Genomic DNA, 57,671 nt, shown 5'->3' with positions numbered 1-57,671 from the left:
TAAACAAAATCAGCGTCGTATTCGTGAGCTTATTTCAATTTCCGTGATCTTACCCGGTCTTGTTGATCCAAATAAAGGCATTGTTCGTTATATGCCTCATATGAAAGTGGATAATTGGGCTTTGGTAAATAGCTTAGAAAAACGCTTTAGTCTGCCTTGTTATGCAGGACATGATATTCGAAGCCTAGCTTTAGCTGAAAACTATTTTGGTGCTACAAGAGATTGTGAAGACTCATTACTCGTCCGTATCCATCGGGGTGCAGGTGCTGGTGTTATTATTAATAATAAAATTCTGCTCAACCAACGTGGTAACTTAGGAGAGATTGGTCATATTCAAATCGACCCTCTAGGTGAACGTTGCCATTGTGGTAACTTTGGTTGTTTAGAAACGATTGCATCCAATACAGCAATCGAGGCGAAAGTACGCTATCAATTAGAGCAAGGCTATCCAAGCCAGTATTTATCGCCAACACAGTGCCAAATCCAAGATATTTGTCGAGCCGCTGTTAAAAATGACCCGCTAGCAGTCGAAACCATCAAACAAGTGGGTTTACACTTAGGTAAAGCTATTGCAATTGCCATTAACCTATTTAACCCACAAAAAGTGGTTTTAGCGGGTGAATTGACTGAAGCAGCTGAAGTTTTACTTCCCTCAATTCAAAGTTGCATTAATACACAAGTATTAAAAGAATTCAGAGAAGAGCTTCCTGTCGTCACATCAGAGCTTGATCATCGTTCTGCCATAGGGGCTTTTGCCTTGACTAAACGCGCAATGCTTAACGGAGAATTGCTTCAACAGCTATTAGAAAAGTAATTTATTGTTGATAAATTATACTTTTTGCGTTGAATGTATACTTTTCTGAATTTCATTGTGAAATAAGTCTAAAATTCAATCAGTAATATTCAAAGAAAAAGAAATGTAGCGTGAGTTTCTCACCTCATTTCTTTTTTTATACTCATTATTCCCCATCCTTTCCCTCTTTGACTTAATATCATTTCTCTTACTGCTTTGTTTTTTCTTTTTATTCACACACTATTGCGCTTTATTCTTTGAGATATTTTTCATCAATAAGGTTGTTTTTTGGATCTTTTTTCGACAAAATGATTAACCATCGAGCAAACGGACACGTTTCTCGAAAATTAATGCAAAAAGCAGTTGACGGATTTGTCTGTAATACGCATAATGCGCCCCGCAACGCCGACGAAGGTTATGCAAAAAAAGATGGCTATGTAGCTCAGCTGGTTAGAGCACAACACTCATAATGTTGGGGTCACAGGTTCGAATCCCGTCATAGCCACCATCTTTTTGCGGGAGTGGCGAAATTGGTAGACGCACCAGATTTAGGTTCTGGCGCCGCAAGGTGTGCGAGTTCAAGTCTCGCCTCCCGCACCATTTTAACCTCGTCAAGAATTTATCAGTTGGGATATCGCCAAGCGGTAAGGCACCAGGTTTTGATCCTGGCATTCCCAGGTTCGAATCCTGGTATCCCAGCCATATTTCTGATAAATAAGTGTGTTGACAATTGAATTAGCGGATGGGGTATCGCCAAGCGGTAAGGCACCAGGTTTTGATCCTGGCATTCCCAGGTTCGAATCCTGGTACCCCAGCCATCTTTTAAAAGAAAGATAGCTAGATTCAATACGGCTATGTAGCTCAGCTGGTTAGAGCACAACACTCATAATGTTGGGGTCACAGGTTCGAATCCCGTCATAGCCACCATTTTTTGGGATATCGCCAAGCGGTAAGGCACCAGGTTTTGATCCTGGCATTCCCAGGTTCGAATCCTGGTATCCCAGCCATATTTTGAAAGAGAGACTCGCTGAGCGAGTCTTTTTTTCTCCAAGTTGTTGCGGGAGTGGCGAAATTGGTAGACGCACCAGATTTAGGTTCTGGCGCCGCAAGGTGTGCGAGTTCAAGTCTCGCCTCCCGCACCATTGATTACTAACGTGTTAATCACGAAATCAACAGATAAGACTCGCATTGCGGGTCTTTTTTGTTTTTGTCTCTTACGTTTTTCTTGTCTCGGTCTTTTCTCTCAACTTCATCACCCCTTTATCTTCTGACACCTCTGCTCTCAAAAGCTAACATTCCCCACACCATCATTTTTATTTATTCTCATCATTTCACACTTTCTTGATCTCTCTGTACATATATCTCCCTAGATACTATACTCCCCCATAGTATATTTAAGGATTATGTATGCCACACTCACCAGCAGAAAAAAAAGCCGCGTTAACTCGCGTAAGAAAAATTAAAGGGCAACTTCTTGCATTAGAAACTGCCCTTGAAAATGAAAATGAATGCGGTCAGGTATTACAACAAATTGCCGCCATCAGAGGTGCTATCAACGGTCTGATGGCAGGTGTGCTCGAAAGTCATTTACGTGAAGGTCTTATGGATGCTGTCGCTTCTCCTGAAGATCAAAAAAATTCCGTTGATGATGCCATTTCACTTATCCGCACTTACCTGCGTTAATAACAAAAAAAGGATACACCATGAAATCTCGTGCAGCGGTCGCATTTGGACCAGGAGAACCTTTAAAAATCGTTGAAGTTGATGTGATGCCACCAAAAGCAGGTGAAGTACTCATAAAAATCAGCCATACAGGTGTTTGCCATACAGACGCTTTTACACTCTCAGGTGATGATCCTGAAGGTGTATTCCCTGCTATTCTTGGTCATGAAGGCGCTGGTGTGGTTGTCGAGGTCGGTGAAGGTGTCACCAGTGTTAAACCGGGCGATCACGTTATTCCTCTATACACTGCCGAGTGTGGCGAATGTCTATTTTGCAAATCAGGCAAAACAAACTTATGTGTTGCAGTCAGAGCAACGCAAGGTAAGGGTTTAATGCCAGATGGGACAACACGTTTTTCTTACAACGGACAACCTATTTATCACTATATGGGATGCTCTACTTTTAGCGAATACACTGTAGTGGCTGAAGTTTCTCTGGCAAAAATCAATCCAGAAGCCAATCACGAAGAAGTTTGCTTATTAGGTTGTGGCGTAACAACCGGTATTGGTGCAGTTCACAATACGGCAAAAGTACAAGAAGGTGACTCTGTTGCTGTTTTTGGTTTAGGCGGTATTGGTCTTGCCGTTCTTCAAGGTGCAAGACAAGCCAAAGCAGGTCGTATTTTTGCTATCGATACAAATCCTGAAAAATTTGCATTAGCGCGCCAGTTTGGTGCAACTGACTGCTTAAACCCTAATGACTACGACAAGCCTATTCAGCAAGTCCTTGTTGAAATGACACAATGGGGTATTGACCATACTTTTGAATGTATTGGAAACGTCAATGTCATGAGAGCTGCATTAGAAAGTGCGCATCGTGGTTGGGGTCAATCCATTATTATTGGTGTAGCTGGTGCTGGGCAAGAGATCTCAACTCGTCCATTCCAATTAGTTACAGGGCGCTCATGGAAAGGTACTGCTTTTGGCGGTGTTAAAGGCCGTAGCCAATTACCCGGTATGGTTGAGGATGCAATGAAAGGTAATATCGAACTTAAGCCTTTCGTTACCCATAAACTACCGTTAGACAAAATTAATGAAGCTTTTGATTTAATGCACGAAGGTAAATCAATCCGAACTGTTATTCATTTCGATTAATCATTCTCAAGCCTATGTCTCATAGGTTTGTCTTTGTTTTTAAAGGAGTCAAAATGGAAAGGATTGAACGTCACGCCTGTTTTGGTGGTTGGCAAGAAGTTTATCAACATACATCAAAGACGTTAAATTGTGAGATGAAATTTGCTATCTATCTTCCTCCTATGGAAGAAGAGCAAAAATACCCTGTTTTATATTGGTTATCAGGCTTAACCTGCAACGAGCAAAATTTTATTACTAAATCAGGTGCTCAACAATTTGCAGCACAACACGGTATTGTTTTAGTGGTACCTGATACTAGCCCTCGCGGTGAAAATGTCGCTGATGATAGTGCTTATGATTTAGGACAAGGCGCTGGTTTTTACCTTAATGCGACACAATCGCCATGGAATGCTCATTACAATATGTACGACTATATTGTTGATGAACTTCCAGCGCTAATAGAAACGCATTTTCCTGTGACTCATCAACGTGCTATTAGTGGGCATTCAATGGGTGGACATGGTGCATTAACGATTGCATTGCGAAATTCGGCACGCTACAGCAGTGTGTCAGCGTTTTCTCCAATTGTGGCACCATCAGTTGTTCCTTGGGGTAAAAAAGCGTTTAGCGCTTATTTAGGCGATGATACGACACAGTGGCAACAATATGATGCGGTTGAATTAATTAACCAAGCAGAAAGTGTGTTACCTATGCGTATTGATGTCGGACTCGATGATCCTTTCTATCAAGAGCAACTGAAGCCTGAATTATTTGCTCAAGCTTGCGATACAAAACAGTTCCCTTATCAATTGAATTTACATCAAGGGTACGATCACAGTTACTATTTTGTGGCGAGTTTTATTGGTGAGCATATTGCTTTTCATGCCAAGCATTTAAAAGCGTAACAATTATGCGATGATCTTATTGTTGATATCCAACTCAGATCATCGCATTTCTAATTATTTAATACCTAACGCATAACGCAATGCCGCTTCTTTCGCTTTTCCTGCATGTTGTGCTGCTAAAAGGCCAATATTTCTAACGACTTTTAAACCCGGTAATTGGTGACTAAAGGCGTGATAAAATACGTCCATACCCGCTTGCATAACTAGATTATCAGGCATACGACGGCGCTGGTATTTTTTCAATAACGCCATTGAATCCCAAGGCTCGAAATGTTTTTTAGCCTCAGCCACTAAGTCTAAGAAACAGTCCACATCACGATAACCTAAGTTAACGCCCTGTCCTGCTAATGGATTAATGGTGTGAGCCGCATCTCCCAACAAAACAATCCCTTTATCAACATAACGACTTGCATGCTGACGAGTTAATGGGAATGAACCAGCTGCAATAGGTGTCGCTTTGCCTAATCGCTCTGGGAAAGCATGTTGAATTTCTTTTTCTAACTGCGCCATCGACATATTTTGCAGTTTTCTAATTCTGTCAGGCGAGTCATACCAAACCAAACAAGCCCAATTATCAAAAAGCGGTAAATAAGCACGAGGCCCTGAAGGGTAAAAACGTTGCCATGTACCTTTTTCAGGAGGTAATTCTGTTTTCACCGTGATCAGCATACAAGATTGGCGATATTGCCAGCCATTGCTGCCAATACCCGCAAATTGGCGCACTTGAGAATTTGCACCATCCGCACCTACCACTAAATTTGTAGTGACTTCACTGCCATCAGAAAGCGTTACTTTCCATTTATCATCTAAATAAGTCATTTTACTTAGACTATTTGGACATAATAAGGTGATATTGCTATAACGTTCAGCCTCTTGCCAAAGCGCTAATTGCAAAATTCGGTTTTCAACCATATACCCTAATTCAGGTAAACCTAGGCTTTTAGCATCAAAAATCACATGGGCATTTTCTTCTTCCCATGTTTCTAAGGTAAGATAAGGCGCAGAACGCATAGCTAAAACATGTTGCCATGCACCTAATTGTTTTAATAGACTAACGGATGCGCAACTAATCGCAGAAATACGGATATCAGGATGAGATGACGCATCAAAAGGTGCTGGAGACTGTCGTTCAATCATTGCAACACGCAATCCTTCTTGCGCCAGCCCAATTGCAACAGCAGCGCCAATCATCCCGCCACCAGCGATGATTGCATCAAAATCGTTTTTTACATTACTCATCATTGTTATGCCATAACTCATTACTTTAAATAATAGGTAAGCGCTGTTTCAGTTTATTTCTATTAAACTAAACGCCATAGAGAATTAGCGCCGACTTGCTCTAGTCACTGACCACACAAATGACTACAATAACCGCCTTATTGGCTTATTACACGCAACGTTTTCCAATGATTAGCTATTGTCTCACTGAAAATACCGGATTTACACAATGTCGACGATAAAAAAACTGTACATTAAAACTTGGGGCTGTCAGATGAATGAGTACGATTCATCCAAAATGGCAGACCTACTCGAAAGCACCCACGGTTATCAGTTAACCGATGTCGCCGAAGATGCGGACATTCTACTGCTAAATACCTGTTCTATCCGTGAGAAAGCACAAGAAAAAGTCTTTCATCAGTTAGGACGTTGGAAATATTTTAAAGATAATAAACCCGATATTATCATTGGCGTCGGCGGTTGTGTTGCTTCTCAAGAAGGTGAATACATCCGTCAACGTGCGCAGTGTGTCGATATTATCTTCGGACCACAAACTTTACACCGTTTGCCTGAAATGATTAATCAGGTTAAAGGGACTAAAAGCCCAGTTGTCGATATCAGCTTCCCTGAAATCGAAAAATTTGACCGTTTACCAGAGCCTCGCGCTGAAGGCCCTTCAGCTTTTGTTTCCATCATGGAAGGCTGTAACAAATACTGCTCTTTCTGCGTAGTTCCTTATACACGCGGTGAAGAAGTTAGCCGTCCTTGTGATGATGTGCTATTTGAAATTGCTCAATTAGCGGCACAAGGTGTGCGTGAAGTAAACTTGTTAGGTCAAAACGTTAACGCCTATCGTGGTGCCACTTTTGATGGTCAAATCTGTAGTTTTGCTGAATTAATTCGCTTAGTCGCTGCAATTGATGGTATTGACCGCGTTCGCTTTACGACCAGCCACCCTATCGAATTTACTGACGATATTGTTGCGGTTTATGAAGATACGCCTGAATTAGTCAGCTATTTACACTTGCCAGTGCAAAGTGGTTCTGACCGTATTCTAACATTAATGAAGCGTAACCATACTGCACTTGAATATAAGAGCATCATTCGCAAACTACGCAAAGCACGTCCTGGTATTCTGATAAGTTCAGACTTTATCATTGGTTTCCCGGGTGAAACTCAAGACGACTTTGAAAAAACCATGCAATTAATTGCGGATGTTAATTTCGATATGAGCTTTAGTTTCATCTATTCAGCACGTCCGGGCACACCAGCTGCCGATTTACCTGATGATGTCAGTGAAGATGAGAAGAAACAGCGTTTATATCTGCTACAACAGCGCATCAATCAGCAAGCGATGAACTTTAGCCGTGCAATGTTAAACACAGTACAGCGTATTCTAGTAGAAGGACCTTCACGTAAAAATGTGATGGAGCTTTCTGGCCGTACTGAGAATAACCGTGTGGTTAACTTTGAAGGTACACCGGATATGATTGGTAAATTCGTTGATGTTGAGATTGTTGACGTTTATGCCAACTCACTACGTGGTAAAGTCGTTAGAACGGAAGATCAAATGGATTTACGTATTCACGAATCTCCAGAATCCGTTATTGCACGTACACGTAAAGAAGATGAATTAGGGGTAGGTGTTTACCAACCTTAATTGATCAGATTTAACAAAAGGATAATCAGTGACAGTAATAGCACATGCACAGGTAGCGACCCAAGAAATCTTCTTAGAGCCAGCTGACAATGCCCGTTTAATGAGCCTATGTGGTCCATTTGACGATAATATTAAGCAACTTGAGCGCCGTTTAGGTATCGAGATTAATCATCGTGATAACCGTTTTAAACTTACGGGAAAATCATTGTGTGTCAATGCAGCCACGAGTATTTTACGTCGCCTGTATGTGGAAACCTCGCCAATTAAAGGCGTGATCCCCGATATCGATCCTGAACAAATTCACCTAGCAATCAAAGAAAGCCGTGTGCTTGAGCAAAGTGATGAGCATGTTCCTGAATTTGGGAAATCGACCAATATTCGAACTAAGCGAGGTGTGATAAAACCTCGTACACCAAATCAGGCACAATATATTGCCAATATCCAGACCCATGATATTACTTTTGGTATTGGGCCTGCGGGTACAGGGAAAACTTATCTGGCTGTTGCTGCCGCTGTTGATGCCCTTGAACGTCAAGAAGTGCGTCGTATTTTATTAACGCGTCCTGCGGTCGAAGCCGGTGAAAAACTGGGCTTTTTACCGGGCGATTTAAGTCAAAAAGTCGATCCCTATTTACGACCACTTTATGATGCGTTATTTGAGATGTTAGGTTTTGAAAAAGTTGAGAAACTAATAGAGCGTAATGTCATTGAAGTCGCGCCCCTCGCCTATATGCGTGGACGTACATTAAATGACGCCTTTATCATTCTTGATGAAAGCCAAAACACCACCATCGAACAGATGAAAATGTTCTTAACGCGTATTGGCTTTAACTCTAAAGCGGTTGTCACTGGGGATATTACCCAGATTGACCTGCCAAGAGGCAATAAATCAGGCTTACGTCATGCCATTGAAGTTTTATCTGATGTTAATGACTTAAGTTTTAACTTTTTCCACAGTGAAGACGTTGTTCGCCATCCTGTGGTTGCCAAAATTGTTATCGCCTATGAAGCTTGGGAAACGGAAGATCAAAAACGTCGCCAAGCTATCAAAGCAGAAAAAGAGAAGCTTCAGAGAGAAAATCATGAGTGAAGTTATCCTTGATTTACAAGTAGCAAGTGAAAATACGCAAGGGCTTCCTACTGAAGCCCAATTTATGACATGGTTGGAAGCGGTATTACCGCAATTTCAACCTGTAAGTGAAGTGACTATTCGCATTGTTGATGAAGCAGAAAGTCACGAATTGAATCTCACTTATCGTGGAAAAGACAGACCGACTAACGTGCTTTCTTTTCCCTTTGAGGCACCGCCTGAAATTGAATTGCCTCTATTAGGTGATTTGATTATTTGCCGTCAAGTAGTAGAAAAAGAGGCGGTTGAACAGAGTAAGACTGTTGAAGAGCATTGGGCACACATGGTTATTCATGGATGTCTGCATCTTTTGGGCTATGATCATATTGAAGATGATGAAGCCGAAGAAATGGAAGGTTTAGAGACAGAAATCTTACAAAATTTAGGTTATGCAGATCCCTATTTGATTGAAAAAGAGTAACAGTTCTCTTATTTTTATGATAAATACTATATCTAATTAACCATTCAATGAGGAAAAATAGTTAAAACGCCATGAGCGACGACCAATCTTCGAGTAACGATAACCCTGGTCCTAAGAAAGGGTTTCTCACACTGCTTAATCAGTGGTTCCACGGTGAACCTAAAAACCGTGATGATCTGATGGAGCTTATCCGCGATTCTGAACAGAAAGAATTAATTGATCCTGACACCCGCGACATGCTTGAAGGGGTAATGGATATTGCTGAACAACGCGTTCGGGACATTATGATCCCTCGCTCTCAAATCGTCACACTAAAACGCAATCAAACCCTTGATGAATGTTTAGATGTGATTATTGATTCAGCACATTCCCGTTTCCCAGTCATTAGCGAAGACAAAGATCATATTGAAGGCTTATTAATGGCGAAAGATCTACTGCCATTTATGCGTACTGACGCAGAGCCATTTAGTATGGATAAAGTCTTACGCTCTGCTGTCGTTGTGCCTGAAAGCAAACGGGTTGATCGCCTATTAAAAGAGTTCCGCTCTCAACGCTATCATATGGCGATTGTGATCGATGAATTCGGAGGCGTATCTGGGCTCGTCACAATTGAGGATATTCTTGAGCTTATCGTAGGCGAAATTGAAGATGAGTATGATGATGAGGATGACATTGATATTCGTCCGTTAAGTCGTCACGCTTACTCAGTTCGAGCTTTAACCCAGATAGAAGATTTCAATGAAGCGTTCGGTACACATTTCAGCGATGAAGAAGTTGATACAATTGGCGGTTTAGTTATGCAAGCCTTTGGTCACCTTCCTGCTCGTGGTGAAACTATTACCATTGATAATTACCAATTTAAAGTTGTTATGGCTGATAGCCGTAAGATCATTCAGGTTTATGTGCATATCCCCGATGATGCGCCAATTCCTGAACTAGGTAATGATGCATAGGATATCAATGAATAAGATCTCTTTCTTAAACCGCCAGTGGGTTCGCGCCCTTCTGGCGGTTTTTTTCGGTGCCATTGGCACATTAGCATTTTCCCCATTTGATTTTTGGCCTGCGGCGTTAATTTCACTACTCGGCTTATTACTGATAATCACTCACCGGACAACTCGCCAAGGTGCATTCCTTGGTTTTGCTTGGGGATTTGGGTTATTTGGTAGCGGTGTAAATTGGGTTTACGTCAGTATCGCTGATTTTGGTGGTATGCCGTTTGCAGTAAATATCTTTTTAGTGATTTTATTAGCACTCTATTTATCACTCTACACACTGTTATTCGCAGGATCACTGAATAAGTTTTTCCCAAAACCAACACTCTGGCGATTTGTATTTGCAGCCCCTGCACTATGGCAAATCACCGAATTTTTAAGAGGTTGGGTATTATCAGGCTTTCCATGGTTACAGTTTGGTTATAGCCAGATTGATGGCCCATTAAAAGGTATTGCACCTATTTTTGGTGTCACCATGATAACGCTGCTTTTAACCGTTATTAGTGGATTAATTGCATTTACAATCTATCGTAAATCAATTTACAGCCTTGTGGTTGCACTGCTTTTATTAATATTACCTATTAGCTTTAAATCCTATCAGTGGTATCAACCTTTGCCTGATGAAACGCAAGAAATTGCATTAATCCAAGGTAATATCGCACAATCTTTAAAATGGGAACCGGGTACATTAGAGAGCACATTAAAAACCTATCTCACCTTAAGTCGCCCTTTTATTGGTAATGCAAATCTCATTATTTGGCCTGAATCTGCGATCCCTGATGTTGAAATTCAACAACAAAGCTTTTTAGCAGAATTAGATAAGCAATTAAGAGAGCAAGATACCCATTTAATGACAGGGATTATTGATGCTCGACCGACATTAGAAGGCTATCGTTTCTACAATAGTGTCATCACATTAGGTGAACACTATGCTTATCAATACCCAGCAACCGATCGCTATAATAAACATCATCTTGTTCCTTTTGGCGAATATGTACCATTAGAATCACTCTTACGCCCACTTGCGCCTTTCTTTAATTTGCCGATGTCATCATTAAGCCAAGGTGAATATGTACAACCTCAGCTTACTGTTAATGATGCCAAAATAACCGCAGCGATTTGCTACGAAATTATTTTAGGTGAGCAAGTTCGCGCTAATTTCAAACCTGATACACGGTTCTTATTAACGATTTCTAATGATGCGTGGTTTGGTAATTCAATTGGCCCTTGGCAACACTTCCAAATGGCAAGAATGCGTTCTCTAGAGTTAGGAAGACCATTATTACGCTCGACAAATAACGGTATCACCGCATTTATTGCTGCCAATGGTGATGTAATCTCTCAACTTCCTCAATTTGAAGAAGGCGCTTTAGCGGAAAAAATCACACCAACAACTGGGTTAACCCCTTATTACAAATGGGGTAATACACCATTGTGGATATTGGTTGGATTATTTTTTACCATCGCATTTATTAAACGCCGTAATTAAGATGAATAAAGCCCAACCCTATTAAGTTAATATTAATTAGGTTGGGCTTTTTCTAATAAGAGAGCTTTTTTATGGAAAATTATCCTGAACATATTCTTGATGCCATTTGGCAAAGAGCTAAAGAAATATCAACAGATAATGAAACAAAGGGCTTTCGTACGGATAAAGAAAATAAATGGATCCAACGCCAGATGTTCAATCAACAAGAACATGAATTTGGCTGGGTATTATCAAAACAACCAGAGTCAATTAGCCAACTTATTGAAGATAAAACCATTGTACCTGTGCATTGGAAAACAGCGGTTACCGATCAACAAAAACAAGAGGCCGAGTCTAAACGCGTTAATGTCACTCCACTTGAACCACCAGCTCTATCCCAATTAATTCAGTCATCTGTAAATATTCAATCTTATTGGCAATATGCACATAAAATTTCCAGTGATAACGAAGAAAAAGGTTTTCGTAAAGATCATTACGGTTATGTTATTCAGCAAAATGCGTTTGGGGATAAACAACATCAATATGGCTGGACATTAGCTCAATTAACCTCCGCTAATAAAAATAACCAAACCGTTATTCCTATTAATATTGTGCCAATACATATTAATACTGCAAAACGCATTGCCGATGAAAAGGCATTAATTGCCAAAAATACCGAAGAAGCAAAAATTGAACGCAGACGTAAAAATATTATTTATGAAATAATTTATTTTATTGTCAGCATACCCGGTACCCTTTTTTCTTTACTAAAATTCTGATGGCTGATTTAGATAGAAGCCCACCATAAACGTAGTTTTAATCCCCACGAAGATGACCAACCACTGGTAAAGCCGACCATTTCACCTTTATAAACAATAATAAATGAAGGTGTTGCACTAATTTCCCACTGTTGAGAAATATCCCCTCGACTATCATTTATTACAGGAAAAACTAGTCCTTTAGATTGAATACCGCGCTCTAACTTCGCGTTATCACCAGAACGGATCGCAACAGATGTCACGTTATAACCATCTTGCGCTAACGAATTTACTGCGGGTGTTGTTAGTTTACAAACTCCACACCAAGTTGCCCAAAAATAGATTAACAAGGGCTTTTCAGCACTCAATTCAGCCAATGAAACAACTTTATTATCAACAGTATAAAGTTCAGGTAAATTCGTTAAGGAGGGTGGCGTAGGTTGTCGCCACCAATCCATTGCAAAAGAAGCTATAACGAAAATGACAACCAGAACAATCAGTTCTTTACTCCACTTTCGTAAGCGACTGCGCATTATTTTTTCACTTTAGCCAGTTGCTCTTTTACGATCACTTCTAACTGAGCGTAATCAACAGCACCAGGGATAACCATATCGCCAACAACCGTTGCAGGCGTACCTTGGATACCTAATTTACGAGAAAGATCTAAGTTATTTTGTAACGCTTTTAAGCTTTCATCCGTTAATTTCACTTTGCTTGTATTGGTTGTTTTCATTGCATCATCAATACTTGCATTATCTAGCATTGTTTTCTTCTGCATTAAACGTTGGTGTAATGCTAAGAATGCTTTTGGATCTTCTTTCCAAACTGAAAGTACAGCTTGCGAAGCTCTTGCAGAACTTTCACCTTTAAATGGCAGTGGTTTAATCACCACGGCAACTTCAGGATAATCTTTTGTGATTTGTTCTAATAATGGATCGAAACGTTTGCAGTAAGGGCAGTTATAATCAGTAAAAGAAACCAACACTAACTTAGCGTCTTTTGCACCAATTCGAGGACTTGCTGCATCGTTATATAATGCGTCGTGCTCTGCATTTAATGCAGTACGGAATTGAGCTTGTTGCTCATCTGCTTTTTGTGCTTGTAATGCAGTGATAGCTTCTTCCAGAATTTCTGGATTTTTGATCAACGTATCACGAACCAGCGCGCGAACTTCTTTTTCCTGATCAGCACTTAATGCCGCAGCTTGCACATTTGCACCAAAAAGTAACGAAGAGATAACCAGTGCAGAAAGTGTTTTTTTCATTATTGGGCTCCTTTAGCCTCTGAAAGAACTGTCAATGTTGAATCTTTATTTAAAATAGGAGGTAAAACCACGCCATCTTTATGGCAAGGTCCATAAACTTGATTAAAAGGTACTGCAACTTGACCACGTTGTTTTAAAAACTGAGTGATTTTATCAGAGGGTTTAGTCCAATCCCCTCTTAATGCGACAACATCTGGCGCTGAAAGTGCAGCCTGGATCTCTTCTCGCAATAATACATTGTATTTGTTTGCTTTGCAGGTTACACACCAATCTGCTGTTACATCAACAAATACGCGTTTATTGTCTGCTAATGCTTGGTGTATCGCTTCTTCTGATAAAGGTTGCCAATTTATCGAATCTTGACCTGCGAGTGTTTGGCTTGCTGGTTGTTCCACAAATAAGTAAGTACCCGTACCTAAAAAGAGAGCAATAACGGCTGAAATAAATACCGTTTTTTTGCCATAATGCCGCGCTATCGCTAACAATAAAAGCAAAGTAATGGCAATAAAAATAGCCATAACGATTGGCAATCCTAGATGCGGAATAAGTAATGTAATTAGCCAAATACTGGACAATAACATCATAAAACCTAAAACCACTCTTAGGCGATTCATCCATTTGCCTGGTTTTGGTAGCGCTTTAGCGATAGATGGGAATATAGCCACTAAGATCCAAGGCAAACTCATTCCAATCCCTAGAGCGGTAAAAATAAGCCAGAGTTCATTTAGAGGCGCAATAAGTGCATAAGCGACTGCTGTTCCTAAAAATGGTGCTGAACAAGGTGTTGCGAGTAAAGTTGCAAATGCACCTTCCCAAAAGTGACGGCTGTATCCTTGCCCACCTGCTGTTGCCATTTTGGTATTCATGTTACTGCTTAAACGCAGTTCAAATAATCCAAAGAGATTTGCAGTAAAAATAGCGGTAACTAATACCATAAAACCAATAAACCAAGGACTTTGGAATTGAATTCCCCAGCCTAAGGCTTCTTGACTATAACGCAGACCTGTCATAAACAGAGCTAGCGCCCAAAATGAAACTAAGATGCCTAGAACAGAAACAGAAAATTGCTTGCGAATAACCCCTTTATCGCGATTTTCAAGATGTAGAATTGATCCCATTTTCATCGCAAGTACAGGTAATACACAAGGCATCAAATTCAGAATTAAGCCACCTAATAGCGCAAAAGCAAGAATACTCCAAAGCCCAACACCTGAATTGGAAGTAGGAGCAATCTCCGCTCCGCCATGCCCTATCGTGTCATTAACTTGGCGAGAAAAATCTTGGTCAGTAATAACAAAAGAAAGTACCTTACCAGAGATATCGCCAGCAGCATCTCCCCAATCATCAGTCACATCAACGGTGACAAATAAGTTTTTATCTTGATGGTTTAATTTTGGAATGCCATAAAGCATACCTTCAGGGGGATCGAGGTAAATATTAGGTTTAACCCAAGTACCTTGCTCTTTTTGTAAAGAGATAGTGAGTTGGCTATTGTTATAACCAGAAGAAACTGATGATACTAATCCTGTTCCAACAGGAATTTTTGCCATTGCCTGATTATATTGCCATTCAAAATCAGCAGGCACCGGTTCAGTAAGATCCAAATCTAAAGTGTAGTCGGTCAAAATACAGACATTACTACATGTCGATAAAGTTAAAACTCCCGTTAAACGATCAGCCTGAACAGAGGATAGTTCAATAGGAAAAACAACTTGTTTGTCATATCCTTGAGTGTGAATACCCGCCACATCAAAAGCTGAAGGTGATGGCCAATGCCAAGTTATTGCACTTACATCTTGCGACCAATTAATTTCAGGGGCAACACCGCCTTCTCCAGGAGAACGCCAATACGTTTTCCATCCAGACTCAAGCTGTACCTCAAGTAAAACTTTCACGTCACCTGCTGGGGACTTTTGTGCTGTCGCCCTAACTTGTGCATGAGAATTATCAGGCATGGTTAGCCAGCCTGTATCTGCTGCTTGAGAGGTAGATAAAGTAAATAGCGTTAATATCAACGCCATAACAAAAGAACGAAACATAACAACTCCCTAAAAATTCCTACAACGCTACACATAGAGCCACGCCCAAAATAGACGCGCAATCTTTTAGCTAAAAGGAAATTTCTAATCCCTCAAAATACAATAATGAAGGTGAAGTCTGATTGGAGGAGGTGGATGATGATGTTTTTTCTGATTACGCTGACGCGACACATAGATGGCAGCCATGCTTAACAATAGCAATACTGCCCATGAATGGAAAAATGGCTCTATTGTTAATGGAGGAACAGATAATAATGATTTGGCGCTCAATTCACAGGTAGACAGTGAATAAGTGTGCTCTGTTGCGCTATTCTCATCGGCAATCGGTGTTGATAGTGGGTATTGTGTTTGAGAGACAGCCGTTGCTAAGCGCTCACTAATGATGTGGGCACCTAATGAACGCTGAACAATGCAACACAAGATCAGCAAAACTGTTATCACCACTAGCCAGCGACCTGACCGCCAATTACTCATAGATGTTCCTCATCAATATGACCCGCTATCTTAACGGTAATCCACAGACAAACAACTCCTTAAGACAAACTTTACAAATCCCTACTGAGTTTATTTTTCGCATTATCTCAATTTTTCATCTTTAACCTTTATTTCTATAAGGTTTCTACTACAATAATTTTAAATATTGAAAACAACTTCCAAAAAAATAATCAACTACATTTGATTTCATTCTTTTATTGAGAGATACCTCTCGTATTTCACAAATTGCACTTCCCAACAGTATGTTATTTGTTCTATCTATTAACATTATCAAAACAAATTAAAACAAAAAAGCAACACAAAGCAAAACACAAATATCCCTTATCACCACGACAGGAGTTATTATGCGCATGCGTAAACTAGCATTATCATTAATGATCTTAGGGGCTGCAGGAGCTGTGCAGGCAGAAGAACTCACTGGAACCTTAAAGAAAATCAATGACAACGATATTATCATCGTTGGACACAGAGAATCCTCTGTTCCTTTCTCTTACTATGATAATCAACAAAAAGTGGTTGGTTATTCTCAAGACTATTCCAACCTCATTGTGCAGGCTGTGAAAGACAAAATAGGCAAACCAAACTTACAAGTTCGCCTCATTCCTATTACTTCTCAGAATCGTATTCCATTATTACAAAATGGCACATTTGATTTTGAGTGTGGCTCAACAACCAACAATGAAGCTCGTCAGCAACAAGCTAGCTTCTCTAATACTATTTTTATCGTAGGTACACGTTTACTGGCGAAAAAAGACAGTGGAATTAAAGATTTCGCTGACCTGTCCGGTAAAAACGTTGTTGTAACATCGGGAACAACATCCGAAATGTTACTCAACAAGTTAAATGATGAGAAAAAGATGAATATGCGCATTATCAGCGCAAAAGATCATGGAGACTCATTCCGTACACTTGAATCAGGTCGTGCTGTTGCCTTTATGATGGATGACGCATTACTGGCGGGTGAACGTGCTAAAGCGAAAAAACCGGGTGAGTGGGAAATTGTAGGAACCCCACAATCTGAAGAAGCATATGGTTGTATGTTGCGTAAAGATGACGCTCAATTCAAAGCGTTAATTGATGAAACTATCGCTAAAGCACAAAAATCAGGTGAAGCAGAAAAATCGTTCAGTCGCTGGTTTAATGCACCAATTCCACCTAAAAATCTTAACTTAGAATTCACCATCTCTGATGAAATGAAAGCATTATTTGCATCACCAAATGATAAAGCGTTGAACTAAAAACACATAAGCAGTTGATGCAAAATAAATAATTATAAAGTATCTGTTGGACAGACAGATCAGTGAAGTTTGGGGCAGTCGTTCCCTGCCCCTCTTTTTCACCGGAGGTGAAATCATGTCGATTGATTGGGATTGGGGGATATTCTTCCAAGAAGCCCCATTCGGAAACACCACATACTTAGGATGGCTGATTTCTGGCTTCCAAGTCACCATTGCCTTATCTCTATGCGCTTGGGTTATCGCTTTTCTTGTCGGTTCTTTATTCGGAATTTTACGCACAGTACCTAATCGGTGGCTTTCAAGCTTAGGCACTGTTTATGTTGAGTTATTCCGTAACGTACCACTTATTGTTCAATTCTTTACGTGGTATCTCGTCATTCCTGAATTATTGCCTCAATCTATTGGCGACTGGTTTAAAATGGACTTAGCGCCAAATGTGCAATTTTTTGTCTCATCAGCACTCTGCTTAGGTTTGTTTACCGCAGCGCGTATGTGTGAACAAGTTAGAGCCGCAATAAACTCATTACCTCGTGGTCAAAAAGCCGCAGGTTTAGCATTGGGCTTAACTTTACCCCAAACCTATCGTTATGTTTTATTACCTAATGCATACCGCGTCATTATTCCACCAATGACATCCGAAATGCTCAATCTCGTAAAAAACTCAGCGATTGCTTCTACTATCGGACTTATTGATATGGCGGCACAAGCGAATAAACTGCTCGACTATTCAGCAAAAGCGTATGAATCATTCACAGCAATCACACTTGCCTATGTATTTATCAATGTCATCATTATGCTAATAATGCATTGGCTTGAAAAACGCGTTCGCTTACCCGGCACAACGGGAGGTCAATAATGTACGAATTTGACTGGAGTTCTGTTGTTCCAAGCCTACCATTTTTAGTCGATGGAATGGCAATCACGCTAAAAATTACTATCACCGCTATTGTGGTCGGTATTTTATGGGGAACGGTGCTTGCTGTTATGCGCCTATCTACCTTTAAACCTATTAGCTGGTTTGCAGCCGCTTATGTTAATACCTTCCGTTCTATCCCATTAGTCATGGTATTACTGTGGTTTTATTTAATTGTGCCTAACATATTACAAAATGTTCTAGGACTTTCACCGAAAAGTGATATCCGTTTAATTTCAGCAATGATAGCGTTCTCTTTATTTGAAGCGGCTTATTACTCTGAAATTATAAGAGCGGGCATTCAAAGTGTTAGCAAAGGGCAATTTTCAGCCTCACTCGCGTTAGGTATGACCAAGTCACAAACAATGCGTTTAGTGATCTTACCTCAAGCCTTTCGAGCCATGATCCCGCTTTTACTGACTCAAGGAATTGTATTATTCCAAGATACCTCCTTAGTTTACGTTTTAAGTCTTACTGACTTTTTCAGAACAGCGGCAAATATTGGAGAGCGAGATGGTACACAAGTTGAGATGATCCTCTTTGCTGGTTTTGTTTATTTTGTCATTAGCTTCGCCGCTTCGATGTTAGTGAACTTTCTTAAAAAAAGGACTACCTAGATGATTTCCCTAAAAGACGTATCCAAATGGTATGGTCAGTTCCAAGTACTGACTGAATGTTCCACTGAAGTTAAAAAGGGGGAAGTTGTTGTTGTCTGTGGGCCTTCTGGATCAGGTAAATCAACACTGATCAAAACAGTGAATGGCTTAGAGCCTATACAACAAGGCGAGATCCTTGTTAATGAAATCAAAGTAAATGATAAACATACTGATCTTGCTAAATTACGAGCAAAAGTGGGTATGGTATTCCAACATTTTGAGCTCTTTCCTCACCTCTCTATTATTGAAAACCTTACACTGGCACAAGTTAAAGTGCTTAATAGAGAGAAAACTGCCGCAAAAGAGAAAGGGTTAAAGCTCTTAGAACGTGTGGGATTAGCAAGCCATGCTAACAAATACCCAGCTCAGCTTTCAGGTGGTCAGCAACAACGCGTCGCCATTGCTCGCGCATTATGTATGGACCCAATTGCAATGTTGTTTGATGAACCCACATCAGCACTTGATCCTGAAATGATTAATGAAGTACTTGATGTAATGGTAGAGCTGGCAAATGAAGGTATGACGATGATGGTTGTGACCCATGAAATGGGTTTTGCTAAAAAAGTTGCCGACCGTATTATTTTTATGGATGAAGGTCGAATTGTGGAAGATAGACCTAAAAATGACTTTTTTGATAATCCAAAATCAGCGCGAGCAAAAGATTTCCTCGCTAAAATTCTGCACTAATCCCCACATCCCTTCTGCTGACGTGCTTTTTTTAGCACGTCAGCCCAAAATAATAATTTCGATTAACCTCGCAATTAAATATTAAGCAATCTTCTTTTCTCGCAACATCACTATTATTTTTTCACAAAATACGCATTTATTGTCTTTTTGCTTTAACTCTTTCCAAGATATCTCGCAATTGTCTTGAAAAAGTTATGCAAACAGTGGCTTTCATTGAGATCAATAGTTGTGGCTATTAGACAAAATCAGCTATGCTATGCAAGTCTTAATTTCATAATAGCGGTTACCCTCCGGTAGCCATTAATTCACCATAGGATTATCGGTGCCATGCAAGAACAATATCGTCCCGAAGATATAGAGCAAACTATCCAGGAACACTGGGAAAAGAACAATACATTTAAAGTGACAGAAGATAATAACAAAGAAAAATATTACTGCCTGTCAATGCTACCTTATCCTTCTGGCCGACTTCACATGGGACACGTCCGTAACTACACCATTGGTGACGTGATTTCCCGTTATCAACGTATGCTAGGTAAAAACGTCTTACAACCTATTGGTTGGGATGCGTTCGGTTTACCAGCAGAAGGTGCCGCAGTAAAAAATAAAACAGCTCCAGCACCATGGACTTACGAAAACATCAATTACATGAAAAACCAGTTAAAAAAACTGGGTTTTGGTTACGATTGGGATCGTGAAGTCACTACTTGTACTCCAGAATATTATCGCTGGGAACAGTGGTTCTTTACTAAGTTATATGAAAAAGGCTTAGTTTATAAAAAGACCTCTGCTGTTAACTGGTGCCCACACGACTTAACCGTTTTAGCCAACGAACAAGTTATTGATGGCTGTTGCTGGCGTTGTGATACCCCTGTTGAACGTAAAGAAATTCCACAGTGGTTTATCAAAATTACCGAGTATGCTGAAGAGCTGTTAAACGATTTAGATACGTTAGATGAGTGGCCTGAACAAGTTAAGACCATGCAACGTAACTGGATTGGTCGCTCAGAAGGTGTCGAAATTAAATTTGATGTTGCTGACAGCGACGACACCATGACTGTTTATACAACGCGTCCAGATACATTTATGGGAGTCACTTATGTTGCAGTTGCAGCAGGTCACCCATTAGCGCAAAAAGCTGCTCAAAATAACCCTGAAGTTCAACACTTCATTGATGAATGCCGTAATATGAAAATGGCAGAAGCCGATATGGCAACAATGGAGAAAAAAGGGATTGCAACAGGTCTTTATGCTATTCATCCATTAACTAAAGAGAAAGTCGCTATTTGGGTGGCCAACTTTGTATTAATGGAATACGGCACAGGTGCTGTAATGGCAGTCCCAGGTCACGATGAACGTGACTGGGAATTTGCAACCAAATACAACTTACCAATTAAAGCTGTTATTGCAGATGCTGAAGGTAATCAACCTGACTTATCTGAAGGTGCATTAACCGAGAAAAATAGCCTGATTAACTCTGGTGAATTCTCTGGGTTAGACAACCAAGCTGGCTTTAACGCAATTGCAGATAAACTGGCACAAATGGGTGTTGGTGAGCGTAAAGTTAACTACCGTTTACGTGACTGGGGTGTTTCTCGTCAACGCTACTGGGGTGCGCCAATTCCAATGGCAACCTTAGAAGATGGTACTGTTGTTCCTGTTCCTGAAGATCAACTACCAGTGATCCTGCCAGAAGATGTAACAATGGATGGGATCACCAGCCCAATCAAAGCAGATCCTGAGTGGGCAAAAACTACGATCAATGGCCAGCCAGCGCTGCGTGAAACTGATACTTTCGACACCTTTATGGAATCTTCTTGGTATTACGCTCGTTATACCTGCCCAGATTACGATAAAGGCATGTTAGATCCGAAAGCAGCTAACTATTGGTTACCTGTTGACTGGTATATTGGTGGTATTGAGCACGCCATCATGCACTTAATGTATTTCCGCTTCTTCCATAAGCTGATGCGTGATGCAGGTTTAGTGAACTCTGATGAACCAGCAAAACGCTTACTGTGCCAAGGCATGGTATTAGCTGATGCGTTCTATCACACGGGTGAAGATGGTGCTCGTCATTGGGTATCTCCTGCTGAAGCTATCGTTGAACGTGATGAGAAAAACCGCATCATAAAAGCGACTGACAGTGAAGGTCATGAACTGACTTATGCTGGCATGAGCAAAATGTCTAAATCTAAAAATAACGGTATCGACCCACAAACGATGGTTGAACGTTATGGTGCAGATACCGTTCGTTTATTTATGATGTTTGCTGCTCCACCAGAGTTAACACTGGAATGGCAGGAATCTAGCGTCGAAGGTGCAAACCGCTTCTTACGTCGTTTATGGCGTTTAGTCCACGAACATTCTCAAAAAGGAGCGACACAGTCTCTTGATCTTTCTGCACTGACAGAAGAACAAAAAGATTTACGTCGTGACTTACATAAAACGATCGCGAAAGTATCTGATGACGTAGGTCGTCGTTTAGCCTTTAACACAGCGATTGCAGCCATTATGGAGTTAATGAATAAATTAACTCGTGCAACACAAGAAACAGAACAAGATCGCGCTTTAATGCAAGAAGCATTAGAAGCCATTGTTCGTATGCTTTCTCCAATCATCCCTCATGCTTGTTTTGTTATGTGGCAAGCATTAGGTGGAAAAGAGGACGTTGATGTTGCACCATGGCCTGTTGCTGATGAAGAAGCAATGGTCGATGACACCAAGCTGATCATCGTTCAAGTGAATGGTAAAGTGCGTGGTCGAGTCACTGTTCCGGCTAATTCAGAAAAAGAATATGTTCAGGAAATGGCGACAAAAGAGTACAGTGTTGCTAAATACTTGGAAGATGTGACTGTTCGTAAAGTCATCTATGTTCCAGGAAAATTACTGAACATCGTTGTTGGCTGATAAGGAGGCCTAGTGCGATATCTACTTTCGCTATTTTTCGGTTTAGCGGTGTTAATCACCGCTGGCTGTGGTTTTCACCTTCAAGGTAAAACTCAGGTTCCAGCAGAATTAAAAACGCTTTATCTTAGCTCTGGTGACCCTTATGGCCCATTATCTCGTGTAATGCGTCAGCAACTTAGATTGAGTGGTGTTCAGCTTGTTGAAAATCCAACAGCAAATATCCCTATTCTTAAAATTGTCGGCTCATCTGAAAGTAAAGAGACCGTTTCTGTGTATCAAGACGGTAAATCAGCAGAACGTCAGTTAACATTTGTGCTTGATGCACAAGTGATTATGCCTGATGGTACGATTTACCCAATTTCATCACAGGTTTCACGCCCATTCTTCGATAACCCATTAGAAGCATTAGCGAAAGATGCTGAAAATGACATTATCAAGCAAGAGATGCGTGAACAAGCGACAGCAATATTAGTGCGTAAATTATTGGTTGTTCACAATGCTGAACGCCAAAAAGCCGCACAAGCTGAGCAGGCAAAACAGATAATCTCACCCGCCAAATGATCCGCTTATATCCAGAACAACTGAATGCGCAGCTCCAAGAGGGGCTGCGCCAAAGTTACCTACTCTGGGGTAACGAACCTCTGTTACTCCAAGAGTCTCAAGATGCTATTCAATCCGCTGCTAAATCCCAAGGATTTGTCGAGCATTATCAATTTACCCTTGATAATAATACGGACTGGAATGAAATTTACTCGCTTTGTCAATCGCTAAGCCTTTTTTCTCAAAGACAATCTCTTTTACTGCATTTACCTGAAAATGGCCCCAATGCAGCGATGTCAGAGAAACTTACTCGCCTATCGCAAGAATTACATCAAGACTTATTGTTGATTTTACGTGGCAATAAACTCACAAAAGCACAAGAAAACAGTGAATGGTTTAAAACATTAAGCCAACACGGAACCTATATTTCTTGTCTAACACCTGAACTTGATAAATTACCTAATTGGGTTGCGCGGCGAGCAAAACAAAAAGGGTTAGCGCTGGATGAACAAGGTAATCAATTACTCTGCTACTGTTATGAAGGGAATTTATTGGCACTGGCACAAGCCATTGAGCGTCTTTCTCTGTTGTACCCTGACGGTAAGCTAACGCTCCCAAGAGTAGAAGCGGCGGTCAATGATGCGTCACATTTTACCCCTTATCACTGGGTTGATGCATTACTTGCAGGGAAAACACAACGTGCATGGCATATCTTGCAACAACTCAAAAGAGAAGACTCTGAACCTGTTATTTTACTCAGAACTTTACAACGTGAGTTAATGCAGTTGATTACGCTGCATCGAGAATCTAAAACGGCTTCGTTAAAAACAATTTTCGATAAGCATCGAGTTTGGCAAAACCGACGCCCAATATTCACAGCAGCACTACAACGTTTATCTGAACATCAATTGCTGACAGCCATACGATTACTCGCAACAATTGAAATTACGATTAAGCAAGATTATGGACAGACAGTTTGGCCCTCTCTTAGTGCTCTGGGCTTATTACTTTGTGGAAAAGCATTGCCAGAAGGATTTGTAAGTCATGCCTAAAACCAATCACTCAACATCTTTAATTAACCAAGCCATTGCTTTATATGGTGGTACATTTGATCCTATTCATTATGGGCATTTACGTCCTGTTGAAGCCCTTTCCGGATTAATTGGTTTAAAAGAAGTGATTTGGTTACCTAACAATATTCCTCCTCATCGCCCTCAACCAGAGGCGTCTTCTCAACAACGTCTTGAGATGGTACGTCTGGCTCTTGAGCCATATTCTTCATTTAAAGTCGATACTCGTGAACTTGAGAAGCCAACACCTTCTTATACTATTGAGACATTAAGAGACTTCAGAAAAGAAATCGGCAATAAACAACCCTTGGCTTTTATAATTGGTCAAGACTCATTGCTATCAATTAATACATGGCATCAGTGGGATCAACTATTGAACGTATGCCATTTACTAGTTTGTGCCCGCCCCGGTTATCAAACGCATTTCGAATCAACACAAATGCAAGCATGGCTGACCAAACATCAAACTCATCAGCAAGAAGATATTCATTGTTTACCTGCAGGTAAAATATTCCTCGCTGACACACCACTTTATAATATTTCAGCGACTGATATTCGAGCTCGCCATAAAGCAGGATTAGATTGTCACGATTTACTACCAAGTTCTGTTGAAGACTATATTCGCCAGCAACAACTCTATAAATAATTAAGACTAAAGTTGCTCTCTTAAATAATTAAAAGCGAGCGGATAAGGCGAAAAATAGCGTTGATGGCTCAAATATTCATCAGGATAAACAGCTAACCAATATTTGAGTAAATCACAAGGTTTAGATAAAGGCACGATACCTTGACGATATTGTAAAATTGTCTGAGTCATTTCTTGTTTTTGTTGTGAACTTAGATTTCGCTTAAAATACCCAGCCATATGCATTAACGCATTAGTTTGCCCTTCTCTATTTGCTGCAACACTAAATGCTTTCATTAGCTTTTCCTGATATTTCGATGCAACATCTTCAAGGGGAATGGTATCAGAAAAATTAGCAATATCATGCCCCAACTCTCGATAAGCTGCTTGTGAATAAGCCATAATTAAATATTTGTATCGACTATGAAATTTAACTAAAGCCCCTTTAGTTAATGACTGATTAACCTGTTGTTGGTAATCAAACAGTGTGAAAAATTGGGTAAGAAAATGGTCAAGAGCAATAGGCTGTAAAAATTGATCAATATTTAATTGAGGTAAAGTAAAATTCGAAGGTGAGGAAAGGCTGTCTCCTCTTTTTCCAACATAACCATAAAGCGGCAACAGGTTATCCCTATTTTGAGCCTCTATCTGCATAATACCTATCTTTTCCGCCTGAACAGTATCGCAAAGCAATGCTAACTTCTCTTGCAATTGGTGATTAGTGTTACTCACAATTTCTGAAGATAACCCGAGATAATTTTCTTTTCTTTCCATTCTTTTTCTCTCTAACTAAAAAGTATGAGTATTAGTCTGTATAATCTAAACTTAACAAAGTGAAAACACGCTAATTAGGTGTTTCATGAGCATTGACAGACGAGGTTTAGCTGTTATTCTCACCCACTGCTCCCTTAAGGGAACTGTAAGGTAAAACTGTCGTCTAAACGGAAAAGTTCTTATCTGCCTTCTTTTTGTTATTTATTATGACGCAGTTAATGGGCATATATGAATTTTTCTAAATCAAACGTCGAAAAACAAGAAAATGAGGTTTATGTTCTTGTTATTGCTAACTAGAATTAATCATCCAGTAAAATAGATTTATTGGTATAAATTCCTTTAAAATAGCGCTTATTATTTTTTCGACTGAATCAACCCATTAGATTAAAGGTGATCCTTTTGCAAGGTTCTGAATTACAGCAATTTATTATTGATAAACTTGAAGATTCTAAAGCTCAAGACATTATTGCATTAGATGTCCGTGGAAAATCAAGTGTAACTGATTACATGATCATTTGTACGGGTACATCAAGCAGACACCTCATGTCAGTTGCAGATAATCTCGTTGATGATTGCCGCGAAGCGGGATTACAACCTTTAGGTGTTGAAGGACAAGGCGTTTCTGACTGGATTGTCGTTGATCTTGGCGAAGCCATGGTACACGTTATGCAAGAAGATAGTCGCCGTATGTACGAACTTGAAAAACTCTGGAGCTGAGTTTGAAATTACAGCTCATTGCCGTTGGTACAAAAATGCCGGACTGGATACAGACCGGCTTTATGGATTATCTTAATCGATTCCCCAAAGACATGCCTTTAGAACTTATCGAGATCCCCGCAGGCAAGCGAGGAAAGAATGCGGATATTAAACGTATTCTCGAAAAAGAAGGTGAACAGATGTTAGCTGCAGTAGGTAAAGGAAATCGTATCGTCACTCTCGATATTCCTGGCGCTCGCTGGGATACGCCAAAACTTGCAGAACAGCTTGATCGATGGAAGCTCGATGGTAGAAATGTCAGCTTACTCATTGGTGGCCCGGAAGGATTAGCACCCGCTTGTAAAGCTGCGGCTGAACAGAGCTGGTCTTTATCTCCTTTAACAATGCCACATCCCCTTGTTCGTGTCGTGGTTGCAGAAAGCCTTTATCGAGCATGGAGCATTACCACAAACCATCCTTATCATCGTGAATAATCAATAAATTGGCGGGTCAGTAAGTGAAGTCAAATGGGATGAAAAGAAAAAAACGTACCCCGTTTCGAGATTATACTGCGGAATCAAAGCTATTTATCCGTCGTGTGATTGTCGCATTTTCAGTAATTATTATATTGAGTGGTGTTTTGGTTTTTAACCTCAATCACTTACAGATCGCTCGCCATGATGATTATCAGACACGTTCAAATGATAACCGAATTAAATTAGTACCGATTGCTCCCAGCAGAGGTATTATTTACGATCGCAAAGGCATCCCTCTTGCGCTTAATCGTACTATCTACCAATTAGAAGTTGTGCCTGAAAAAGTAGCAAACTTACAAGAAACGCTGGAAAGTTTAAGGGATGTTGTTGACTTAACTGACGAAGATATTGCTGCATTTGAAAAAGAGCGCAAGCGCTCACGTCGATTTAGCTCTATCGCCTTAAAAACAACATTAAGCCAAGTACAAGTCGCACGTTTCGCTATCAACCAATATCGCTATCCCGGCTTAGAAATCAAAGGCTATCAACGTCGTTATTATCCTTATGGCTCAGCATTAACGCATGTGATTGGTTACGTCGCAAAAATTAATGATAAAGATGTTGAACGTCTAGATAAAGAAGGTTTATCACCTAACTATGCTGCAACTCATGATATCGGTAAGTTAGGCATCGAACGTTATTATGAGTCTACTTTGCACGGCACAACAGGCTATGAAGAGGTTGAAGTTAATAGCCGAGGTCGAGTTATTCGCCAATTACACGAACAGCCGCCACAAGCAGGTAAAGATATTTATCTTACCATCGACCTTGAACTGCAAACCTATATTGAAACATTGCTCACTACAAGCCGAGCCGCGGTTGTAGTAACCGATCCTCGCAATGGTGAAATTTTAGCTCTGGTGTCAAACCCTAGCTACGATCCAAACTTATTTGTTGGTGGAATATCAAACACAGAATATCAAGGATTACTAAACAACCCTGATAGACCGCTGATCAACCGAACAACTCAAGGTCTTTACCCACCAGCATCAACCGTGAAACCCTTTATGTCTGTTGCGGCATTAAGCGAAGGTGTGATCACAGCCAATACAACCATTCATGATCCCGGCTGGTGGCAACTTCCTGGCTCAGAAAAACGTTATCGAGACTGGAAGCGTTGGGGACATGGAAAACTTAATGTCACAAAATCTATCGTAGAATCAGCGGATACCTTCTTCTACCAAGTTGCTTATGATATGGGAATTGATCGTATATCAACTTGGATGGGTCGCTTTGGCTATGGCGAATATACAGGTATTGATCTCTCTGAAGAGCGAAATGGCATCATGCCAACACGTGAGTGGAAACAGCAACGTTATAAAAAACCTTGGTATCAAGGTGACACGATCCCAGTAGGGATTGGACAAGGTTATTGGACAGCAACGCCAATTCAAATGGCGAAAGCTTTAATGACATTGATTAATGACGGTCAAGTTAAAACTCCTCACCTACTTTACGGTACAAAACTAGGCAATGAAATGCTGCCTTATGTTGATACTGAAACTCGCCAAATTGGCGATATCCACTCAGGTTATTGGGAACTCGCAAAATACGGTATGTATGGTGTGGCTAACTTCCCAAATGGTACAGGTCGCCGAAGTTTTGCTGATGCACCTTATAAAGCAGCAGCAAAATCGGGAACGGCACAGGTGTTTAGTTACGAAACCTACAATGCGAGCCAATTGGCAGAACATCTTCGTGACCATAAGTTGATGATTGCCTTTGCACCTTATGATAATCCAACTGTAGCTATCTCTATTATCTTAGAAAATGGTGGTGCAGGCCCTTCTGTCGGTGATATTACAAGACAAATCCTTGACCACATTCTCCTTGGTGATAACAACACTGTATTGCCAGCGTCTCCACCAGCACCGCGTGGTTCAGAGGAATAATACTCATGACTGAAAATAATAAGAAAAAATCCTTCTGGACACGGATACATATCGATCCATTATTCTTACTTTGTATTATTGCGTTATTAGGATACAGCGCATTTATTATGTGGAGTGCCAGCGGGCAAGATCCAGAAATGATGCAACGTAAGTTAGGGCAGATTGCTATGGGTTTCATGGTCATGATAGTCATGGCGCAAATCCCACCAAGAGTCTATGAAAGCTGGGCTCCTCATCTCTATTTCTTCTGTGTTATTTTACTTATTCTTGTTGATGTCTTTGGGCAAATCAGTAAAGGTGCACAACGTTGGTTAGATTTAGGTATTGTGCGTTTTCAGCCTTCAGAAATTGCTAAAATAGCCGTACCTTTAATGGTCGCTCGATTTATGAATCGCGATGTGTGCCCTCCTACATTACGTAATACGGCCATTGCTCTGGTACTTATTTTTGTGCCAACTTTATTAGTCGCCGCACAGCCAGATTTAGGAACATCTATTCTTGTTGCTGCTTCTGGATTATTCGTCCTTTTCCTTGCAGGAATGAGCTGGCGACTTATCACTGTGGCTATTATTCTTGTTGCCGCCTTTATCCCCATACTCTGGTTTTTCCTCATGCATGATTACCAGCAAGCACGGGTAATGATGCTTCTCGACCCTGAATCAGACCCGCTTGGGGCAGGATATCATATCATCCAATCTAAAATTGCCATTGGTTCTGGTGGATTACATGGAAAAGGATGGTTACAAGGCACTCAATCTCAATTAGAATTCTTACCAGAGCGCCATACAGACTTTATTTTTGCTGTATTGGCGGAAGAACTCGGATTAATTGGTGTTTTGATACTACTGACTCTTTATATACTCTTAATCGCGCGGGGCCTTTACCTTGCAACGAAAGCACAAAATACATTTGGTAGAGTAATGATTGGCGGATTAATGCTAATTTTCTTTGTCTATGTCTTTGTCAACATAGGAATGGTGAGTGGCATTCTTCCTGTTGTCGGTGTTCCGTTACCGCTGATGAGTTATGGAGGCTCGGCCCTGATTGTATTAATGGCAGGGTTTGGTATCGTGATGTCGATTCATACACACCGAAAACTACTATCGAAAAGTTTATAATGAGGTTTTTATGCGTCTGCAATGGGTTTTGATTGGTATCAGTGCATTGCTACTGTCGGGGTGTGTTGTTGATAAAACGAATACCAATAAACCGCCAGCACCATTACCCAATGTGCCAGCTCAACGTGTTCTCGGTGCAGAGCCACGTTACGAGCCTTATCATCCTACGGCAAATCAAGATTATCGAAAAAATGGGGTGGTTTACCGTATTGTGACTGATCCTGCAAACTTTAGTGAGCGAGGAGAAGCGATTGTCTATGATAGTTTAGCGATGAGTCGTTTAACTACCATTGGTGAACGCGTTAATCCTTATGAGTTTGCTGTTGCTCATCCTACATTACCGATCCCAAGCTATGCAAAAATCACAAACTTACTCAATGGGCGCACAATGGTTGTACGTATTAACGACCGTGGCCCTTACGTCAATGGAAAACAGATCCAAGTCACTCCAGCGGTTTCTGATAGCTTACGTTTAATGCCGACAACACCCTTGCTTATTGAAGGAATTGTTGTTGACCAAAGTGGCCATATGAGCGGTATCGGTACACATGGTGCGCAAATAGAGAAGAAAACGACCGCATTACCTGAGCGTCCTAATTTTAATGCTCAGCCAGCAACACCTGCGCCATTAACGACATCAACACCTATCAACAACAATATGCCTGTTGAACCATCGGCTCCTGTGCAAGTAAAAGCACCTACTCCAATTCCGGCACCAGTTCCAACGCCGGCTCCGGCGAAGGCAGAAGCCCCCAAACCCGTATTATCCTCAAATTCCATAGCACAAGGCTTTTATGTCCAAGTTGGTGCTCTCAGTAACGAAAATAATGCACAATTTTGGCTCAATGATTTATCGTCGTTATTTAACACTCAAGGTGTGATCAACAAAACAGATGGATTATATAAAGTACAACTCGGCCCTTATTCATCTAAAGATCAAGCCGAAACGATAAAAAACAAGCTAAAACAAGTTAAAGATATCACTGGATTTATTATTACCCAATAAAGGATAATTTACGTAAAATCCTTTTTATATCAGCAAATTCAAGCGTAGAATCGTCTGGATTTGCTGATATTTTATTTATCAGTCCCTATTTTTCCCTGAATTTTCGGATTAAACAAACAGAATGAAACAAATACTCCCAGCAAAATTACTAAGAACAAGCCTATTAAGCGCCACTTTTGCTTTACTCACAGTAAGCCATCAAAGTATTGCGGAAGATTCCCTAAAAACAATGATACCGGCTGTTCCTAGTATCGAAGCCGAATCTTATATTCTTATTGATTATAATTCTGGGAAAGTACTGGCTGAAATGAATGCCGACGTTCGTCGTGATCCTGCAAGTTTAACCAAAATGATGACCAGCTATGTTATCGGTCAATCCATTCGTGCTGGTAAAATCTCTAATAGCGATATCGTACCGATTGGTGAAGAAGCGTGGGCGACGGGTAATCCTGTTTTTCGCGGCTCATCTTTAATGTTCTTAAAACCGGGTGATCAAGTTACTGTTGCGCAGTTAACCCGTGGTATTAACTTACAATCAGGGAATGATGCTTGTGTCGCAATGGCCTCTTATGTTGCAGGAAGCCAAGATACATTTGTGACCATGATGAACGACTACGTTAAACGTCTTGGTTTAAAAAACACACAGTTCCAAACCGTTCATGGTCTTGATGCTCCGGGACAATATAGCTCGGCTCGCGATATGGCACTAATTGGTGCTGCATTAATTCGCGATGTGCCTGATGAATACGCCATCTATAAAGAAAAAGAGTACACCTACAACAATATCCGCCAAACAAACCGAAATGGTTTGTTGTGGGATACCAGTTTAAATGTTGATGGTATTAAAACAGGCCATACTGCATCAGCAGGTTATAACCTTGTTGCGTCTGCAACTGAAGGCGATATGCGTTTAATTTCTGCTGTTATGGGTGGTCACTCATCTAAAGGTCGTGATGCCGAAAGTAAAAAGCTACTTACTTGGGGTTTTCGTTTCTTTGAAACCGTAAAACCATTACAAGTGGGTAAAGAATTTGCTGCTGAGCCTATCTGGTATGGCGAGACAGATAAAGTACAATTAGGGGTAGATAAAGATGTTTATTTAACTATTCCTCGTGGTCGTTTAAAAGATTTAAAAGCAAGCTATGTTCTTGATAATGTAGAATTACATGCACCTGTGACTAAAAACCAAGTTGTAGGAACAATTAATTTTCAACTTGATGGTCAAGTTATCGAACAGCGTCCGCTAGTTGTGATGAATGAAGTAAAAGAAGGTGGTTTCTTTAGCCGTATTATTGACTATATCAAATTATTATTCTCACACTGGTTTGGCTAAGACTTGAAAAAGGTAAATGTGACCACATATAACTTTTATACAGATATTGGCAGAAACACATTTACCATTCCCATATTTACCCTAATTACCAGTATCGCATTCCTTATTATGTAAGGAATGCGCTTTTTATTTGCTAAGATTAGGTGTAGAAATAAATTATTAAAACAACAGCACCTGTTGTCTTAAGGAATTACATTATGATGAAAACAAAATTAAATGAACTGTTAGAGTTTCCATGTTCTTTCACTTATAAAGTGATGGGTCATGCAAAACCAGAATTAGTGGATCAAGTTGTTGAAGTTATTCAACGCCATGCGCCTGGTGATTACACACCATCGGTTAAACCGAGTAGCAAAGGTAATTACCACTCTGTTTCTATTACCATCAACGCAACTCATATTGATCAAGTAGAAACGTTGTATAAAGAATTAGGTGAACTTGAACTAGTACGTATGGTTCTGTAATCTCTTCTTTTAGCTAATGACTTTTTAAAAGCGCCTTTCATCAAGGCGCTTTTTCTTATTCTGCATTTCCTCATTTTTCACCCTACCTCGGAAAAAAAACATCTCAATCTGGTAGTTCATTTACTGGAGCGTTATACTGCTCTTCACAATTACGCTACAAATGAAGATTTTCACGGTGCAAGACAAGACAATCATTATTCGCCAATTAGGTGTGAAACCCTATTTACCGGTTTCTGATTCTATGCATCAGTTTACGGAAAAACGGGAAAGTCACACACCTGATGAAATATGGCTCGTTCAACATGAACAGGTTTTTACCCAAGGCCAAGCAGGTAAAGCTGAACACTTATTAAATACGGGAACTATCCCGGTTATTCAATCCGATCGTGGTGGTCAAGTAACTTATCATGGCCCCGGTCAGCAAGTGATGTATGTTTTAATTGATTTAAAACGCAATCATGTAGGTGTTCGTCAATTAGTTACCGCTCTTGAAAACACCGTTATAGATACGCTAGCAGAGTTTAATGTGGAAGCTTATGCTCGCGCTGATGCGCCCGGCGTTTATGTAAAGGGTGATAAAATTTGCTCTTTAGGATTACGCATTCGTAAAGGTTGCTCCTTTCACGGACTTGCGCTCAATATCGATATGGATTTATCCCCTTTTGCACGAATAAATCCTTGCGGTTATTCTGATCTAAAAATGACGCAGTTAATTGATTTTGCACCGAATACGACAACGACACAGGTAGCACCGTTATTAGTTAAGCATTTTTGTACACAACTAGGATTTCAACCACAGCAATAAAAATGCTATAATTTTTTTAACATTTGTCATATTTTTTTAAAACCCTGATTACCTCAGTCACATCGTGTTAATCACTCTAGATAACTGGAACTGGCACAATTATGAGTAAACCTATTCAGATGGAACGCGGAGTTAAATATCGCGACGCCGATAAAATGGCACTTATTCCTGTTAAAACAGTCGCTACAGAACGTGAACAACTGCTACGCAAACCTGATTGGATGAAAATAAAGCTACCCGCTGACTCAAGTAAAATTCAGGGTATCAAAGCAGCAATGCGTAAAAATGGCCTTCATTCCGTCTGTGAAGAAGCCTCTTGCCCTAACCTTGCTGAGTGTTTTAACCACGGAACGGCAACCTTTATGATCTTGGGTGCAATTTGTACACGCCGTTGCCCATTCTGCGATGTCGCTCATGGCCGTCCTAATGCTCCCGATCCTCAAGAGCCAGAAAAACTTGCTCAAACTATTAAAGATATGGGATTACGCTACGTCGTAATTACGTCCGTAGACCGTGATGATCTACGTGATGGTGGTGCTCAACATTTTGCTGATTGTATTGCTGCAATTCGTGCAAAAAATCCAACGATCCGTATTGAAACATTAGTTCCTGATTTCCGTGGCCGTATGGATAAAGCGCTTGAGATCCTCACTGATACTCCACCAGATGTCTTTAACCATAACTTAGAGAATGTTCCTCGCGTTTATCGTCAAGTACGCCCAGGTGCTAACTATCAATGGTCGCTGACATTGTTAGAGCGTTTTAAGCAAGCTCACCCTGATATTCCAACAAAATCAGGTTTGATGGTCGGTCTTGGGGAAACCAACGAAGAAATTATTGACGTTATGCGTGATCTGCGTAAACATGGGGTAACGATGCTGACATTAGGGCAATATTTACAGCCAAGTCGTCACCATCTTCCTGTTCAACGCTACGTCAGTCCTGACGAGTTTGAATATATGAAAGAGCAAGCACTTGCGATGGGCTTTACCCATGCAGCTTGTGGGCCGTTTGTTCGCTCGTCTTATCATGCTGATCTTCAAGCTCAGGGGATTGAGGTTAAATAACAATTAATCTCTCATGCTTAATATTGCAATTGCTGTATTTATAGGTGGTGGTTTAGGTAGCGTATTACGCTGGCTAATTAGCTACCGCCTAAATTCTATTTTTCCTCATTTTGCCACAGGCACCTTTATTGCTAACTGTATTGGTGCTTTTATTATTGCCTTTGGTATTGCTTGGTTTAGCAAAGCACCACATATTGATCCTATTTGGAAAATTATGCTAACTACGGGCTTTTGTGGCGGTTTGACAACGTTTTCAACCTTTTCAGTCGAAGTTGTCGCACTCTTAACTGAGGGGAAGATAGGATGGGCATTAAGTACGATGGGCGCTAACTTGGCGGGTTCATTTTTAATGACCGCATTTGCATTTTGGTTACTACGCGAGATGTAATGCTCAGAATATAAAAGTCCGTTAAAAAATAGGCTTTGCTCTAGATATATAAAAACCCGTTAAATAACGGGCTTTGCTCTAGATATATAAAAACCCGTTATTCAACGGGCTTTGCTCTAGATACATAAAAACCCGTTATTCAACGGGTTTTTACTTGTCTCAAAGAAGTCGTTAATTAGATAGCGACAACGTTTGCAGCAGATGGCCCTTTCGCGCCGTCAGTAACTTCAAACTCTACTTTTTGACCTTCAGCAAGGGTTTTAAAGCCTTCTGATGTAATAGCGGAAAAGTGTACAAATACATCTTTGCTGCCATCTTCTGGAGTGATAAAACCAAAACCTTTAGTTTCGTTAAACCACTTAACGTTACCTTTTAATTTAGACATCAAGTTTACCTTTAAAATAGAAAATAAACGCAAGCGTTTTGCGTTAGCTATAGTAAAACAAAAATGATGATTCCCTGTCCACAGTCTAGATCACGAAACTCACATTTTTTTTCTGCCAAATGATTAATATTCAGACAAATCCCATGCCTTAACACATAGTTCACTTAAGAAACAATACTTAATACTTACAATCTGAACTATTCATCGACTTCTACCTTTTCATATTGAAGCAGCCAACGCTTAATATCTAATCCACCGGTATAGCCGACTAACTTACCGTTATGACCAATAACTCGATGACAAGGAATAATTAAAGAAATTGGATTGCGTGAATTTGCCATTCCTACCGCTCTGCAATAATTGACCGAACCTAATGTAAGCGCCAATTTTTTATAACTCCAAATTTCACCATAAGGGATGGTTTGTAATGTTTTCCAAACACGGCTTTGAAATTCCGTTCCTTCTGGCGCTAATGGCACCGAAAATGTCGTGCGTTTACCTGCAAAATACTCTTTTAATTGTTTTATACATTGGTTAATAACGGGGCTCGAATTTACGGCAGCCTCTTTGTCATTCACAAAATAGAGACTCGTGATCCCTTTTTCATTTGCAGTGATAGAGATATAAGGTTTTGGGAAGCCTTTAGGTGCATCGAGATAGTCTTGGTACATAATGTTTTCTCTGCTGATTTGTCTTTAGCAATCAGATTAAATCATGCTTGATTGATAAAGCAATCATCTAATTACTCGTATATCTAATAAAAATTGATCAATCGAGCGATCTAAAAATAAAATTAGTTTACTAACTGTTTAATTTTAATGATAATCATTATCAAAAATGAAAATCACCATATATTGTGTGGTTGAAAATAAACAACTCTATATATAGTATTTAAGTACTTCTCATTATGGATGTGAAAACAGACGCATCCATATTTTTATAAGGGTTATTTTTATGTCTGTTATCCTCTATACCAAACCGAATTGCGTTCAATGCAGTGCCACAGAACGCGCTTTAAAACAGAAAAACATTCCGTTTGTTGCAGTCGATCTCACCAAAGATACACAAGCTCTCGCCCGTATCGTTTCTATGGGATATCGCCAAGTACCTGTTGTGGTTCATGGTGAACAGCATTGGTCAGGTTTCTGCCCTGATAAAATCAGACAGATCACGCTCTAAAGGAGCATCTCATGCAAACTGCACCTTTGATCTATTTTTCAAGTCGCTCTGAAAACTGCCATCGCTTTGTACAAAAGCTCAATTTAAATGCGACCAGAATTATTGAAGATGAAACATTGCTTGCAACACAACCCTTTGTGTTGCTTTGCCCAACTTATGGTGGTGGTGGTACTAAAGGTGCAGTTCCTAAAGCAGTTATTCAGTTTTTAAATATTCCTGAAAACCGCCAATTAATACGTGGAGTCATTGCTTCTGGAAATACTAACTTTGGTGCAGCTTACGGATTAGCTGGCGATATTATTGCACAAAAATGCCAAATCCCTTTTTTGTATCGATTTGAATTATTAGGTACGCCAGAAGATGTGAATCGCGTAAAAACAGGTTTAAGTACATTTTGGTCAAGTCTTACTGACCAATGCGTCACGAGATAATTAACATGACACAATCAACAGAACAACTGGATTACCATGCATTGAATGCCATGCTAAATCTCTATGATGAGCAAGGTAATATTCAGTTTGATAAAGATAAATTAGCAACACACCATTTTTTTCGTCAACATGTAAATCAAAACACAGTATTTTTTCATGATCTAAAAGAAAAACTCGAGTTCTTAGTACAACAACACTATTACGAAGCGCAAGTGTTAGAACAGTATGAATTTGCCTTTATCAAACAGCTATTCAAACATGCTTATAGTAAAAAATTTCGCTTTCAATCTTTCCTTGGTGCTTTTAAGTACTACACCAGTTATACCTTAAAAACCTTTGATGGAGAGCGCTATCTTGAACGCTATGAAGATCGCGTTTGTATGGTGGCTCTCACGCTTGCACAAGGCGATACTGATCTTGCTATTCATCTTGTAGATGAAATTATTAGTGGTCGTTTTCAACCCGCTACACCGACTTTTTTAAATTGCGGAAAACAACAACGCGGTGAATTGGTTTCCTGCTTTTTATTGCGTATAGAAGATAATATGGAATCTATCGGTCGATCGGTAAATTCCGCGTTACAGCTTTCTAAACGTGGCGGTGGTGTTGCATTTTTGCTCACTAATTTACGTGAAGCAGGTGCACCGATTAAACGTATAGAAAATCAATCTTCTGGCGTTGTTCCTGTTATGAAAATGCTTGAAGATGCTTTTTCTTATGCTAATCAGTTAGGTGCAAGACAAGGAGCTGGCGCTGTTTATCTTCATGCTCATCATCCAGATATTTACCATTTTCTTGATACAAAAAGAGAAAATGCAGATGAAAAAGTGCGAATAAAAACGCTCTCTTTAGGCGTTGTTATCCCTGATATCACGTTTGAATTAGCGAAACGCAATGAAGATATGTATCTCTTCTCACCTTATGATGTAGAGCGTGTTTATGGCGTACCTATGTCGGAAATCAGTGTGAGTGAAAAATACAGTGAGATGGTGAATAACGCGCAAATTCGTAAGAAGAAAATTAAAGCGAGGGAGTTTTTCCAAACACTTGCCGAAATTCAATTTGAGTCTGGCTATCCTTATATCATGTTTGAAGATGCGGTAAATCGTGCCAATCCTATCGCTGGTAGAATTAATATGAGCAATCTTTGCTCTGAAATTTTACAAGTAAACAGCGCCAGTGAGTATCACCCAGACTTAAGCTATCGCCATATTGGTCATGACATCAGTTGTAACTTAGGTTCTATGAATATTGCTATGGCAATGGATTCACCTAATTTTGCACATACCGTCAGCACGGCAATTAGAGCATTAAGCAATGTCTCTGAAATGACGAAAATTGAGTCCGTTCCTTCTATTGAAAAAGGTAATCTCGCTTCTCATGCCATTGGTTTAGGACAAATGAATTTACATGGCTACTTAGCGCGTGAAGGGATTTATTACGGCTCTGAAGAAGCATTAGATTTCACTAATATCTATTTTTATACCGTCACTTACTATGCGTTGTTAGCTTCAAATCAATTAGCCATTGAAAAAAAACAGCAGTTTAAAGGCTTTGAAAATTCGAAATACGCAACGGGTGAATATTTTAATAAATATGTATCACAACAATGGTTGCCTAAAACACAAAAAGTCCACCAGCTATTTAATCAATCTAATGTTCATATTCCGACACAGGAAGATTGGCAGGCTCTCAAGCAATCTATTATGACGCATGGGATCTATAACCAAAATTTACAGGCGATACCACCAACAGGATCTATTTCCTATATCAACCACTCTACATCGAGTATTCATCCTATTGCCGCACCAATAGAAATTAGAAAAGAAGGTAAAATTGGGCGAGTTTATTACCCAGCTCCCTTTATGACCAATGAAAACCGTCAGTATTATCAAGACGCCTATGAAATTGGGGCTGAGAAAATTATTGATACCTATGCTGAGGCTTCTCAACATATCGACCAAGGTTTATCGCTCACATTATTCTTTTCTGATGAAGCAACAACCCGTGATATTAACAAAGCGCAAATATATGCATGGCGTAAAGGTATTAAAACCTTGTATTACATTCGTATCCGACAATCTGCATTAGCAGGTACTGAAATCAAAGGCTGTGTTTCGTGCGCACTTTAATAATAACAATAAGGAGAACATAGCATGTCATCACCTTTATTAAGCCACGTTAATGCGATTAATTGGAATCGCATTGAAGATGAAAAAGATTTAGAAGTTTGGAATCGCTTAACCATGAATTTTTGGTTACCTGAAAAAATTCCACTCTCTAATGACATCCCCTCATGGAACACGCTGACTCAAGCTGAAAAACAACTCACAATTCGTGTTTTTACAGGGTTAACTTTGCTTGATACGATCCAAAATACCGTAGGTGCGCCCACTTTGATGCCTGATGCACTCACGCCACATGAAGAAGCCGTGTTATCTAATATCTGCTTTATGGAAGCGGTTCATGCTCGCTCTTACAGTTCAATATTTTCCACACTCTGCTTAACAACTGATGTCGATGAAGCATACCGCTGGAGTGAGGAAAATCCTTACTTACAAAAGAAAGCAGAAATTATTTTGCGTTATTATCAAGATGAAGATCCTTTAAAGAAAAAAATCGCCAGCGTCTTTTTAGAATCCTTTTTATTTTATTCAGGATTCTATTTACCCATGTATTGGTCAAGCCGAGGGAAATTAACCAATACAGCCGATTTAATTCGTCTTATTATTCGAGATGAAGCCGTTCATGGTTATTATATTGGCTATAAATTTCAAAATCAGTTATTAAATAAATCCGAATTAGAGAAGCAAGATATTAAAGATTTTGCTTTCTCATTATTATTAGATTTATATGACAATGAAGTGAAATATACCGAAGATCTTTACGACACGGTAGGTTGGACAGAAGATGTCAAAAAATTTCTTCATTACAATGCAAATAAAGCATTAATGAATTTAGGGTATGAAGCTTTATTCCCTGATGAAATAACAAATGTAAGCCCTGCAATTCTTTCTTCATTATCGCCAGATGCAAATGAAAATCACGATTTCTTCTCTGGTTCAGGTTCATCTTATGTTATTGGAAAAACCATTAACACTGAAGATGATGATTGGGATTTTTAAGGTTTATTAACTTAGTTGAAGGTAAAAGAAACAACAAAATACATTCAATTTAATTATGTATCACATATAAAACATAATGCACTGAAAAATATAGATTATTTTTTGGTGCATTTTTATTTGTTCACTAAACAATCTAATTGATTGATTTTTGCCGTTCAATATTGTCAAAAAATCAATTTTTTTCGAATTATTCTAGCCTATTTCCAGTATATAATCCTTATCACAAGATATTAAATATTAATCTTACTAATGTATAGTGATTTTTTTTCATTTAATTTTTCTCTTTTCCCCTCTTCTATTTTGATATTGAGTCTTCATTTTTATTGAGATCCTAATCAAAATAGCAATATCTCTAAAAACAAAGTTATTTCAGTCAGTTAGAGAGAAATATATCTTTTAATAAATTTTATTTATTTCACTTTATTTAATTATTAATCATATTAAAAATAAAGAAAATATAGCTAAATTATTTAATTAATTATAATTAACATAGGGTTGTCAGGCTCAATCATTGTGGTAGGGTATTTGCCTTACTAAAAATCTTATTTAGGAAAAACAACAACACTTATTAATTAACATTTAATTTATTCCTTTCAATATTTAAATAGGAAACTATATATTGCATGGCAATTAAACTCGAAGTAAAAAATCTCTACAAGGTATTTGGCGAGCACCCTAAACGCGCTTTTGAATTATTAGAGTCTGGTATGAATAAAGATCAGATTTTTGATAAAACAGGGCTTACAGTGGGCGTTCAAAATGCAAATCTGGCAATTGAAGAAGGCGAAATATTTGTCATCATGGGATTATCTGGTTCAGGTAAATCCACACTAGTCCGCCTTCTCAATCGTCTGATCTCTCCAACAAAGGGAGAGGTGCTTATTGATGGTGAAAATATTGCCACTATGTCGGATAAAGAATTACGACAAGTGCGCCGTAAAAAAATCAGTATGGTGTTTCAGTCATTTGCACTAATGCCCCATATGAACGTGCTTGATAACACCGCATTTGGAATGGATCTCGCGGGATTAAGCAAAGATGAGCGTTATAAAAAAGCGATGGATGCCTTAGAGCAAGTCAACTTGGGCAGTTACGCAAACTCTTGGCCTGATGAGCTTTCTGGTGGGATGCGTCAACGTATCGGTCTTGCGCGTGCACTTGCTAATGATCCCGATATTTTATTGATGGATGAAGCCTTTTCAGCACTCGATCCATTAATTCGTACAGAAATGCAGGATGAGTTATTAAGCTTACAAGGTGATAAACAGCGCACCATTGTGTTTATCTCCCATGATCTGGATGAAGCTATGCGGATTGGCGACCGAATTGCCATTATGCAAGGTGGCGTTGTTGTTCAAACGGGTACACCAGATGAAATACTTAACAATCCAGCAAATGATTATGTGCGTACTTTTTTCCGTGGTGTTGATATTAGCCACGTATTTAGTGCAAAAGATATAGCCAAACGTCGCCCTGAAACCTTACTGCATGTTGCGCCCGGTTTTGGTCCTCGATCTGCCTTAAAAGTACTCGAAGATGAAGATAGAAACTTTGGCTATCTCATTGAACGAGGAAGAAAATTTATTGGCATCGTTTCTGTCACATCTCTTGAAGAGGCGCTGAAAAATAAACAACCTATTGAGTCAGCTATTTTATCTGAGCCTTGTGCCATTAATGGTGATACACCGTTAAACGAGCTGATTTCAACTGTTGCACAATCTCCCTGTGCAATTCCTGTTATTGATGAAAAAAACCGTTATATCGGCTTAATTTCTAAAGGAATGTTATTACAAGCACTGGATAAGGAGACGCCAAATGAGTAATACAACAGATAAAGATGTGGCTTTGGATACAAATATCCAAGAAGCCACAACAAACAAAACGGCACAAGAGACAACTAATAACGTAAATGATGATCCTTGGGCAACAACTGATACCACTACAACAGAAAGTGATCCTTGGAGTAGTGCCGACAGTTCATCAACAGATGCTGATCCTTGGGGTGCTGGCAGTGGTACTGAAAATATTGATACCTCATCCTCTGGCAGTGATTGGTTAGATGCAACACCAACAGATGTAGCACCCGATTCATTCAATCTAATGGATCCGTTTCATAATACGCTGATCCCCTTAGATTCATGGGTTACTGATGCGATTGACTGGATTGTGTTGCACTTTCGCCCTGTTTTCCAAGGTATCCGTGTACCGGTTGATTTGGTCTTAAGTGGTTTTGAAAATTTCTTAACTTCAATGCCAGCACCTATCGCCATTATTCTGTTTTCTCTGATTGCATGGCAGCTTTCAGGCAAAGTCATGGGTGTCACTTCTTTTATCTCATTAATATTAATTGGGGCGATTGGTGCTTGGTCTGAAGCCATGGTTACCCTTGCATTGGTACTAACCTCGTTACTGTTTTGTCTTATTATCGGGCTTCCATTAGGAATATGGCTGGCTAACAGTGATAGAGCATCCAAAATTGTTAGGCCTTTACTCGATGCGATGCAGACAACACCTGCGTTTGTCTACTTAGTTCCTATCGTCATGTTATTTGGTATTGGTAACGTACCCGGCGTTGTGGTCACTATTATTTTTGCCTTACCTCCAATTGTGAGATTGACCATTTTGGGGATCAAACAAGTCCCTGAAGATTTAATCGAAGCAGCACAATCATTTGGTGCAAATCCTCGTCAAATGCTGTTTAAAGTGCAATTACCTCTCGCCATGCCAACGATTATGGCAGGTGTAAACCAAACGCTAATGTTAGCACTTTCAATGGTTGTTATTGCCTCAATGATTGCCGTTGGTGGATTAGGTCAAATGGTATTACGCGGTATAGGTCGTCTTGATATGGGACTGGCTGCCGTAGGGGGTGCAGGTATTGTTATTCTTGCCATTATCCTTGACCGATTAACACAATCTTTAGGTCAAAACAGCCGTCATAAAGGCAATCGATGCTGGTATATGACAGGACCTATCGGTTTAATTTATCGACTCTTTGGCAAAAAAGCATCGTAATAAATATTTTTACTATTAATTAAAAATCAATAAAGAACATCACGTTCAATCAATATAAGAAATAGAGGCGACAGTTCGCTGTCGCTATTTATCTCTTACCATAACAACAGAAGGAAAAACTATGCGTAATCCAGTTCTCTGGGCAACAGTATTGTCCGCCACACTGATAAGCACCCAGTTATCCGCTGCTGATTTACCTGGAAAAGGGATTTCGGTTCAACCCGTGCAAAGTACGATTTCTGAAGAAACATTTCAAACTTTAATCGTTAATAAAGCACTAGAACAATTAGGTTACACCGTTCAGCCAATTAAAGAAGTTGACTATAACGTTGCTTATTCCTCTATCGCCAATGGTGATGCCACTTTTATGGCAGTCAGTTGGGTTCCTCTTCATAATTCACAATATGCAGCGGCAGGAGGTGATAATACCTTTTATCGTAAAGGGGATTATGTCGTTAATGCCGCTCAAGGTTACTTGATTGATAAGAAAACGGCAGAGAAATATAACATTACGAATATTGAGCAATTAAAAGATCCTAAAATTGCCAAATTATTTGATGCCAATGGTGATGGTAAAGCCGATTTAACGGGTTGTAATCCGGGATGGGGTTGTGAAGAAGCGATTAACAATCACTTAAAAGCCTATGGATTAGAAAAATCTGTTACACATAACCAAGGTAACTATGCGGCAATGATGGCAGATACCATTACTCGCTATAAAGAAGGCAAACCCATTTTTTATTACACATGGACACCTTACTGGATAAGTGATGTATTAAAACCAGGTAAAGATGTTGTTTGGTTACAAGTGCCTTTCTCTTCATTACCGGGTGATGATAAAACCGATACCACATTAGCAAATGGTAAAAACTATGGCTTTCCACCAAGTACCATGCATATTGCAGCAAATAAAAAATGGGCTGAAGAAAATCCTGCTGCGGCAAAACTCTTTGAAGTTATGAAAGTGTCTGTTGCCGATATTAATGCGCAAAACTTACGTATGCATAATGGTCAAAAATCACAGGCAGATATTGAACGTCATGCTAATGCATGGATCAAAGCACATCAAAAAACCTTTGATGGTTGGATTGAACAAGCTCAAGCTGCTGCAAAATAATCAATAAATAATCTTCATTTAAGATTGTCACAAAACAGGTCACATTATTGTGGCCTGTTTTTATTTATAAAAAACTAAATTTACATGTAATTAGATAAAATAAGTTTATATAAAAATTAAAAGTCATCTTAATACTATTTTATTATTAAGATTATTCTTTTTATTAATGGCAGAGACATACCCACCTTTCATTCTCTCATTTCTTCAATTATGATTATCCTTTTCTCCAGTTGCCATTTTGGCATTCTCATTTTTATATTTATTATTTTAGATAAGGAATAAACTGTGTCTTACACTAACAAGCCCGTACCTGAAGAAATTAAACGTTGGAACTGGGGTGCTTTCATGTTTAATATTATTTGGGGTTTTGGTAATAAATCCTATCTTCCATTATTAGCGCTTGTTCCTTTACTTAATCTTGTTTGGATTTTTGTCTGTGGTATTAAAGGGAATGAGTGGGCTTGGAAAAGTGGTGATTATGATTCTGTTGAAACCTTTATGAAAGTGCAAGAAACATGGAACAGAGCTGGCTTTGTTTACTTTATTATTAGTATTGTTATGGCTGTTCTTTTCTTTATTTTCTTCTTCACAACTATGATGGCGATGATTGCAACTTCTGCATCACATGGTTATTAATTCAATACATTAAGTCTTACTCTTTGAACTTACAATAAACCCCATATTATTTTTCATGGGGTTTTCTATAAAAACCTATCTATTCACCTTTATGTGACTTTTTAAAATTTTAAATTAAAGGTCCTTCTCAAGTTTATCAATAATAATAAGAAAAGATCCTTAAACTATCTGTATTAACTACTATTTTTATAAGACGTCTTCTATTTGGCATATGCCTTTAAAAAAGTGTCTACCGCATTTTTTACCCACAAATCTTGCCTTGCCATTGAAGGTGTTGGTGTGGGGTGAGTTAAATATTCCAAATGCCCTTCTCCACGTAGCATACTAGTGAAAAGCTGCGCTGCTTGGCTAGCACCGATAGCATTAATATTAATTTTTCCTGCATTCGCAGCACTGATAAAATAATCAGTGATTTTATCAATAACAGGTTTTGGTCCAGCTAAATAAAATCGGTGGCTTATTTCAGGAAAACGAGGTGCCTCAGCAACAATCAGGCGGAATAATGCAATTGATGATGGTGAAAAAACTAATTGTAAGTAAGATACGCCAAGTTGAGTAAGTGCATCTTTTATATTGCCGTCAACAATTTCCATCGTATTAAATGCATGTCCCATTATACGGCATTCTTTATCAATCACGGCTGTAAATATCGCTTCTTTACTAGGAAAACACGCATACATTGTCGCCTTTGATACCCCCGCTTTACGTTGGATCATATCTGTTGTCGCGGCACTAAAACCATGAACAAAAAATATCTCTGTAGCCGCGTTAAGTACTGCTAACTCTTTTTCATCGGCTGTAGTGATTGATTTTGGTGAAATCATATTGTCGCTCATCAATTAAAAAATCAGATAACACAAAACTAGCATATTTACAGTCTATCATCAAATAAACCGATCGGTACATTTTTTAAGGAAAATAAATAAAAATGCTTGATAATTATATTTATTGACATAGATTAATTATTAACATTACAGTACCGATCGGTTTAGTTTATTTTACGCGCCCAATTGAGTCTACGCTAGTAGCTAAAGGATCTTTATGAAACAGACTTATCCTTACCCACGTTTTTTTCAAAAAAAGCATCTCGCACTTCTTTTAGCGCTTACGCTTTTAGGGTGTGTAAATACATCTGACATTCCGACATATTCAGCTGAACATATTGATATTTCATTACTTGTACACGATGCAGATAAAAAAGGGGATACCACTTTAATAACAGAAACCATGCCAACTTTATGGTGGGAATTATTTAATGACCCTATCTTGGTCACTCTTGAATCGGAAGCAGCCAAATCAAATTTTGATTTGCAAACAGCCCTTCTTCGTGTTGAAGAAAGCAGAGCTCAACTTGGACTAGTATTTGCATCTCGCTTGCCACAACTTGATGCTTCTAGTGGATATTCTCGCCAAGCGATTAGTAAAAATGAACCTCTTTCCATACTTGGAGCCCCCTCTACTGCAAGTAACTCATGGAGTTTAGGCCTCCAAGCAAGTTGGGAATTGGATTTATGGGGATATCTTCGCCATCAAAATGAGGCTGCATTGGCTAAACTTCAGGTAACTCATTTTGGCATGATTGCGACTAAAAACTCGATTTCAGCTGAAGTTGCTCGAACTTATTTACTTGTTAGAGGAATTCAATCCCAAGAAAAAATATATAAGGAACATCGCAATATTGCACTGCGATTACTCACCATTGCTGAAGATAGGAAAAAAAATGGTGTAGCAACAATTTCTGATGTTGCATTAACTCGCGCTGAGTTAGCACAAATAGAAGCTCAATTGATGCAATTGCAACAACAACGTGACTCATCAATAAATGCATTAGCATTATTATTAGGAAAACCACCTCATAAGCTAGTTTCCTTACTTGTGCCTAAAGATTTACCTTCAATGCCAGCATTGTTACCTGTAGGCATCTCTTCTGATCTCGCTAAACAACGCCCTGATATTTTACAAGCTGAAGCAAATCTACGTGCTGCTGTTGCCGATATCGGTGCTGCTAGAGCTGATTTTTACCCTCGAATAAGCTTAACAGGCAATATTGGCTTACAAGCATTTGAATTATCAGATTTAGGTAGTTGGGATTCTCGACGCTTTTCTGTTGGACCATCACTCTATTTGCCTATTTTCCAAGGTGGTCGTTTACAGCGTAATTTAGAACTTAGTGAAGCGCGTCATCGTATTGCGGGTATTGCATATCAGCAAACTGTTTTAAAGGCTTGGCATGAAGTTGATGATGCGTTGAGCTCTTATATCACCGAAAAAAACCGTCATGAGCAACTACAACTTGCTTTTGAACAGAATAAATCCGCACTAAACATGATGGAAAATAGCTATAAACAAGGAGTAAGTGATTTTACTTCAGTACTTATCTCACAACGTTCTTTACTCTCCAGCCAATCTAATTTAGTGGATAGTGCAACGAATTCTGCTCTTTCTGTTGTTTCACTCTACCGTGCTTTAGGTGGTGGATGGTCTCCTGAATTACAGATTAATAAATAAAATATTGTGATGAAATCTCAAATAATAAGGAAAAAAATCATGAATACTACAGTGGAAGAAAAGCAAGAAAAAAGCCATTCTAATAAGAAAAGAATGCGTCGCAAAGGGCTAACAACAGCACTATTGCTCATGGTTTTGACAGCAACAACTTGGTGGATATGGTCAGAGTTTTTCTCACCAAATACGGTTGAAACAGAAAATGCCTATACAGCTGCTGAAATTGCAGATGTGACTTCATTAGTTTCAGGCCCTGTAGCACAAGTGCAAGTTCATGATACTCAGTTTGTAAAAACAGGTGATATTCTCGTTATTCTTGATAATGCCGATGCTGTATTAGCCGTCGAACAAGCACAAGCTCGTTTAGCACGCACCGAACGTTCCGTCAGACAACTGTTTGCCAATAATTTAGTATTAAAACAAAAAGTCAGTAGCCAAGCTGCAAATTTAAATGCTGCACAGGCTGATGTTACTCGAGCAAATGCAGATTTAAAACGCACCAGACTTGATCTGAATAGACAACGTAATTTGGCAAAAACAGATGCTACATCACAAGAAAAATTGACCAATGCTGAAGCCTCTTTTTCTATTGCTCAAGCAATGTACAACCAAGCTGAAGCTCGTGTTAATGTAGCAAAAGCTAATCACAATTCTGCTATCGAAGAATTAAAAACCCATGCCACATTAATTGATGGGGTAACAGTCGAAACTCATCCTGATTTGCTTGAAGCACAAACAAAACTGAAACAAGCACAATTAGATCTAAGTCGAACTATTGTTCATGCTCCTATTGATGGAATAGTCAGCCAACGAAATGTTGATATAGGACAGAAAATCCAGCCAGGTCAACGGTTAATGACCATTACACCTATTGATAAGATTTATGTTAATGCCAACTTTAAAGAAGCACAACTCTCTGAAATACGCTCAGGACAACACGTACAATTAATATCAGATTTTTATGGAAGCAAGGTGCTTTATAAAGGTACTGTTATTGGTTTATCAGGTGGTTCTGGTTCAGCTTTTGCTGCAATTCCAGCTCAAAATGCCACAGGTAACTGGATCAAAGTCGTTCAACGTGTACCAGTACGTATTGAGTTAGACAAAGAAATGTTACAAAAACATCCATTAAGAGTTGGTCTCTCAATGCATGTAACCGTTAATCTAGATCCAACATATTCAGCTCTTGATTTAAAAGAGGTAACTAAATGAATATGGAAAATAAACCACTAAAAGGTATCCCACTCATTTGGGGCACGATTGCCATTGCGCTGGCTAATTTTATGATTGTTCTTGATACCACTATCGCCAATGTGTCTATTCCCACTATTTCTGGTGACCTAGGTATTTCAACGACAGAAGGAACGTGGGTTATTACCTCTTATGCTGTTGCGGAAGCAATTACTGTACCTCTTGCGGGGTGGTTAGTTAAACGATTTGGGCAAATAAGATTATTTATTTCGTGTGTTATTATTTTTATGTTTTTTTCATTACTATGTGGCCTTTCATGGTCATTAGAAAGTCTTGTTCTATTTCGTATATTACAAGGATTGTCCGGTGGTCCATTAATTCCATTATCAGCAACTTTATTAATCTCCATTTATCCGAAAGATAAATCGACTATTGCCGTCGCATTGTGGGGAATGACAACTGTTGTCGCTCCCATTATAGGCCCTATTCTTGGTGGATGGCTTTGTGATAATTATAGTTGGCCTTGGATTTTCTATATCAATTTACCTATTGGTATTCTTATTGGGATCTCAGCTTGGATTTTATTACGCTCTCGTGAAACAGAAAAAAAACGAATTCCTATTGATATTGTAGGATTAACGCTCTTAATTATTTTTGTTAGTGCATTACAGCTAATGATAGATAAAGGAAAAGAGCTGGATTGGTTTTCCTCATCTTTTATTATCATTTGTGCCGTTATTTCTGTTATCTCCCTTATATTTTTTGTTATTTGGGAGCTCACTGATGCAAACCCTATTGTCGATCTCTCTGTTTTTAAATCAAGAAACTGGATCCTTTCAACGCTAGCAGTAAGCCTAATGTTTGGTTTATTCTTTGGTAACGTTGTCATCTCTCCTATTTGGTTACAACAACAAATGGGATACACCGCTTTTTGGGCTGGGCTTGTGATAGCACCAATGGGAATATTATCTGTTGTCACCTCCCCTATTGTAGGAAAACTTTTACAAAAATTAGATCCTAGATGGATTGTAACCTGTGGCCTGTGCATATTGGCATTATCATTTTATTTACGTGCACTTTTTACCATTGATGTAGGTTATTGGGAAATAGCACTTCCAATGTTTATTTTAGGTGCGGGTGTTCCCGCTTGCATAGTAACTTTGACCAGCCTTGGTGTGTCAGATTTACCAAGTGAAAAAGTCACTAATGGTGCAGGATTACAAAACTTTTTTAGAGTTATGTCGATGGCAATTGGGGGATCACTTTCTCAAACTTATTGGGAACATCAAGGTAAAGTCAATCGCGCAGAGCTTGTCAGCATTATTGATATTAATAATATGCCTAATTCAACAATAGATTCATCATTAAATCAGTTCTCATTATTAGTTGATCAGCAAGCGATGATGTTAGCAACTAATGATTTTTATGCTTTAGCTTGTATTTTGATGTTAATATTTGCCGTCGTTGTTTGGTTTATAAAACCAAGTAAGGCGCCTTTAAAACAAAATACGGGTCACTAAAAAATTCATTTATATTTACAATAAGCTATTTAACATGCAATTTTTCATAAGCAAAGTGCCCCTAACAATGAGTTGTTCAACTATTATTAGGGGCACTTTAGCATTTTTACTTTCAGTAATATTAGAAACGTTTTACCACAGTAAATCGATAATCACGTCCTACACCCGAAACTGATTCACCTAAATAAGGGTAATAATCTCGGTTAAATAAATTTGCGACCGTAAAACGAACTTCTGTATTATCTATAAAAGAGGGTTCCCAATTCGCAAATAAACCGTGAATTGCATAACCTTTACTTTTTGGTAGTGACCAATATCCTGCATCAGGATCGGCATCCATTGGTGAACGGCGTTGAGCACCAATAAAATCACCTGTCCATCCCATATTGACATTAATACTGGGTACTTTTACGCCAAGAGTGGCATGTAAAGCGTCAGGTTGTATCTCAGCAATCCATGTTTTTTGGCCAAACCACGGGTCACGCGGTGATTGGTCACGTTTTCCTTTCATTGTTGAATATGCTAAACGGCCGAATACATTAGGGCTATTATAAAAGGCTTCGATTTCCAGCCCTTGGATATGGTAGCCCGGTAAATTACGGTAATTACCAATCGAAGGTGGACAATTTCCATTATGTCCATCCACCTTTTGACTTTCACAATAGACACCACGGCGACGGAAAATTTCGTCTTTACCACGAGTATCAAACAGTGTTGTTCTTAATTGCAGTTGGTCTTCTTGCTGAATAACACTTTCAAAATCCGCAATTGCACCAATTCGTGCAGCCCTTACAGTTTCTTTGTCTAGATGACGACTCGTTCCTGTTAAGCTAGAAATACTTCCTTGTACTTCATACTGCTCATCAATCAATGGAGCGCGCCATGTATAGGTTAAATCACCAAAGAATCTGAAATTCTGATTCATTTTCCATAATAAACCTAAATGAGGTGTTGCCCCGCTATAAGTCACATCAGAGTAATCATGACCATAATAGGGATCTGGATCTTGATAGGTAATAGCCCGACTTCCCTTGCCTTGATTTTTAACGATATCGTAGCGAACGCCCGGCGTTATCGTCAGATTTCTATAACTCATCGAATCTTGAAGATAAAAACTGGTTGTCGTTTGCGTACCTTCTGGCATATAAGGAGGCGCATAATATCCATAGTTATAATTTGGATTTTTAGCTTTATCGCGAGTAAACATTAAGACATCACGATCATTACGATGCCAACGTGTTCCTACTAATACCTTATGCTCTAAAGCACCTTGCATAACGGTACTTTCATTTTTAATTTCAATTTGATGATTTCGATAATCTACCCAACTTTGATTGCCCATACTGCCACTAAAATAGGAGCTTGCGGTCTCTGGACGACTATCATTTTGTTTGGTTTTTGAATAACCGTAGGTAAACGTTAGATTAATTAAATCAGAATCAACTGGCTGAATATTCCATTTCACACTGAAGGTGTCATCTTTTTGATCACGATAAACTAATTTGCGTTTCATCGCTGCATCAAAACCATATTTATCCACTTCAGCTTGGCTAGGTTTAGCCAATTCATCACGTTTAGCCGCCCAAGGCGTCCAACCGTCACTTTCTGATCGTGATGCCGATAACGTTAATGTTTGTGCTTCGGTTAAATAGATATTAGTTTTAATTAAAAAAGAATCTTGATCTGATTGTGAATAGCCAAATTTAGTCCCATCAGGGCGACGCAGATCGTCACTTTCACGACGGTTAAAATAGAACAATCCGTCTGCTTGCCCATCCAGTAATTTACCGTATACCGCACCACTATAACGGTTTTGTCTATCGTTGGTATGGTGACCATATTTTAAAAACATCCCAATATTCTGATCGGGTAGTAATAAGTCATCGGGATCTTTGGTTTCAATTCTCACCGAACCACCAAAACCGCCATTTCCTTGAGTAATATTATGAGGCCCTTTATCAACATCTATACGACGGATTAATTCAGGATCAATAAAAATTGAACCTTGGCGATATTTCTCAAAGGTTTTAGGCGTACCATCAAGGGTAATTTTAATATCTTCAGGATTGCCCATCCCCCAGATATTTAATGTTTGACCGCCCGGTCTTGGTGAACCCGATGATGAAATTCCGGGTAATTTATCCACCAGCTCTGCAATATTATTAGGCTGAATTCTATCGATATCTTTTAACGTCAGAACGGTACTTCCCGCATCAACACTTGAGTTGAGTTCACCTGATACATAGATAGGTTCAATAATAATCTTTTCGCGTGATTTGGGTTGTGCAGGACTTTCCGACTTTGTGGATGTCGTTATTTCTGGTTTTACACTTTCAGTTGCATAGCTATTTAACGAAGTGAGTGAAGTCAATAATAATGCTATCGCTGATGACGAAAATGAAAATATCCCAATTCCCTGACGATAAGCATCATTTTTTGCTAAGAAATGGATCATAATAGTAGTATCTTTTTGTATGGTTATTAGTTTGATAGATGATTAGAGCTGTACCTAACAGCGCTAATTATGATAATGATAATAATTATCATTATCTAGTTTTTTTGCACTAATCACTCAATACAGATAACTACACTATTGATACTTTCTTGTTAGATTTAAATTTTATCTAAAATAATATTTATAATAAATTAAACTAATTTCATTAGTTATTATAAGGTATTTAATAGCTCTTATTTTCATTTCCTCCCATTAATTCTCTAATTATAATTACGTACATATTACTAAAGAAAATTTAATCATTTTTAAAATAAAGAGAATAAAACAGACACAGAACAGTCTGATAATTAGAATTTTGCATATCTTATTTTCTCTTTATTTTGAGAGCTAAATAATTATTAACTCAAGTAAATTTTAAGTCTTAGTTTTATGTTTAAATCGTAAATAAATTAAAGCATTGAAATAAAGATATTCAATAAGATAAAAATCAGCTAATAATAAAATTATGATTATGAGGTAATATACGCACTTTTGAACACAAGGATGCGTCATGACAATTTATGACCTAAAACCTAAATTCCAAGCTCTATTACTCCCTTATGTAGAACAGTTATTCACAAAAGGGATCACAGCAAATCAGGTCACGCTTTTTGCCTTACTGTTATCCATTACTGTTGGTGGGTTACTTTTGCTCTATCCTTACCCTCATTTATTTTTATTGCTCCCTTTTGTTCTCTTTTTTCGTATGGCACTTAATGCCATAGATGGCATGCTTGCACGAGAACATAATCAAAAAAGTGCGCTTGGAGCGATATTAAATGAAGCCAGCGATGTTATTTCAGACATTGCACTCTATCTACCCTTTGCTTTTATTTTTCCACAAGCCTATTGGTGGATCATGCTGGCACTCTTTTTAATGATAATGACTGAGTTCTTAGGTGTGCTTGCCCAAACTATACATGCTTCTCGTCGTTATGATGGCCCGATGGGAAAAAGTGATAGAGCCTTTATTTTCGGTGCAATCGCCTTTTTTATCGGATTATTCCCCTCACTGACATTATCAGAAAACACGCATTATCTTTTTATTATTATTAATTTATTACTTTTGTTGACTTGTTATCACCGAATTCATCGCGCACTAAAAGAAGCAACGATGACAGATAAAGATAAGGATACATCGTTATGAATCAACAACCGCAATATCAAACTCAAAGGAATATGATTGAGTCTGAATTTACCACCAGCGATAAAACACCTTTGTATTATCGCCATTGGCCTGCTCAAATTACCACTGAACCAAAAGCAATTATTTTATTTCACCGAGGTCATGAACACTCAGGTCGTGTTTCTCATCTAGTGGATGAGTTAGATCTTCCTGATTTTTCAATGTTTGCTTGGGATGCTCGTGGACATGGTAAAAATGAAGGCGCTCGCGGTTATAGCCCATCAATGGGAACTTCAATAAAAGATATAGACGAATTCGTTCATTACGTTTCATCCAACTATAATATTCCAATGGAGAATATTCTGGTTGTTGGCCAAAGTGTAGGTGCCGTTTTAGTTACCGGTTGGGTACATGATTATGCCCCTAAGATCCGCGGCATGGTGTTGGCTTCTCCTGCATTTAAAGTGAAGTTATATGTTCCTTTTGCACGCACAGGCCTTGCCCTAATGCAAAAAGTTCGCGGGCTTTTTTATGTTAATTCATACGTGAAAGCCAAATACTTAACCCATGATCAAAGTCGCATCGACTCTTTTAATCAAGACTCGCTGATCACTCGCCCTATTGCCGTCAATATTTTATTAGAGCTTTATAAAACGGCTGATCGTGTTGTTGAAGATGCAAGTGCAATTACTTTACCAACACAGTTATTTATTTCAGGCAATGATCATGTGGTTCACGCCAAGCCTCAACACCTTTTCTATGAACGTTTAAATACATCTATCAAAGAAAAGCATGTCTTACCGGGCTTTTACCACGATACTTTAGGTGAGAAAGACAGAGTTATTCCTATCAATAAAATGCGCAGTTTTATTGAAACCTTATTTGCACAACCACTTTATCAACATGATTACCAATATGAAGATACTTGGAGTCATAGTGCAGATGTTTATCGCGCATTACAAACGCCACTTCCTAAATATTGTCCAAAAAGACTTTATTACAAAGTACTTAGTCGCTCTATGAGCACTTTAGGTAAAGCATCTGAAGGTGTTACTCTGGGTTATGATAAAGGTTTTGATTCCGGATCGACGCTGGATTATGTCTACCGTAATCAGCCTCAAGGGAAAGGATTATTTGGTCGTATTGTCGATAGACAATATTTAAATAGCATTGGTTGGCAAGGTATTCGCCAACGTAAAATCAATATTGAAAATACAATCCGCTACGCAATTCGCCAATTAATACAAAATAATATGCCGGTGCATATTATGGATATCGCAGCAGGACAAGGGCGCTATCTTTTTGATGCAATTAACGATTATGGTAAGGTCGATTCAATTTTAATGCGTGATTATAGCGCCATTAACGTTGAACAAGGCAACATTGCGATTAAAGAGCGCCACTTAGAAGACAAAGTACGTTTTGAAGAAGGTAACGCCTTTGATGCAGAAAGCTTGAGTGCTGTTTCTCCGTCACCAACTTTAGGTATTGTCAGCGGACTTTATGAATTATTCCCTGAAAATCATCTGCTAAAAGAGTCTTTAAAAGGACTATCGCAAGCCATCCCAAGTGGCGGTTTATTAATTTATACCTGCCAACCTTGGCACCCTCAGCTTGAAATGATTGCGCGTGTATTACCTAGTCACCAAAACGGACAACCTTGGATCATGCGTTGCCGTAGTCAAGGTGAAATGGATGCTTTAGTCAATGAAGCAGGTTTTGAAAAGTTAGATCAACAAATTGATCATTGGGGTATTTTTAGTGTATCGATAGCAAAACGTCGCTAACGGAATGCGCCATAAATAATCAAACTATCGCTATATAGCAACACATAGCGATAGTTTTAAGTCATTGTAAAAATATAAATATAAACAAAGAAAGGAATTTCAGTATGGGTGGAACCCAACACACTCAAATAACATCATCAAGAAAAAGTATCTGGCTTGCTGGTATTGTATGGCTGTTGTTTCTTGCCCCATTTTTCTATTTAACTTATATGCAAGTTAACACTTATACTTCCACTTTATCTGATGTTCCTTCTTTTGTTTATTCATGGGAAAAAGCGATCCCCTTTTTACCGTGGACAATCATTCCTTATTGGAGTGTGAATATTGCCTATGGTATTTCACTGATTATTTGTACAACGTTAAGAGAACAATTTATACATGGACTACGTTTAATTGTTGCCTCTCTTATTGCTTGTACTGGTTTTTTATTATTCCCTTTAAAATTTAGTTTTATTCGCCCAAAAACAGAAGGGTTTTCTGGTTGGTTATTTACCCAATTAGAAGGTTTCGATTTACCTTATAACCAAGCGCCTTCTTTGCACATAATCTTATTGTGGATACTTTGGTTACGTTTTCGCGCACATACTCCAAAATCATGGCAATGGTTTTTAAATTTATGGTCATTGCTTATTGCTGTTTCTGTACTGACAACGTGGCAACATCACTTTATTGATATTATTACAGGCTTTGGTGTCGGCGTATTTATCTGTTATTTATTACCAATAAGCTCGCGTTGGAAATGGCATTTTACAGGCAATAAACGCAGTTTACGTATTGGTAAAAACTACGCGTTATCAGCAATAGTGTTTTATCTGTTATCTTTTGGCTTACAAGGTTTCTTTTGGATTTTTCTCTGGCCTGCCATCACATTAACTTTTGTGACTTTAGGTTATTTAGGGGCAGGAGCTTCTATTTTTCAAAAAAATGCACAAGGTGAAATCCCCCTTTCTGCACAGATAATCCTATTACCTTATCGCTTTTTTGCTTGGTGTACTTATCGCTATTATTTAACGCGTTGCCAAACACCCAGTTTAGTGGCTGAAGGTATTTTATTAGGCGGGCGCCCTCTTTATAAATTAAAAGCGAACGCCGTCTTTGATTTAACCTGTGAGTGGCCAAGAAACAAATTTAGCCAAAATCAGCTTTATTTAGCGCAACCTCAAATCGATTTATTACCATTATCTCCTGATGATATCAGCAAAGCCATGTTGTCTATGGAACAGCTTAGCCAAGTAGGAACTGTTTATATTCATTGCAAATTAGGCTATTCGCGCAGTGCAACCATTGCAGTTGCATGGCTAGTTTACAGTGGCACAGTAGATACTTTGGAAGACGCAATAAAACAGGTTTATCAAGCACGCCCTCAAGTGATTTTAAATCCAGAAACACAAGAGGCATTACAAATTTGGTATTCGCATTTCCAACAAAATAGATGACGAGATAATGATGCTGACAACAAAAACCAGCGGTAAAGTAATTGTGTCTTTAACTCAAAGTTGGCGCTATTTACTGCTTTTATCACTGTTACCTTATATAAGCACATGGCCTGTGTTTAGCCTTCATTTTCATAATAAACTGGCATTCTTCGTAGCTTCTCTTTTATTTTTATTTACGCAATATCACCTTTTTCGTTTATGGCTTGATAGCCATTTTTTTCAGACACTTTATCGCTATCAAGATGATGTTAGTTTTGATGAAAGCCTCTCTACGTTATTTCCTAAACGCCCCAAAAAACAGACAATGGAAGCTCGCTGGCTAGGAACTAAGCGTCTATTTTCTTTTGCCGTGATTGGCGTTTCAGTTCAATGGATATGGTGTTTAGCTATGCTCTTTTTTACGCTTTTTAGTTATTAACAAGCTAAAGCTAAAGTTAATGTTTATTTATCATATAAAACAATATGTTATAAGAATAAAATCTAAGGATTTATATCAAATTAATTGAACATCTCTATCACAGTAATTCTTTTCTCAAAAAAATGACTCATGTTACTATCATTTACCTTATAAATGATTTGTTATGAGTATTATGGAAAACACCGCACCACAAACATCGCTAAGCAAAGGTCTTATTCTACTAATGGCGGTTGCCACAGGTATGGTTGTTGCCAGTAACTACTACGCACAACCCCTACTAGATTCAATCGCAAACTACTTCCACATATCTGCGACGTTGGCTGGATTTATTGTTACCACTGCGCAATTAAGTTATGCCGTAGGGTTAATGTTATTAGTGCCTCTTGGCGATATTTTTGAACGTCGCTCACTGATTATTACCATGACATTAATTTCAGCGAGTGGCCTATTAATTACCGCTATGGCATCCAATATTTGGGTAATGTTAATAGGAACGGCGCTCTCAGGGATGTTCTCCGTTGTGGCTCAAATTCTTGTTCCTTTTGCTGCAACCCTTGCCGCACCTCATCAACGAGGCAAAGCAGTCGGCACGATTATGAGTGGTCTTTTACTCGGAATTTTACTGGCAAGAACTGCATCTGGGTTAAT

General features: G+C 39.0%; 54 protein-coding genes and 7 tRNA genes (2 of these 61 cut by a window edge). 51 read left to right on the top strand and 10 right to left on the bottom strand.

The window, feature by feature from the left end; translation table 11 throughout:
• From nagC to fghA, 11 genes are all read left to right on the top strand, one after another.
• Window positions 1-814 carry the 3' portion of a DNA-binding transcriptional regulator NagC gene (gene nagC, locus EHE21_RS05325; protein WP_088493435.1) on the top strand. It extends 419 nt beyond the left edge of the window, so only the last 814 of its 1,233 coding nucleotides appear in the window; its start codon lies off the left edge, out of view; the stop codon is at window positions 812-814.
• A 410-nt stretch (window positions 815-1,224) separates the two neighbouring features.
• Window positions 1,225-1,301 (top strand) — tRNA-Met (locus tag EHE21_RS05320).
• 7 nt (window positions 1,302-1,308) lie between these two features.
• A tRNA-Leu gene (locus EHE21_RS05315) sits at window positions 1,309-1,393 on the top strand.
• Window positions 1,394-1,420: 27 nt separating this feature from the next.
• Window positions 1,421-1,495: transfer RNA gene (locus EHE21_RS05310), tRNA-Gln, on the top strand.
• Between the two features lie 41 nt (window positions 1,496-1,536).
• Window positions 1,537-1,611, top strand: a tRNA-Gln gene (locus tag EHE21_RS05305).
• Between the two features lie 32 nt (window positions 1,612-1,643).
• Window positions 1,644-1,720, top strand: a tRNA-Met gene (locus EHE21_RS05300).
• Window positions 1,721-1,725: 5 nt separating this feature from the next.
• Window positions 1,726-1,800 (top strand) — tRNA-Gln (locus EHE21_RS05295).
• 50 nt (window positions 1,801-1,850) lie between these two features.
• A tRNA-Leu gene (locus tag EHE21_RS05290) sits at window positions 1,851-1,935 on the top strand.
• Window positions 1,936-2,200: 265 nt separating this feature from the next.
• Window positions 2,201-2,476, top strand: coding sequence for a metal-sensing transcriptional repressor (locus EHE21_RS05285; RefSeq protein WP_036938507.1), 276 nt, complete (start codon window positions 2,201-2,203; stop codon window positions 2,474-2,476).
• A gap of 20 nt (window positions 2,477-2,496) precedes the next feature.
• A complete protein-coding gene (locus tag EHE21_RS05280) occupies window positions 2,497-3,609 on the top strand; it encodes an S-(hydroxymethyl)glutathione dehydrogenase/class III alcohol dehydrogenase (RefSeq protein WP_088493436.1) in 1,113 nt (370 codons plus the stop codon).
• Window positions 3,610-3,662: 53 nt separating this feature from the next.
• Entirely contained in the window at window positions 3,663-4,493 is an 831-nt protein-coding gene (fghA, locus tag EHE21_RS05275; RefSeq protein WP_194952044.1) for an S-formylglutathione hydrolase, read from the top strand.
• Window positions 4,494-4,547: 54 nt separating this feature from the next.
• Here the strand turns inward: fghA and ubiF are convergent, their stop codons facing one another.
• On the bottom strand, window positions 4,548-5,735 hold the full coding sequence (gene ubiF / locus EHE21_RS05270; RefSeq protein WP_194952043.1) for a 3-demethoxyubiquinol 3-hydroxylase: 1,188 nt from the start codon (window positions 5,733-5,735) through the stop codon (window positions 4,548-4,550).
• Between the two features lie 205 nt (window positions 5,736-5,940).
• Between ubiF and miaB the strand changes: the two genes are divergently transcribed.
• The 6 genes from miaB (at window position 5,941) to EHE21_RS05240 (ending at window position 12,163) form a co-directional block, all read left to right on the top strand.
• Window positions 5,941-7,371 (top strand): tRNA (N6-isopentenyl adenosine(37)-C2)-methylthiotransferase MiaB, encoded by a 1,431-nt coding sequence (miaB, locus tag EHE21_RS05265; protein ID WP_075671599.1) that lies wholly within the window; start codon window positions 5,941-5,943, stop codon window positions 7,369-7,371.
• Between the two features lie 28 nt (window positions 7,372-7,399).
• Window positions 7,400-8,461, top strand: coding sequence for a PhoH family protein (locus tag EHE21_RS05260; RefSeq protein ID WP_194952042.1), 1,062 nt, complete (start codon window positions 7,400-7,402; stop codon window positions 8,459-8,461).
• Window positions 8,454-8,921, top strand: a complete 468-nt coding sequence (gene ybeY, locus EHE21_RS05255; RefSeq protein WP_075671597.1) for an rRNA maturation RNase YbeY — start codon at window positions 8,454-8,456, stop codon at window positions 8,919-8,921. Before EHE21_RS05260 ends, ybeY begins: the two co-directional genes overlap by 8 nt.
• Before the next feature lie 71 nt (window positions 8,922-8,992).
• Window positions 8,993-9,874, top strand: coding sequence for a CNNM family magnesium/cobalt transport protein CorC (corC, locus tag EHE21_RS05250; protein WP_023581153.1), 882 nt, complete (start codon window positions 8,993-8,995; stop codon window positions 9,872-9,874).
• A gap of 7 nt (window positions 9,875-9,881) precedes the next feature.
• Window positions 9,882-11,405 (top strand): apolipoprotein N-acyltransferase, encoded by a 1,524-nt coding sequence (lnt, locus tag EHE21_RS05245; protein WP_194952041.1) that lies wholly within the window; start codon window positions 9,882-9,884, stop codon window positions 11,403-11,405.
• A gap of 71 nt (window positions 11,406-11,476) precedes the next feature.
• Entirely contained in the window at window positions 11,477-12,163 is a 687-nt protein-coding gene (locus EHE21_RS05240; RefSeq protein ID WP_194952040.1) for a hypothetical protein, read from the top strand.
• Between the two features lie 8 nt (window positions 12,164-12,171).
• On the opposite strand, the gene EHE21_RS05235 is transcribed toward EHE21_RS05240, so the two are convergent.
• The 4 genes from EHE21_RS05235 to EHE21_RS05220 all read right to left on the bottom strand — a co-directional run bounded on the left by EHE21_RS05235 (window position 12,172) and on the right by EHE21_RS05220 (window position 15,919).
• Window positions 12,172-12,675, bottom strand: a complete 504-nt coding sequence (locus EHE21_RS05235; RefSeq protein WP_194952039.1) for a protein disulfide oxidoreductase — start codon at window positions 12,673-12,675, stop codon at window positions 12,172-12,174.
• A complete protein-coding gene (locus tag EHE21_RS05230; protein WP_194952038.1) occupies window positions 12,675-13,406 on the bottom strand; it encodes a DsbA family protein in 732 nt (243 codons plus the stop codon). The genes EHE21_RS05235 and EHE21_RS05230 overlap by 1 nt, the downstream gene beginning before the upstream one ends.
• A complete protein-coding gene (locus tag EHE21_RS05225) occupies window positions 13,406-15,445 on the bottom strand; it encodes a protein-disulfide reductase DsbD family protein (protein WP_194952037.1) in 2,040 nt (679 codons plus the stop codon). The genes EHE21_RS05230 and EHE21_RS05225 overlap by 1 nt, the downstream gene beginning before the upstream one ends.
• Before the next feature lie 84 nt (window positions 15,446-15,529).
• Window positions 15,530-15,919, bottom strand: a complete 390-nt coding sequence (locus EHE21_RS05220) for a metal resistance protein (protein ID WP_088493445.1) — start codon at window positions 15,917-15,919, stop codon at window positions 15,530-15,532.
• A gap of 365 nt (window positions 15,920-16,284) precedes the next feature.
• Here EHE21_RS05220 and EHE21_RS05215 point away from each other — a divergent pair, with 365 nt between their 5' ends.
• From EHE21_RS05215 to nadD, 8 genes are all read left to right on the top strand, one after another.
• Entirely contained in the window at window positions 16,285-17,178 is an 894-nt protein-coding gene (locus EHE21_RS05215; protein WP_165125263.1) for an amino acid ABC transporter substrate-binding protein, read from the top strand.
• Between the two features lie 115 nt (window positions 17,179-17,293).
• The gene (locus EHE21_RS05210; protein ID WP_069370058.1) at window positions 17,294-18,034 is read left to right on the top strand and encodes an amino acid ABC transporter permease; all 741 of its coding nucleotides are present in this window, start codon (window positions 17,294-17,296) and stop codon (window positions 18,032-18,034) included.
• Window positions 18,034-18,708 carry a glutamate/aspartate ABC transporter permease GltK gene (gene gltK, locus EHE21_RS05205; RefSeq protein WP_006537724.1) on the top strand — a complete coding sequence of 225 codons (675 nt, stop codon included), beginning with the start codon at window positions 18,034-18,036 and terminating at the stop codon, window positions 18,706-18,708. Before EHE21_RS05210 ends, gltK begins: the two co-directional genes overlap by 1 nt.
• Window positions 18,709-19,434, top strand: a complete 726-nt coding sequence (locus EHE21_RS05200; RefSeq protein ID WP_098943889.1) for an amino acid ABC transporter ATP-binding protein — start codon at window positions 18,709-18,711, stop codon at window positions 19,432-19,434. It abuts the gene before it with no gap.
• Window positions 19,435-19,761: 327 nt separating this feature from the next.
• Window positions 19,762-22,344 carry a leucine--tRNA ligase gene (gene leuS / locus EHE21_RS05195; RefSeq protein ID WP_194952036.1) on the top strand — a complete coding sequence of 861 codons (2,583 nt, stop codon included), beginning with the start codon at window positions 19,762-19,764 and terminating at the stop codon, window positions 22,342-22,344.
• A 12-nt stretch (window positions 22,345-22,356) separates the two neighbouring features.
• Window positions 22,357-22,905 (top strand): LPS assembly lipoprotein LptE, encoded by a 549-nt coding sequence (gene lptE, locus EHE21_RS05190; protein ID WP_088493449.1) that lies wholly within the window; start codon window positions 22,357-22,359, stop codon window positions 22,903-22,905.
• On the top strand, window positions 22,902-23,936 hold the full coding sequence (gene holA / locus EHE21_RS05185; protein ID WP_194952035.1) for a DNA polymerase III subunit delta: 1,035 nt from the start codon (window positions 22,902-22,904) through the stop codon (window positions 23,934-23,936). Before lptE ends, holA begins: the two co-directional genes overlap by 4 nt.
• Window positions 23,929-24,600, top strand: a complete 672-nt coding sequence (nadD, locus tag EHE21_RS05180) for a nicotinate-nucleotide adenylyltransferase (RefSeq protein ID WP_194952034.1) — start codon at window positions 23,929-23,931, stop codon at window positions 24,598-24,600. Before holA ends, nadD begins: the two co-directional genes overlap by 8 nt.
• A 6-nt stretch (window positions 24,601-24,606) precedes the next feature.
• Here nadD and EHE21_RS05175 read toward each other — a convergent pair whose 3' ends face one another.
• Window positions 24,607-25,353: a YbgA family protein gene (locus EHE21_RS05175; RefSeq protein ID WP_194952033.1), complete on the bottom strand. Its 747-nt coding sequence runs from the start codon at window positions 25,351-25,353 to the stop codon at window positions 24,607-24,609.
• A 390-nt stretch (window positions 25,354-25,743) separates the two neighbouring features.
• On the opposite strand from EHE21_RS05175, the gene rsfS reads away from it, so the two are divergent.
• The 10 genes from rsfS (at window position 25,744) to crcB (ending at window position 34,658) form a co-directional block, all read left to right on the top strand.
• Window positions 25,744-26,070 carry a ribosome silencing factor gene (rsfS, locus tag EHE21_RS05170; protein ID WP_006537732.1) on the top strand — a complete coding sequence of 109 codons (327 nt, stop codon included), beginning with the start codon at window positions 25,744-25,746 and terminating at the stop codon, window positions 26,068-26,070.
• Between the two features lie 2 nt (window positions 26,071-26,072).
• Complete coding sequence (gene rlmH / locus EHE21_RS05165) at window positions 26,073-26,543, top strand: 23S rRNA (pseudouridine(1915)-N(3))-methyltransferase RlmH (RefSeq protein ID WP_004246050.1); 471 nt, start codon at window positions 26,073-26,075, stop codon at window positions 26,541-26,543.
• Between the two features lie 38 nt (window positions 26,544-26,581).
• The gene (mrdA, locus tag EHE21_RS05160; protein WP_088493454.1) at window positions 26,582-28,477 is read left to right on the top strand and encodes a peptidoglycan DD-transpeptidase MrdA; all 1,896 of its coding nucleotides are present in this window, start codon (window positions 26,582-26,584) and stop codon (window positions 28,475-28,477) included.
• 5 nt (window positions 28,478-28,482) lie between these two features.
• Window positions 28,483-29,595 carry a peptidoglycan glycosyltransferase MrdB gene (gene mrdB / locus EHE21_RS05155; protein ID WP_194952032.1) on the top strand — a complete coding sequence of 371 codons (1,113 nt, stop codon included), beginning with the start codon at window positions 28,483-28,485 and terminating at the stop codon, window positions 29,593-29,595.
• 10 nt (window positions 29,596-29,605) lie between these two features.
• Window positions 29,606-30,601, top strand: coding sequence for an endolytic peptidoglycan transglycosylase RlpA (gene rlpA / locus EHE21_RS05150; RefSeq protein WP_194952031.1), 996 nt, complete (start codon window positions 29,606-29,608; stop codon window positions 30,599-30,601).
• Between the two features lie 121 nt (window positions 30,602-30,722).
• Window positions 30,723-31,934 (top strand): D-alanyl-D-alanine carboxypeptidase DacA, encoded by a 1,212-nt coding sequence (gene dacA, locus EHE21_RS05145; RefSeq protein ID WP_194952030.1) that lies wholly within the window; start codon window positions 30,723-30,725, stop codon window positions 31,932-31,934.
• Between the two features lie 200 nt (window positions 31,935-32,134).
• Complete coding sequence (gene ybeD / locus EHE21_RS05140; RefSeq protein ID WP_036912266.1) at window positions 32,135-32,398, top strand: DUF493 family protein YbeD; 264 nt, start codon at window positions 32,135-32,137, stop codon at window positions 32,396-32,398.
• 160 nt (window positions 32,399-32,558) lie between these two features.
• Window positions 32,559-33,203 carry a lipoyl(octanoyl) transferase LipB gene (lipB, locus tag EHE21_RS05135; RefSeq protein WP_088493458.1) on the top strand — a complete coding sequence of 215 codons (645 nt, stop codon included), beginning with the start codon at window positions 32,559-32,561 and terminating at the stop codon, window positions 33,201-33,203.
• A gap of 101 nt (window positions 33,204-33,304) precedes the next feature.
• Complete coding sequence (gene lipA, locus EHE21_RS05130; RefSeq protein WP_075671558.1) at window positions 33,305-34,270, top strand: lipoyl synthase; 966 nt, start codon at window positions 33,305-33,307, stop codon at window positions 34,268-34,270.
• A 13-nt stretch (window positions 34,271-34,283) separates the two neighbouring features.
• Window positions 34,284-34,658 carry a fluoride efflux transporter CrcB gene (gene crcB / locus EHE21_RS05125; RefSeq protein ID WP_023581134.1) on the top strand — a complete coding sequence of 125 codons (375 nt, stop codon included), beginning with the start codon at window positions 34,284-34,286 and terminating at the stop codon, window positions 34,656-34,658.
• Between the two features lie 175 nt (window positions 34,659-34,833).
• Here crcB and cspE read toward each other — a convergent pair whose 3' ends face one another.
• Both cspE and EHE21_RS05115 read right to left on the bottom strand, forming a co-directional pair.
• Window positions 34,834-35,043 carry a transcription antiterminator/RNA stability regulator CspE gene (gene cspE, locus EHE21_RS05120; protein WP_023581133.1) on the bottom strand — a complete coding sequence of 70 codons (210 nt, stop codon included), beginning with the start codon at window positions 35,041-35,043 and terminating at the stop codon, window positions 34,834-34,836.
• A 197-nt stretch (window positions 35,044-35,240) separates the two neighbouring features.
• A complete protein-coding gene (locus tag EHE21_RS05115) occupies window positions 35,241-35,714 on the bottom strand; it encodes a methylated-DNA--[protein]-cysteine S-methyltransferase (protein WP_194952029.1) in 474 nt (157 codons plus the stop codon).
• 283 nt (window positions 35,715-35,997) lie between these two features.
• On the opposite strand from EHE21_RS05115, the gene EHE21_RS05110 reads away from it, so the two are divergent.
• The 8 genes from EHE21_RS05110 to EHE21_RS05075 all read left to right on the top strand — a co-directional run bounded on the left by EHE21_RS05110 (window position 35,998) and on the right by EHE21_RS05075 (window position 44,546).
• Entirely contained in the window at window positions 35,998-36,222 is a 225-nt protein-coding gene (locus EHE21_RS05110) for a glutaredoxin family protein (RefSeq protein ID WP_075671554.1), read from the top strand.
• Window positions 36,223-36,233: 11 nt separating this feature from the next.
• Complete coding sequence (gene nrdI, locus EHE21_RS05105) at window positions 36,234-36,653, top strand: class Ib ribonucleoside-diphosphate reductase assembly flavoprotein NrdI (protein WP_088493461.1); 420 nt, start codon at window positions 36,234-36,236, stop codon at window positions 36,651-36,653.
• A gap of 5 nt (window positions 36,654-36,658) precedes the next feature.
• A complete protein-coding gene (gene nrdE, locus EHE21_RS05100; protein WP_194952028.1) occupies window positions 36,659-38,785 on the top strand; it encodes a class 1b ribonucleoside-diphosphate reductase subunit alpha in 2,127 nt (708 codons plus the stop codon).
• A 24-nt stretch (window positions 38,786-38,809) separates the two neighbouring features.
• Window positions 38,810-39,778 carry a class 1b ribonucleoside-diphosphate reductase subunit beta gene (gene nrdF, locus EHE21_RS05095; RefSeq protein WP_194952027.1) on the top strand — a complete coding sequence of 323 codons (969 nt, stop codon included), beginning with the start codon at window positions 38,810-38,812 and terminating at the stop codon, window positions 39,776-39,778.
• Between the two features lie 623 nt (window positions 39,779-40,401).
• A complete protein-coding gene (gene proV / locus EHE21_RS05090) occupies window positions 40,402-41,601 on the top strand; it encodes a glycine betaine/L-proline ABC transporter ATP-binding protein ProV (RefSeq protein ID WP_194952026.1) in 1,200 nt (399 codons plus the stop codon).
• Window positions 41,594-42,793: a glycine betaine/L-proline ABC transporter permease ProW gene (gene proW / locus EHE21_RS05085; RefSeq protein ID WP_194952025.1), complete on the top strand. Its 1,200-nt coding sequence runs from the start codon at window positions 41,594-41,596 to the stop codon at window positions 42,791-42,793. The genes proV and proW overlap by 8 nt, the downstream gene beginning before the upstream one ends.
• A 121-nt stretch (window positions 42,794-42,914) precedes the next feature.
• The gene (gene proX / locus EHE21_RS05080) at window positions 42,915-43,910 is read left to right on the top strand and encodes a glycine betaine/L-proline ABC transporter substrate-binding protein ProX (protein WP_088493466.1); all 996 of its coding nucleotides are present in this window, start codon (window positions 42,915-42,917) and stop codon (window positions 43,908-43,910) included.
• Between the two features lie 285 nt (window positions 43,911-44,195).
• On the top strand, window positions 44,196-44,546 hold the full coding sequence (locus tag EHE21_RS05075) for a ribonuclease G (protein WP_088493467.1): 351 nt from the start codon (window positions 44,196-44,198) through the stop codon (window positions 44,544-44,546).
• Window positions 44,547-44,746: 200 nt separating this feature from the next.
• Here the strand turns inward: EHE21_RS05075 and EHE21_RS05070 are convergent, their stop codons facing one another.
• Complete coding sequence (locus tag EHE21_RS05070) at window positions 44,747-45,370, bottom strand: TetR/AcrR family transcriptional regulator (RefSeq protein ID WP_194952024.1); 624 nt, start codon at window positions 45,368-45,370, stop codon at window positions 44,747-44,749.
• Window positions 45,371-45,587: 217 nt separating this feature from the next.
• On the opposite strand from EHE21_RS05070, the gene EHE21_RS05065 reads away from it, so the two are divergent.
• The 3 genes from EHE21_RS05065 to EHE21_RS05055 are packed head-to-tail and all read left to right on the top strand — an operon-like array spanning window position 45,588 to window position 49,762.
• Complete coding sequence (locus EHE21_RS05065) at window positions 45,588-47,054, top strand: efflux transporter outer membrane subunit (protein ID WP_194952023.1); 1,467 nt, start codon at window positions 45,588-45,590, stop codon at window positions 47,052-47,054.
• Between the two features lie 39 nt (window positions 47,055-47,093).
• Window positions 47,094-48,263, top strand: a complete 1,170-nt coding sequence (locus EHE21_RS05060) for an HlyD family secretion protein (protein WP_194952022.1) — start codon at window positions 47,094-47,096, stop codon at window positions 48,261-48,263.
• The gene (locus EHE21_RS05055) at window positions 48,260-49,762 is read left to right on the top strand and encodes a DHA2 family efflux MFS transporter permease subunit (RefSeq protein ID WP_194952021.1); all 1,503 of its coding nucleotides are present in this window, start codon (window positions 48,260-48,262) and stop codon (window positions 49,760-49,762) included. The genes EHE21_RS05060 and EHE21_RS05055 overlap by 4 nt, the downstream gene beginning before the upstream one ends.
• 121 nt (window positions 49,763-49,883) lie before the next feature.
• Here EHE21_RS05055 and EHE21_RS05050 read toward each other — a convergent pair whose 3' ends face one another.
• Window positions 49,884-52,217 carry a TonB-dependent hemoglobin/transferrin/lactoferrin family receptor gene (locus EHE21_RS05050; RefSeq protein WP_194952020.1) on the bottom strand — a complete coding sequence of 778 codons (2,334 nt, stop codon included), beginning with the start codon at window positions 52,215-52,217 and terminating at the stop codon, window positions 49,884-49,886.
• 550 nt (window positions 52,218-52,767) lie between these two features.
• On the opposite strand from EHE21_RS05050, the gene EHE21_RS05045 reads away from it, so the two are divergent.
• The 5 genes from EHE21_RS05045 to EHE21_RS05025 form a co-directional block, all read left to right on the top strand.
• Window positions 52,768-53,403, top strand: coding sequence for a CDP-alcohol phosphatidyltransferase family protein (locus EHE21_RS05045; protein WP_194952019.1), 636 nt, complete (start codon window positions 52,768-52,770; stop codon window positions 53,401-53,403).
• Entirely contained in the window at window positions 53,400-55,169 is a 1,770-nt protein-coding gene (locus tag EHE21_RS05040) for a bifunctional alpha/beta hydrolase/class I SAM-dependent methyltransferase (protein WP_194952018.1), read from the top strand. The genes EHE21_RS05045 and EHE21_RS05040 overlap by 4 nt, the downstream gene beginning before the upstream one ends.
• Before the next feature lie 104 nt (window positions 55,170-55,273).
• Window positions 55,274-56,605 carry a phosphatase PAP2/dual specificity phosphatase family protein gene (locus EHE21_RS05035; protein WP_194952017.1) on the top strand — a complete coding sequence of 444 codons (1,332 nt, stop codon included), beginning with the start codon at window positions 55,274-55,276 and terminating at the stop codon, window positions 56,603-56,605.
• Between the two features lie 7 nt (window positions 56,606-56,612).
• Window positions 56,613-57,023, top strand: coding sequence for a hypothetical protein (locus EHE21_RS05030; protein ID WP_194952016.1), 411 nt, complete (start codon window positions 56,613-56,615; stop codon window positions 57,021-57,023).
• Between the two features lie 172 nt (window positions 57,024-57,195).
• Window positions 57,196-57,671: the 5' end (the start) of an MFS transporter gene (locus EHE21_RS05025; protein WP_194952015.1), read on the top strand. It continues 733 nt past the right edge of the window; only the first 476 of its 1,209 coding nucleotides appear in the window; the start codon lies at window positions 57,196-57,198; its stop codon lies off the right edge, out of view.

It is taken from the genome of Proteus sp. GOKU (assembly GCF_015475555.1).
In the GTDB taxonomy this organism is placed as follows: Bacteria; Pseudomonadota; Gammaproteobacteria; order Enterobacterales; family Enterobacteriaceae; genus Proteus; species Proteus mirabilis_B.
The sequence above is the reverse complement of the archived record's forward strand: the minus strand, read 5'-3'. Positions and strand labels throughout refer to the sequence as shown.

Bases quoted from the DNA above. Each gene is read 5' to 3' on its own strand.
- EHE21_RS05285 (WP_036938507.1), top strand. From the start codon at position 2,201: ATGCCACACTCACCAGCAGAAAAAAAAGCCGCGTTAACTCGCGTAAGA.
- EHE21_RS05280 (WP_088493436.1), top strand. From the start codon at position 2,497: ATGAAATCTCGTGCAGCGGTCGCATTTGGACCAGGAGAACCTTTAAAA.
- fghA (WP_194952044.1), top strand. From the start codon at position 3,663: ATGGAAAGGATTGAACGTCACGCCTGTTTTGGTGGTTGGCAAGAAGTT.
- ubiF (WP_194952043.1), bottom strand. From the start codon at position 5,735: ATGATGAGTAATGTAAAAAACGATTTTGATGCAATCATCGCTGGTGGC.
- miaB (WP_075671599.1), top strand. From the start codon at position 5,941: ATGTCGACGATAAAAAAACTGTACATTAAAACTTGGGGCTGTCAGATG.
- ybeY (WP_075671597.1), top strand. From the start codon at position 8,454: ATGAGTGAAGTTATCCTTGATTTACAAGTAGCAAGTGAAAATACGCAA.
- corC (WP_023581153.1), top strand. From the start codon at position 8,993: ATGAGCGACGACCAATCTTCGAGTAACGATAACCCTGGTCCTAAGAAA.
- lnt (WP_194952041.1), top strand. From the start codon at position 9,882: ATGAATAAGATCTCTTTCTTAAACCGCCAGTGGGTTCGCGCCCTTCTG.
- EHE21_RS05240 (WP_194952040.1), top strand. From the start codon at position 11,477: ATGGAAAATTATCCTGAACATATTCTTGATGCCATTTGGCAAAGAGCT.
- EHE21_RS05235 (WP_194952039.1), bottom strand. From the start codon at position 12,675: ATGCGCAGTCGCTTACGAAAGTGGAGTAAAGAACTGATTGTTCTGGTT.
- EHE21_RS05230 (WP_194952038.1), bottom strand. From the start codon at position 13,406: ATGAAAAAAACACTTTCTGCACTGGTTATCTCTTCGTTACTTTTTGGT.
- EHE21_RS05225 (WP_194952037.1), bottom strand. From the start codon at position 15,445: ATGTTTCGTTCTTTTGTTATGGCGTTGATATTAACGCTATTTACTTTA.
- EHE21_RS05220 (WP_088493445.1), bottom strand. From the start codon at position 15,919: ATGAGTAATTGGCGGTCAGGTCGCTGGCTAGTGGTGATAACAGTTTTG.
- EHE21_RS05215 (WP_165125263.1), top strand. From the start codon at position 16,285: ATGCGCATGCGTAAACTAGCATTATCATTAATGATCTTAGGGGCTGCA.
- EHE21_RS05210 (WP_069370058.1), top strand. From the start codon at position 17,294: ATGTCGATTGATTGGGATTGGGGGATATTCTTCCAAGAAGCCCCATTC.
- gltK (WP_006537724.1), top strand. From the start codon at position 18,034: ATGTACGAATTTGACTGGAGTTCTGTTGTTCCAAGCCTACCATTTTTA.
- EHE21_RS05200 (WP_098943889.1), top strand. From the start codon at position 18,709: ATGATTTCCCTAAAAGACGTATCCAAATGGTATGGTCAGTTCCAAGTA.
- leuS (WP_194952036.1), top strand. From the start codon at position 19,762: ATGCAAGAACAATATCGTCCCGAAGATATAGAGCAAACTATCCAGGAA.
- holA (WP_194952035.1), top strand. From the start codon at position 22,902: ATGATCCGCTTATATCCAGAACAACTGAATGCGCAGCTCCAAGAGGGG.
- nadD (WP_194952034.1), top strand. From the start codon at position 23,929: ATGCCTAAAACCAATCACTCAACATCTTTAATTAACCAAGCCATTGCT.
- EHE21_RS05175 (WP_194952033.1), bottom strand. From the start codon at position 25,353: ATGGAAAGAAAAGAAAATTATCTCGGGTTATCTTCAGAAATTGTGAGT.
- mrdA (WP_088493454.1), top strand. From the start codon at position 26,582: ATGAAAAGAAAAAAACGTACCCCGTTTCGAGATTATACTGCGGAATCA.
- mrdB (WP_194952032.1), top strand. From the start codon at position 28,483: ATGACTGAAAATAATAAGAAAAAATCCTTCTGGACACGGATACATATC.
- rlpA (WP_194952031.1), top strand. From the start codon at position 29,606: ATGCGTCTGCAATGGGTTTTGATTGGTATCAGTGCATTGCTACTGTCG.
- dacA (WP_194952030.1), top strand. From the start codon at position 30,723: ATGAAACAAATACTCCCAGCAAAATTACTAAGAACAAGCCTATTAAGC.
- ybeD (WP_036912266.1), top strand. From the start codon at position 32,135: ATGAAAACAAAATTAAATGAACTGTTAGAGTTTCCATGTTCTTTCACT.
- lipB (WP_088493458.1), top strand. From the start codon at position 32,559: ATGAAGATTTTCACGGTGCAAGACAAGACAATCATTATTCGCCAATTA.
- lipA (WP_075671558.1), top strand. From the start codon at position 33,305: ATGAGTAAACCTATTCAGATGGAACGCGGAGTTAAATATCGCGACGCC.
- crcB (WP_023581134.1), top strand. From the start codon at position 34,284: ATGCTTAATATTGCAATTGCTGTATTTATAGGTGGTGGTTTAGGTAGC.
- cspE (WP_023581133.1), bottom strand. From the start codon at position 35,043: ATGTCTAAATTAAAAGGTAACGTTAAGTGGTTTAACGAAACTAAAGGT.
- EHE21_RS05115 (WP_194952029.1), bottom strand. From the start codon at position 35,714: ATGTACCAAGACTATCTCGATGCACCTAAAGGCTTCCCAAAACCTTAT.
- EHE21_RS05110 (WP_075671554.1), top strand. From the start codon at position 35,998: ATGTCTGTTATCCTCTATACCAAACCGAATTGCGTTCAATGCAGTGCC.
- nrdI (WP_088493461.1), top strand. From the start codon at position 36,234: ATGCAAACTGCACCTTTGATCTATTTTTCAAGTCGCTCTGAAAACTGC.
- nrdE (WP_194952028.1), top strand. From the start codon at position 36,659: ATGACACAATCAACAGAACAACTGGATTACCATGCATTGAATGCCATG.
- nrdF (WP_194952027.1), top strand. From the start codon at position 38,810: ATGTCATCACCTTTATTAAGCCACGTTAATGCGATTAATTGGAATCGC.
- proV (WP_194952026.1), top strand. From the start codon at position 40,402: ATGGCAATTAAACTCGAAGTAAAAAATCTCTACAAGGTATTTGGCGAG.
- proW (WP_194952025.1), top strand. From the start codon at position 41,594: ATGAGTAATACAACAGATAAAGATGTGGCTTTGGATACAAATATCCAA.
- proX (WP_088493466.1), top strand. From the start codon at position 42,915: ATGCGTAATCCAGTTCTCTGGGCAACAGTATTGTCCGCCACACTGATA.
- EHE21_RS05070 (WP_194952024.1), bottom strand. From the start codon at position 45,370: ATGATTTCACCAAAATCAATCACTACAGCCGATGAAAAAGAGTTAGCA.
- EHE21_RS05065 (WP_194952023.1), top strand. From the start codon at position 45,588: ATGAAACAGACTTATCCTTACCCACGTTTTTTTCAAAAAAAGCATCTC.
- EHE21_RS05060 (WP_194952022.1), top strand. From the start codon at position 47,094: ATGAATACTACAGTGGAAGAAAAGCAAGAAAAAAGCCATTCTAATAAG.
- EHE21_RS05055 (WP_194952021.1), top strand. From the start codon at position 48,260: ATGAATATGGAAAATAAACCACTAAAAGGTATCCCACTCATTTGGGGC.
- EHE21_RS05050 (WP_194952020.1), bottom strand. From the start codon at position 52,217: ATGATCCATTTCTTAGCAAAAAATGATGCTTATCGTCAGGGAATTGGG.
- EHE21_RS05045 (WP_194952019.1), top strand. From the start codon at position 52,768: ATGACAATTTATGACCTAAAACCTAAATTCCAAGCTCTATTACTCCCT.
- EHE21_RS05040 (WP_194952018.1), top strand. From the start codon at position 53,400: ATGAATCAACAACCGCAATATCAAACTCAAAGGAATATGATTGAGTCT.
- EHE21_RS05035 (WP_194952017.1), top strand. From the start codon at position 55,274: ATGGGTGGAACCCAACACACTCAAATAACATCATCAAGAAAAAGTATC.
- EHE21_RS05030 (WP_194952016.1), top strand. From the start codon at position 56,613: ATGATGCTGACAACAAAAACCAGCGGTAAAGTAATTGTGTCTTTAACT.